This window comes from Nonomuraea antimicrobica, assembly GCF_039536965.1.
In the GTDB taxonomy this organism is placed as follows: Bacteria; Actinomycetota; Actinomycetes; order Streptosporangiales; family Streptosporangiaceae; genus Nonomuraea; species Nonomuraea antimicrobica.
The window spans coordinates 1-57,245 of record NZ_BAAAZP010000187.1 but is presented as its reverse complement, the minus strand read 5'-3'; the positions used below and the strand labels follow the sequence as shown (position 1 = coordinate 57,245).

At 71.2% G+C, this 57,245-nt stretch carries 51 protein-coding genes (1 of these 51 running past the window's edge); 28 read left to right on the top strand and 23 right to left on the bottom strand.

The annotated features are described in order from the left end of the window. Positions 1-363: the beginning of a GcvT family protein gene (locus ABD844_RS42255; protein ID WP_344891756.1), read on the bottom strand. It extends 2,070 nt beyond the left edge of the window; only the first 363 of its 2,433 coding nucleotides appear in the window; its start codon is at positions 361-363; its stop codon lies beyond the left edge, outside the window. A 214-nt stretch (positions 364-577) separates the two neighbouring features. On the opposite strand from ABD844_RS42255, the gene ABD844_RS42250 reads away from it, so the two are divergent. Further along, on the top strand, positions 578-1,582 hold the full coding sequence (locus tag ABD844_RS42250) for a helix-turn-helix domain-containing protein (protein WP_344891753.1): 1,005 nt from the start codon (positions 578-580) through the stop codon (positions 1,580-1,582). Here ABD844_RS42250 and ABD844_RS42245 read toward each other — a convergent pair. From ABD844_RS42245 to ABD844_RS42220, 6 genes are all read right to left on the bottom strand, one after another. After that, positions 1,575-2,333: an SDR family NAD(P)-dependent oxidoreductase gene (locus tag ABD844_RS42245; RefSeq protein WP_344891750.1), complete on the bottom strand. Its 759-nt coding sequence runs from the start codon at positions 2,331-2,333 to the stop codon at positions 1,575-1,577. The genes ABD844_RS42250 and ABD844_RS42245 overlap by 8 nt on opposite strands. 116 nt (positions 2,334-2,449) lie before the next feature. Continuing rightward, positions 2,450-4,726 (bottom strand): tetratricopeptide repeat protein, encoded by a 2,277-nt coding sequence (locus ABD844_RS42240; protein WP_344891747.1) that lies wholly within the window; start codon positions 4,724-4,726, stop codon positions 2,450-2,452. Positions 4,727-4,745: 19 nt separating this feature from the next. Further along, entirely contained in the window at positions 4,746-5,501 is a 756-nt protein-coding gene (locus tag ABD844_RS42235; protein ID WP_344891745.1) for an SCO6745 family protein, read from the bottom strand. 48 nt (positions 5,502-5,549) lie between these two features. Next, a complete protein-coding gene (gene dapF / locus ABD844_RS42230; protein ID WP_344891742.1) occupies positions 5,550-6,362 on the bottom strand; it encodes a diaminopimelate epimerase in 813 nt (270 codons plus the stop codon). Between the two features lie 9 nt (positions 6,363-6,371). Continuing rightward, positions 6,372-7,277, bottom strand: coding sequence for a tRNA (adenosine(37)-N6)-dimethylallyltransferase MiaA (miaA, locus tag ABD844_RS42225; RefSeq protein ID WP_344891739.1), 906 nt, complete (start codon positions 7,275-7,277; stop codon positions 6,372-6,374). 13 nt (positions 7,278-7,290) lie between these two features. Then, a complete protein-coding gene (locus ABD844_RS42220; protein WP_344891736.1) occupies positions 7,291-7,857 on the bottom strand; it encodes a methylated-DNA--[protein]-cysteine S-methyltransferase in 567 nt (188 codons plus the stop codon). A 264-nt stretch (positions 7,858-8,121) separates the two neighbouring features. On the opposite strand from ABD844_RS42220, the gene ABD844_RS42215 reads away from it, so the two are divergent. The 3 genes from ABD844_RS42215 to ABD844_RS42205 are packed head-to-tail and all read left to right on the top strand — an operon-like array spanning position 8,122 to position 9,981. After that, positions 8,122-8,358 carry a hypothetical protein gene (locus tag ABD844_RS42215; RefSeq protein WP_344891733.1) on the top strand — a complete coding sequence of 79 codons (237 nt, stop codon included), beginning with the start codon at positions 8,122-8,124 and terminating at the stop codon, positions 8,356-8,358. Between the two features lie 5 nt (positions 8,359-8,363). Beyond that, positions 8,364-9,005, top strand: coding sequence for a nucleotidyl transferase AbiEii/AbiGii toxin family protein (locus tag ABD844_RS42210; protein WP_344891730.1), 642 nt, complete (start codon positions 8,364-8,366; stop codon positions 9,003-9,005). A gap of 58 nt (positions 9,006-9,063) precedes the next feature. Continuing rightward, complete coding sequence (locus ABD844_RS42205) at positions 9,064-9,981, top strand: ribonuclease Z (protein ID WP_344891727.1); 918 nt, start codon at positions 9,064-9,066, stop codon at positions 9,979-9,981. On the opposite strand, the gene ABD844_RS42200 is transcribed toward ABD844_RS42205, so the two are convergent. The 4 genes from ABD844_RS42200 to miaB form a co-directional block, all read right to left on the bottom strand. Then, on the bottom strand, positions 9,954-10,607 hold the full coding sequence (locus tag ABD844_RS42200) for a class III extradiol ring-cleavage dioxygenase family protein (protein WP_344891723.1): 654 nt from the start codon (positions 10,605-10,607) through the stop codon (positions 9,954-9,956). The two genes, ABD844_RS42205 and ABD844_RS42200, sit on opposite strands and share 28 nt — an antisense overlap. Positions 10,608-10,678: 71 nt before the next feature. Beyond that, positions 10,679-11,422 (bottom strand): isocitrate lyase/PEP mutase family protein, encoded by a 744-nt coding sequence (locus tag ABD844_RS42195; protein ID WP_344891720.1) that lies wholly within the window; start codon positions 11,420-11,422, stop codon positions 10,679-10,681. A gap of 221 nt (positions 11,423-11,643) precedes the next feature. Beyond that, positions 11,644-12,231, bottom strand: a complete 588-nt coding sequence (locus ABD844_RS42190) for a hypothetical protein (RefSeq protein ID WP_344891717.1) — start codon at positions 12,229-12,231, stop codon at positions 11,644-11,646. 890 nt (positions 12,232-13,121) lie between these two features. Then, the gene (miaB, locus tag ABD844_RS42185) at positions 13,122-14,624 is read right to left on the bottom strand and encodes a tRNA (N6-isopentenyl adenosine(37)-C2)-methylthiotransferase MiaB (RefSeq protein WP_344891714.1); all 1,503 of its coding nucleotides are present in this window, start codon (positions 14,622-14,624) and stop codon (positions 13,122-13,124) included. A 137-nt stretch (positions 14,625-14,761) separates the two neighbouring features. Here miaB and ABD844_RS42180 point away from each other — a divergent pair, with 137 nt between their 5' ends. From ABD844_RS42180 to ABD844_RS42155, 6 genes are all read left to right on the top strand, one after another. Then, positions 14,762-15,517, top strand: a complete 756-nt coding sequence (locus ABD844_RS42180; protein ID WP_344891711.1) for an amino acid ABC transporter ATP-binding protein — start codon at positions 14,762-14,764, stop codon at positions 15,515-15,517. Between the two features lie 18 nt (positions 15,518-15,535). Beyond that, positions 15,536-16,408, top strand: a complete 873-nt coding sequence (locus ABD844_RS42175; protein ID WP_344891708.1) for a glutamate ABC transporter substrate-binding protein — start codon at positions 15,536-15,538, stop codon at positions 16,406-16,408. A 58-nt stretch (positions 16,409-16,466) separates the two neighbouring features. Continuing rightward, entirely contained in the window at positions 16,467-17,135 is a 669-nt protein-coding gene (locus ABD844_RS42170; RefSeq protein WP_344891705.1) for an amino acid ABC transporter permease, read from the top strand. Next, positions 17,132-18,049 carry an amino acid ABC transporter permease gene (locus ABD844_RS42165; protein ID WP_344891702.1) on the top strand — a complete coding sequence of 306 codons (918 nt, stop codon included), beginning with the start codon at positions 17,132-17,134 and terminating at the stop codon, positions 18,047-18,049. The genes ABD844_RS42170 and ABD844_RS42165 overlap by 4 nt, the downstream gene beginning before the upstream one ends. A 163-nt stretch (positions 18,050-18,212) precedes the next feature. Beyond that, positions 18,213-19,067 (top strand): glutamate ABC transporter substrate-binding protein, encoded by an 855-nt coding sequence (locus ABD844_RS42160; protein ID WP_344891698.1) that lies wholly within the window; start codon positions 18,213-18,215, stop codon positions 19,065-19,067. 223 nt (positions 19,068-19,290) lie between these two features. Next, a complete protein-coding gene (locus ABD844_RS42155; RefSeq protein WP_344891695.1) occupies positions 19,291-21,450 on the top strand; it encodes a S9 family peptidase in 2,160 nt (719 codons plus the stop codon). Positions 21,451-21,827: 377 nt separating this feature from the next. On the opposite strand, the gene rny is transcribed toward ABD844_RS42155, so the two are convergent. From rny to recA, 3 genes are all read right to left on the bottom strand, one after another. Next, complete coding sequence (gene rny / locus ABD844_RS42150; RefSeq protein ID WP_344891692.1) at positions 21,828-23,444, bottom strand: ribonuclease Y; 1,617 nt, start codon at positions 23,442-23,444, stop codon at positions 21,828-21,830. A gap of 835 nt (positions 23,445-24,279) precedes the next feature. After that, positions 24,280-25,836, bottom strand: a complete 1,557-nt coding sequence (gene recX, locus ABD844_RS42145) for a recombination regulator RecX (RefSeq protein ID WP_344892176.1) — start codon at positions 25,834-25,836, stop codon at positions 24,280-24,282. Positions 25,837-26,180: 344 nt separating this feature from the next. Next, positions 26,181-27,281, bottom strand: coding sequence for a recombinase RecA (gene recA / locus ABD844_RS42140; RefSeq protein WP_344891689.1), 1,101 nt, complete (start codon positions 27,279-27,281; stop codon positions 26,181-26,183). A 401-nt stretch (positions 27,282-27,682) separates the two neighbouring features. On the opposite strand from recA, the gene ABD844_RS42135 reads away from it, so the two are divergent. Beyond that, positions 27,683-27,958: a hypothetical protein gene (locus ABD844_RS42135; protein ID WP_344891686.1), complete on the top strand. Its 276-nt coding sequence runs from the start codon at positions 27,683-27,685 to the stop codon at positions 27,956-27,958. 91 nt (positions 27,959-28,049) lie between these two features. Here ABD844_RS42135 and ABD844_RS42130 read toward each other — a convergent pair whose 3' ends face one another. Both ABD844_RS42130 and ABD844_RS42125 read right to left on the bottom strand, forming a co-directional pair. Further along, a complete protein-coding gene (locus tag ABD844_RS42130) occupies positions 28,050-28,244 on the bottom strand; it encodes a DUF3046 domain-containing protein (protein WP_344891681.1) in 195 nt (64 codons plus the stop codon). A 281-nt stretch (positions 28,245-28,525) separates the two neighbouring features. Further along, positions 28,526-29,014, bottom strand: a complete 489-nt coding sequence (locus ABD844_RS42125) for a VOC family protein (RefSeq protein WP_344891676.1) — start codon at positions 29,012-29,014, stop codon at positions 28,526-28,528. Between the two features lie 84 nt (positions 29,015-29,098). Here ABD844_RS42125 and ABD844_RS42120 point away from each other — a divergent pair, with 84 nt between their 5' ends. The 11 genes from ABD844_RS42120 to ABD844_RS42070 all read left to right on the top strand — a co-directional run bounded on the left by ABD844_RS42120 (position 29,099) and on the right by ABD844_RS42070 (position 44,583). After that, positions 29,099-33,916, top strand: coding sequence for an ATP-dependent helicase (locus ABD844_RS42120; protein WP_425568743.1), 4,818 nt, complete (start codon positions 29,099-29,101; stop codon positions 33,914-33,916). Between the two features lie 232 nt (positions 33,917-34,148). Then, positions 34,149-34,754 carry a TetR/AcrR family transcriptional regulator gene (locus tag ABD844_RS42115; RefSeq protein ID WP_344891670.1) on the top strand — a complete coding sequence of 202 codons (606 nt, stop codon included), beginning with the start codon at positions 34,149-34,151 and terminating at the stop codon, positions 34,752-34,754. Further along, the gene (locus ABD844_RS42110) at positions 34,751-35,500 is read left to right on the top strand and encodes an ABC transporter ATP-binding protein (protein ID WP_344891667.1); all 750 of its coding nucleotides are present in this window, start codon (positions 34,751-34,753) and stop codon (positions 35,498-35,500) included. Before ABD844_RS42115 ends, ABD844_RS42110 begins: the two co-directional genes overlap by 4 nt. After that, on the top strand, positions 35,491-37,230 hold the full coding sequence (locus ABD844_RS42105; protein WP_344891664.1) for a hypothetical protein: 1,740 nt from the start codon (positions 35,491-35,493) through the stop codon (positions 37,228-37,230). The genes ABD844_RS42110 and ABD844_RS42105 overlap by 10 nt, the downstream gene beginning before the upstream one ends. A gap of 212 nt (positions 37,231-37,442) precedes the next feature. Beyond that, positions 37,443-39,059, top strand: coding sequence for an ABC transporter substrate-binding protein (locus ABD844_RS42100; RefSeq protein ID WP_344891661.1), 1,617 nt, complete (start codon positions 37,443-37,445; stop codon positions 39,057-39,059). After that, complete coding sequence (locus tag ABD844_RS42095; RefSeq protein ID WP_344891658.1) at positions 39,059-40,018, top strand: ABC transporter permease; 960 nt, start codon at positions 39,059-39,061, stop codon at positions 40,016-40,018. Before ABD844_RS42100 ends, ABD844_RS42095 begins: the two co-directional genes overlap by 1 nt. Then, a complete protein-coding gene (locus tag ABD844_RS42090; protein ID WP_344891655.1) occupies positions 40,011-40,838 on the top strand; it encodes an ABC transporter permease in 828 nt (275 codons plus the stop codon). The genes ABD844_RS42095 and ABD844_RS42090 overlap by 8 nt, the downstream gene beginning before the upstream one ends. Beyond that, entirely contained in the window at positions 40,835-41,800 is a 966-nt protein-coding gene (locus ABD844_RS42085; RefSeq protein WP_344891652.1) for an ABC transporter ATP-binding protein, read from the top strand. Before ABD844_RS42090 ends, ABD844_RS42085 begins: the two co-directional genes overlap by 4 nt. After that, positions 41,797-41,949 (top strand): hypothetical protein, encoded by a 153-nt coding sequence (locus ABD844_RS42080; RefSeq protein WP_344891649.1) that lies wholly within the window; start codon positions 41,797-41,799, stop codon positions 41,947-41,949. Before ABD844_RS42085 ends, ABD844_RS42080 begins: the two co-directional genes overlap by 4 nt. Next, positions 41,937-42,764, top strand: a complete 828-nt coding sequence (locus ABD844_RS42075; protein ID WP_344891646.1) for an ABC transporter ATP-binding protein — start codon at positions 41,937-41,939, stop codon at positions 42,762-42,764. Before ABD844_RS42080 ends, ABD844_RS42075 begins: the two co-directional genes overlap by 13 nt. Positions 42,765-42,828: 64 nt before the next feature. Beyond that, positions 42,829-44,583: a gamma-glutamyltransferase family protein gene (locus ABD844_RS42070; RefSeq protein ID WP_425568750.1), complete on the top strand. Its 1,755-nt coding sequence runs from the start codon at positions 42,829-42,831 to the stop codon at positions 44,581-44,583. 22 nt (positions 44,584-44,605) lie between these two features. On the opposite strand, the gene ABD844_RS42065 is transcribed toward ABD844_RS42070, so the two are convergent. From ABD844_RS42065 to ABD844_RS42055, 3 genes are all read right to left on the bottom strand, one after another. After that, positions 44,606-45,691 carry a carboxylate-amine ligase gene (locus ABD844_RS42065; protein WP_344891639.1) on the bottom strand — a complete coding sequence of 362 codons (1,086 nt, stop codon included), beginning with the start codon at positions 45,689-45,691 and terminating at the stop codon, positions 44,606-44,608. An 87-nt stretch (positions 45,692-45,778) separates the two neighbouring features. Next, complete coding sequence (locus ABD844_RS42060) at positions 45,779-46,441, bottom strand: M15 family metallopeptidase (protein ID WP_344891636.1); 663 nt, start codon at positions 46,439-46,441, stop codon at positions 45,779-45,781. 12 nt (positions 46,442-46,453) lie between these two features. Next, on the bottom strand, positions 46,454-47,602 hold the full coding sequence (locus ABD844_RS42055; RefSeq protein ID WP_344891633.1) for an ROK family transcriptional regulator: 1,149 nt from the start codon (positions 47,600-47,602) through the stop codon (positions 46,454-46,456). Between the two features lie 138 nt (positions 47,603-47,740). On the opposite strand from ABD844_RS42055, the gene ABD844_RS42050 reads away from it, so the two are divergent. The 4 genes from ABD844_RS42050 to ABD844_RS42035 all read left to right on the top strand — a co-directional run bounded on the left by ABD844_RS42050 (position 47,741) and on the right by ABD844_RS42035 (position 52,449). Beyond that, complete coding sequence (locus ABD844_RS42050) at positions 47,741-49,057, top strand: extracellular solute-binding protein (RefSeq protein ID WP_344891630.1); 1,317 nt, start codon at positions 47,741-47,743, stop codon at positions 49,055-49,057. Positions 49,058-49,059: 2 nt separating this feature from the next. After that, entirely contained in the window at positions 49,060-50,073 is a 1,014-nt protein-coding gene (locus tag ABD844_RS42045) for a carbohydrate ABC transporter permease (protein ID WP_344891627.1), read from the top strand. After that, entirely contained in the window at positions 50,070-50,921 is an 852-nt protein-coding gene (locus ABD844_RS42040) for a carbohydrate ABC transporter permease (protein ID WP_344891624.1), read from the top strand. Before ABD844_RS42045 ends, ABD844_RS42040 begins: the two co-directional genes overlap by 4 nt. 88 nt (positions 50,922-51,009) lie before the next feature. After that, on the top strand, positions 51,010-52,449 hold the full coding sequence (locus ABD844_RS42035) for a glycoside hydrolase family 3 protein (protein WP_344891621.1): 1,440 nt from the start codon (positions 51,010-51,012) through the stop codon (positions 52,447-52,449). Positions 52,450-52,521: 72 nt separating this feature from the next. On the opposite strand, the gene ABD844_RS42030 is transcribed toward ABD844_RS42035, so the two are convergent. Both ABD844_RS42030 and ABD844_RS42025 read right to left on the bottom strand, forming a co-directional pair. Further along, on the bottom strand, positions 52,522-52,947 hold the full coding sequence (locus ABD844_RS42030) for a nucleoside deaminase (protein ID WP_344891618.1): 426 nt from the start codon (positions 52,945-52,947) through the stop codon (positions 52,522-52,524). Further along, positions 52,944-53,795 (bottom strand): LLM class flavin-dependent oxidoreductase, encoded by an 852-nt coding sequence (locus ABD844_RS42025; protein WP_344891615.1) that lies wholly within the window; start codon positions 53,793-53,795, stop codon positions 52,944-52,946. Before ABD844_RS42025 ends, ABD844_RS42030 begins: the two co-directional genes overlap by 4 nt. A gap of 94 nt (positions 53,796-53,889) precedes the next feature. Between ABD844_RS42025 and ABD844_RS42020 the strand changes: the two genes are divergently transcribed. After that, complete coding sequence (locus ABD844_RS42020) at positions 53,890-54,348, top strand: Lrp/AsnC family transcriptional regulator (RefSeq protein WP_344891612.1); 459 nt, start codon at positions 53,890-53,892, stop codon at positions 54,346-54,348. Between the two features lie 32 nt (positions 54,349-54,380). On the opposite strand, the gene ABD844_RS42015 is transcribed toward ABD844_RS42020, so the two are convergent. Next, positions 54,381-55,562: an ROK family transcriptional regulator gene (locus ABD844_RS42015; protein WP_344891609.1), complete on the bottom strand. Its 1,182-nt coding sequence runs from the start codon at positions 55,560-55,562 to the stop codon at positions 54,381-54,383. Positions 55,563-55,749: 187 nt separating this feature from the next. On the opposite strand from ABD844_RS42015, the gene ABD844_RS42010 reads away from it, so the two are divergent. Beyond that, positions 55,750-56,199 (top strand): RrF2 family transcriptional regulator, encoded by a 450-nt coding sequence (locus tag ABD844_RS42010; protein ID WP_344891606.1) that lies wholly within the window; start codon positions 55,750-55,752, stop codon positions 56,197-56,199. A 43-nt stretch (positions 56,200-56,242) separates the two neighbouring features. Here the strand turns inward: ABD844_RS42010 and ABD844_RS42005 are convergent. Next, positions 56,243-57,245 (bottom strand): hypothetical protein (locus tag ABD844_RS42005; RefSeq protein WP_344891603.1); only part of this gene is annotated, 1,003 nt, incomplete at its 5' end.

The following is a 57,245-nucleotide window of genomic DNA, read 5'->3' as shown; positions in this document are numbered from 1 at the left end:
GGCGCACTCGGCGGGGTCGAGCAGGCGGGCCTCGACGCCCCACGACTCGGCCCAGCCGTGCTTGCGGTGCAGGTCGAGCCAGCGCTCCTGGGTGGTGGCCACCTCCAGCCCGCCGACCTGGCGGAAGCACTCCGCGCCGAGGGCCGCGTACTTGCCGGCGGTGTAGGCGGCGAACTCGGTCATCGTCTTGGACGGGTTGGTCTGGAAGACGAGGCCGGGGGCGTGCGAGCTGGATCCGCCGGTGGCGAAGAGCGGGCCCTGGTCGACGACCGTGACGTCCGTCCACCCCCGCTCGGTGAGCTCGTCGGCCAGGGCGCAGCCGACGATCCCCGCTCCTACGATCACCAGACGAGGTCGGCTCATGGCGCCTCCGGTTGTTCCTTAATACGCAACATGCGCCGGACTACGCAACGACGATAGAGTCCAGGACCCGCCGGAACAAGAGCCTCGCGAGCGGCCTTACCCCGCCGATCCGGACAACGAGGGCGTCCATGACGGCGTTTACCGGCGGAGATCGTTTCCGTGCGCGGCCCGGCCGAGTACGCTGACCTCGGATCATCGCAGGGGAAAGGGCGACATGGCGCAACGTCGCTTACTCGAGGGGCTCGGTGTCACGGTCACCGAGGAGACCGCCTACCGGGCCCTGCTCCGGCACGGCCCCGCCACGCTGAGCGAGCTGGCCGTCGAGACCGGCTCGTCGGCCGCCGCCATCCGCCGCATGCTGCCCCGGCTGGAGGACCTGGCGCTCTGCTCCCGGGTCGCCGGACGTCCGCTGCGCGTGGTCGCCACGCCGCCGAACATCGCCGTCGACATCCTGGTCGCCCGCCGCCAGGAGGAGATCACCCACAGCCGGGCCGCCGCCGCGCTGCTGGCCACCGAGGTCGCCGAGCGCGGCGGGCCGCACCCGGAGGAGGTGCTGGAGGTGGTGACAGGGCGCGACGCCGTGGCCCGGCGCTACCTCCAGCTCGAACGCAACGCCACCCAGGAGATGCTGGTGCTGGTGCATCCGCCGTACGCGGTGGACATCAGCGACGACAGGGAGAACCGCCAGCGCGCGGCCCGCCAGGGCGCGCTCGTCACCCGCGGCATCTACAGCCCACTGGCCTTCGAGCAGCCCGGCATGCTGGACCACACCCGCCGCGCCGTCGCCGACGGCGAACAGGCCAGGCTCGGCCAGGTGCCCGTCAAGCTGGCCGTCGCCGACGCCCGCACGGCCATCCTGCCGCTGGTCTCCGACGAGGACCGGGCCGTGGAGAGCGCGCTCGTGGTGCACCCGTCGGCGCTGCTGGACGCCCTGGTCGGGCTGTTCGAGACGTTGTGGCGGGCGTCCGTCCCGCTGCGCCTGGTGGAGGAGACCCCGGGGCCGGAGGCGTGGCCGCAGGCCCCCGACACGGAGGTGCTGACCCTGCTGGCGGCCGGCATGAAGGACGACGCCATCGCCCGGCAGCTCGGGCTCAGCCCGCGTACGGTGCAACGCCGGGTCCAGGTGCTCTGCGAGCACCTGGGCGCCAGGACCCGCTTCCACGCCGGCTTCCTGGCCGCCCAGAACGACCTCCTGGCCGAGGGCGACGGGCTCAGGTGATCAGGATCCCGCCGTCCACCGGCAGCGTCACCCCCGTGACGTACGACGCCGCGTCGCTCGCCAGGAACACCGCGGCCGCGACCAGCTCGTCCGGATCGCCCGCCCGCCCCATGACCACCCGCGACTCCAGCATCCCCGGCAGATAGCCCGGTGGGTACTGCTCGGTCATCTCCGAGGCGAAGAACCCGGGCTCCAGGCAGTTGACCCGGATGCCGCGCCGCCCGGTCCACTGCTGCGCCAGGTCGCGGGTGAGCCCGGCGACCCCCGCCTTGGACGCGCTGTAGGCGGCCTGCGGCAGCCCGGCCGTGGTCTCGCCGAGCACGCTGCCGATGTTCACGATCGACGAGCCGGGCCGCATCACCCTGGCGCACGCCTGCGCCATCCAGTAGGTGCCGTGCAGGTTGACGTCGACGACCCGGCGGAACTCCTCGGGCGTCTCACGCACCGCGGGCACGGCCGTGCCGACCCCGGCGTTGTTGATCAGCACGTCGACGCCGCCCATCGCCTCGACGGCGGCGGCCACGAGCGCGTCGCAGTCTTCCGGCCTGGACACGTCGGTCGCCACGGCCAGGCAGCGGCGGCCGGTCTCCTCGACCTGCCGCCGCGTCCGCTCCAGCGGCTCGGTGCGCCGGGCGCCGATCACCACGTCGGCGCCCGCCTCGGCCAGGCCGCGGGCGAAGGCCACCCCCAGCCCCGACGACGCTCCGGTGACGATCGCCACCTTGCCGTCGAGCCGGAACCGCTCCAGCACGTCAGCCCCACCTTCCACCCGGACGACCACACGCGGCACGCCGCCGACATGATGCGGCGGCGTGGGAGAGCGGCACGCCGCCCCGACGTGGTGCGGCGGCCGCGGGGAAAGCGGGCCTAGAGCCCGTATTCCTTGACGATGCGCTCGTGCCGCTCGATCTCGACGTCGATCTCGCGGGCCAGGTCGAGCCAGGCCAGCGGGTGCACCCACCGCTCGGTGGCGTCGTCGAGCAGCGCGTCGACCTCGTTGGCCGAGACGTTGGGCGGCACCGCGACCCAGCCGAACACCCCCGGCAGCGACTCACCGGAGCTGGGGTGGGTGACGGTGTAGTTTTCGTCGCTGTAGACCCACATCGGCCAGCCGCGCTCGGCCATGACCTCGGTGAACTCCGCCCAGTCCGACTCGCTCGGCGCGGCGCCGTCGAAGAAGAAGCTGGTGTAGCCGCCGGGCCGCAGGATGCGCACCGCGGCGAACGGCGGCACGAAGTTCTGCTGCTCCTGCGGGTCGTCGGGTACGGGCTCGAGGAGCTGCGGGTCGAAGACGACCAGGTCGCCGGCGTTGTAGTCCATCCCCCGCGGCTGCGGCAGGGCCAGCCGGGCGGTGGCGGGGCCGGTGCGGATGGACAGCACCTGACGCTGGCCGCCGTCGGGCGCGGGCAGGATGAGCCTGATGAGGCCCATCTCCTCCTCGATCGGGCCCTCATTCGACTTGATCGGCATGCCGATCTTGGCCGCGCCCTTGCGGACCGTCTCCCAGTCTTCCGCCGAGGTGGCCATGACGATCATGCGCCAGACGTCTTCTTCGGTCAGCTCGTCGAGCACCTCCAGCAGCACCTGGGCCGCCCTGGGGTTCTGGTCGAGCTGCTGGGCCGCGCCGGACAGCAGGCGGCGGGCCTCGATGCCGGCCCCGGCGGCGATGGCGTGCTCGCCCGAATCGACGGTCTCCTGCCAGCGCTCGCGGGCGCTGTGGAGCCTGGCGAGCGTGAGGTGCTGGGCGGCGTGCGGCAGCATGGCGGCCATCTGCTCCAGCCGCTCGTCCTGGCGGGCCTCGATGAGCAGCGTGGTCAGGTAGGCCACGTCGTCGGAGTCGGCGGTGGCGATGCCGTCGGTGTCGACCAGCATCTTCCAGTAGATGTCGGCGCCGGTGGCCGGGTAGCCGAGGAAGCCCATCGTGGTGGTGTGGCGGCGGGTGGCCTCGAGATCCTGCCCGGACAGCGGGGCCAGCCAGCCGACCCACCTCTCCGGGTCGGCGTTGAAGCCGTCGGCGGCGTCGAACAGGCCCACCAGCTCTTCCCGCGGGCCGGGCGCCTCGGGCTCCTCGGTGGTGTCGGCGGCGGCGCGCAGGGCGGCGATGCGCTCGGCCACGCCCGCGCTCTCGCGCAGCTCGGCGGAGGCGGACTCGGCCACGTCGGCCAGCAGCCTGGCCTGCCAGGCGCCCTTCCTGCCGAGGGCCAGCTCGCCCGCGACCAGCGCGAGCTCGACGCGGGCGCGGTAGCCGCCCATCATGCCGAAGTAGTCGATCCACTGGCGCACGACACGGCCGAGCTGCCAGGTGTTGGTGATCTGGGCGGAATCGGCGAGCTTGCTGACGGCGTGGGCCCACTCGACCCAGACGCGCGGGTGCTCGCCCACCACGTCGAGGTCGGGCAGCGCGTCGACGGCCTCGGCGGTGCGGCCCAGCGTGGCCAGGATCAGCGCGCGCCGCACGCCGTCGCGGTGCTCCTTGGCCACCGGGTCGTCGGCCTGGAACTCGGCCGCGGCCTGCAGCGCGTTGAGCGCGTCTTCGGCGCGGCCGGCGGCAAGCAGCGCGCGGGCGCTCTCGGCGCCCAGCTCCCAGCTCGCCTCGCGGCCGGCCGTGCGCAGCCGCTCGACGGCGGACTCGGCGTAGGTGACTGCCTCGTCGGGCTTGCCGGCGTCGATGAGCGCGGCGACGTATTGGGTGACCAGGCCGGCGAAGGCCGGCTTCTCGGGGCTCAGGCCCTCGAGGTGGGCGCCGAGCGTCTCCAGGCGCTCGGCGGCGTGGCCGGGCCCGTCGGCGTTGGCCCACGCGATGGCCAGCGCCTCGACGGCGGCCACGGTGGCCGGGCACTCGCGGACCTCTTCGCGCTGAGCGAACGACAGGAGCTGCTGGGCGTCGTCGAGGGCCACCGCTCCCTGGGCCCGATCGCCGATGCGGCCGACCAGGTGCCAGTAGCGGGAGTAGAACTCGAGCCAGGGCAGCTCCAGCGCCTCGGCCTGCTGGGCGATGGCCGGGGCCATGACGTCGAGCTGCGGATATCGGCCCTCGTAGGCCTGTGCGGGGAGGTCTCCCAGCGCCATGGCGAGGCCAACGTTGCCCGCCTCGGAAAGCTGCTGCTGGGTTTCGCCGACCCAGGCCCAGATGTCCACGTCCATGGGCAGCCAGTCTGCCAGGTCAACGAGCGTCCCCAAAACGCAGGAGCTCGATCAGCTCGTCCGATTGCGCGTCGGTCAGGACCCCGAGCACCTCCGCCATCAGGTCGTCGGTGATCTCCTCGACGGCGGCGCGCTTGGCCACGACCTCGGGGCCCGGCTCGGCGTACGGCTCGGGCCAGGTGAAGAACCTGGCGACGTCCGCGCCGGTGACGGCCCCGAAGGGGGTGGTGTCGTGCGCCGCGGCCAGTGTGGCCTCCAGCGGATGTAGCCCGGCCGCGATCACGGCGTTGGCGTGCAGGCCGCCGCGCAGCTCGCGTACGACGTGCATGAGCTGCACGGCCCTGGCGGGCGGGTCGGCGGGCAGCGGCACGGCCCGCCAGCCCGCGAACAGCGGCGCCCCGACGCAGGACGCCTGCTCCACGACCGGCGAGAGCAGCTCGGCGATCCTGGCGCAGCCTTGGTGGCCGCCCAGCTTGCGCCTGCCCCACGCCTGGCACACCTCGGCATAGAGTTCGACGGCGCGGTCGACCGCGAGCTTGCGTCCGCCGTTCCAGCTCTCCTCGACGTGGGCGGGCGGGAAGAAGACCGCCACCGACGTGACGACGTCGGCCTCGCACTCACCGAGTACGCCGCAGCGGCCCCTGAAGTAGAACTCCCGGGGACCGAGCCCGTACTCCTCGCAGACGGCCTTGGCCTCTCTGGAGATCATGAATCCACCGCCAACCCGGCCGATGGGCCCCTTGACCTGGGCGGCGGTGGTGCGTGGGTCGGCCATGTCCACCTCTCAGTTCGCGAAGTGAACCCAGCATTCCCTATTAGAACTTCATTCTGCAAGCATCAGCTCGCCGCTGGCCACGATCACCGCCGGGCCGGACAGGTAGCTGGTGTCCTCGTCGAGGATGACGGTCAGCGTGCCGCCCGGCACCTCGACCGTCCACGTGCCGGTGGTGTCGCCCGTCAGGCTCGCGGCGGCGACGGCCGTGGCGACCGCGCCGGTGCCGCACGAGCGGGTCTCGCCGGAGCCGCGCTCGAAGACGCGCATGACCACCCGGCTGGTGCCGACCGGGTTGAACAGCTCGATGTTGACCCCGGTGGGGAAGACGCCCGTGTCGAAGCCCGGCTGGTGGTTGAGGTCGAGCTGGACGACGGGGTCGCCGATCGCGCAGGCCAGATGGGGGTTGCCGAGGCTGATGTGGAGCCCGGCGTACTCCTGACCGCCCACGGTCGCCACGCTCTCGCCCTGGACGACGGGCTTGCCCATGTCGACCGTGATGTCGCCGTTCGGCTCCACCCGCACCCTGCGTACGCCGCCCCTGGTCGCCACCCCGAACTCCGGCGCGTGCTCCAGCCCGGCGTCGAGCAGGTAGCGGGCGAACACGCGCATGCCGTTGCCGCACATCTCGGCCACGCTGCCGTCGGCGTTGCGGTAGTCCATGAACCACTCCGCCGCCGACGAGTGCTCGGACACCTCGTGGCTGCGCTTCGTACGCACCACTCTGAGCACGCCGTCGGCCCCGAGGCCGGCTCTCCTGTCGCAGATCCTGGCGACGAGCGCGGCCGACACGTCGACCTCCCCGTCGGGATCAGGCAGGATGACGAAGTCGTTCTCGGTGCCGTGCCCCTTGAGAAAGCGCATTGTAGGAGTTTATTCGCACGAGTGTCCGGCAATGAGCGCCAGGGTCCGATCAAGGAGATCGGGAGCGTCGTACGGCAGCCACCGCACCCGCGGGTCACGGCGGAACCACGACTCCTGGCGCCGGGCGAAACGCCTGGTCAGCCTGACCGTCTCGGCCATCGCGTGGTCCTCGCTCCACTCGCCGGCGAGGAAGCGGGCGACCTGGGCGTAGCCGAGGGCGCGGCCGGCCGTACGCCCCTCGGCCAGGCCCTGCCCGAGCAGCGTGCGCACCTCGTCCACCAGGCCCGCCCGCCACATGCGCTCGACCCTGACCTCGATCCGCTCGTCCAGCACCGGCCTGGGCACCTCCAGGCCGATCTGCACGCTCGGGTAGACCGCGTCGTAGGACGGCATGGTGGCCGAGAACGGGCGGCCCGACAGCTCGATCACCTCAAGGGCGCGCACGATGCGCCGGCCGTTGCTCGGCAGGATGGCCGCGGCGGCGGCAGGGTCGCGCTCGCGCAGGCGTTCGTAGAGGGGGGCCGGGCCGCGCTCGGCCAGCTCCGCCTCCAGCCTGGCCCTGATCTCCGGCTCCGTGCCGGGGAACTCCAGCTCGTCGATGGCCGCCCGTACGTACAGGCCGCTGCCGCCGACCAGCACGGGCACCTCGACGGCGTCGATGACGGCCCTGGCCAGCTTCTGGTACTCGGCCACGCTGGCCGTGACCGTCACGTCCCAGACGTCGAGCAGGTGGTGCGGGACGCCGCGCCGCTCGGCGAGGGTGAGCTTGGCCGTGCCGATGTCCATGCCGCGGTAGAGCTGCATGGAGTCGGCGTTGACGCACTCACCGCCGAGGCGGAGGGCGACGTCGACGGCGAGGTCGGACTTTCCCGCGGCCGTGGGACCCACCACGGCGATGACTGGCTGCTGGCGCACGTCGACCAGTTTGCTAGAGATCGAGGAGAGACGGTGGCAGATATCCCTCGTGGGTCAGCAGCCACCGCTTGGTCTCGACGCCCTCGCCCCCGCTGAACCCGCCCAGCCCCTTGCCCGCCGCGATCACGCGGTGGCAGGGCACGACGATGGGGATCGGGTTGGAGCCCATGATCGAGCCGATGCCCCTGGCGGGCACGGAGGACCCGGCCAGACCGGCCAGCTCGCCGTAGGTGACGGCGGTGCCGTACGGGACGCCGTGCAGTGCCCGCAGCACCCGCAGCCGCGAGCCCGACATGAGCCGCCAGTCGATCGGCGTCTCGAACGTCTTCAGCTCTCCGGCGAAATACGCGTTCAGCTCGGCGACGGCGAAGGCCGTACGATCCGCATCATGAACCTCAGCCAGCTCGAGGCGGCCGGCCAGCCGGGCGTGCGAGCCAGGGGCCGACACCCGGCCCGACGCCCAGCCCGAGGCCACGATGCCGATCTCGGTGACGGCCAGCACGAACGGGCCTACCGGGGTGGCCACCTCGGCGAAGGCGACCGTCCCCTCCAGGGCCGGCTCCTCTCGGGCGGGCTCCACTCGGGCGCGCTCCTCTTGGGCGGGCATCATGTCCTCACGTGAACTCGTGGTGCTGGGCACCTCCAGCGCGGTTCCTACCCGTCACCGTAACCACAACGGGTAGAAATTTCTTTCGAGTATGACCAACCGGCGGGACAGTGGTGAACTGCAGAAGCGTCCAGGAACGGGCAGACTGGAGGTGTGGACACTCGGTCTCCATACGCAAGCCGCCGACCGTACCTCGTTCCCGCCAGTCTCGATGAGCTGGCCGGTCCGGTCACCGGCGTGGTCCGGCTGCCCATCCACCTCGACTGGTCAGAGCAGCGGGTTTACGACTTGGACGACACTGCCCAGCTGGGCCTCATGTACGAGCGTGTCATCCGTGAGGCGGCTCACACCGATGACCTCCGCAGCTACCTGAACGCTTCGGTCCTGATCCGCATCTGGCCGCGCCTCTTCCTGCCCGTGCAGGCGAGGCAGACGTGGGAAGCCCGTTTCCGGCATCTGGCGCGGGCCGCGTAGCGACCATGGACCCTCTGCACGAACGGGTCACCAAGATCGGCTTGCTGGCCACCGAGCGCTTCGGCTTCGCCCTCGCCGGCGGTTATGCCGTCCAAGCTCATGGATTCCTCACCCGGCGTTCAGAGGATGTGGATCTCTTCACCTCGGTTGGTGGCGACTTCGATCTCGCGGTACGCGCGGCCGTAACGGCGTACCGCGAAGCCGGTATGAAGGCTGAGATCGCCCAGGAGAGTCCAGGCTTCGCCCGCCTGCTGGTCGTCGATGATGTGGGGCGCTCAGTGAAGGTCGAGTTGGGGGTCGACTGGCGCGCCCATCCACCGGTCCGGCTGGAGATCGGCCCTGTTCTGCACCAGGACGATGCCGTCGCGAACAAGGTGGCCGCCCTCTACAGCCGCGCCGAAGTCCGCGACTTCGTTGACGTTGACGCGGTGCTGCGCAGTGACCGTTACACGATGGACGATCTGAGCCGACTCGCCGCCGAAGCTGATCCAGGCTTCGACAAGGCCATGTTCGCCGTGGCTCTGTCCGCTCTCAGGCGGATCCCTGATCAGGCGCTCGCTCACCATGACCTGTCGGCCGACGACATCACGAAGCTACGCGAACGTTTCCGGCGCTGGGAACGGTCTGTCGGATCAGACCATCCCTGATGCCCTCGATCGAGACACGAATCGCCAACATCCGCACCGAACCCATAGCATCGCGCTCGTGTCAAACCGCGAACTCGTAGTACTCGGCACGGCCAGCGCGGTTCCTACCCGTCACCGTAACCACAACGGCTACCTGCTGCGCTGGGACGGTCAGGGCTTCCTCTTCGACCCCGGCGAGGGCACGCAGCGGCAAATGGTGCACGCCGGGGTGAGCGCCCGCGACGTGCACTGGCTCTGCGTGACGCACTTCCACGGCGATCACTGCCTGGGCGTGCCCGGGGTCGTGCAGCGGATCGCCCGCGACAAGATACGCCATCCGGTGCGCGCCGTCTTCCCGCGCTCCGGCGAGACGTACTGGCGCAGGCTCCGCCACGCCGCCGTCTTCGCCGACACCCACGTCATCTCCGAGCATCCGCTCTCCGGTGACCTGGCCGGCGTCGGCCCGCTCGTCGCGCGCCGCCTGTCGCACCCCGTCGAGTCCTACGGCTACCGCGTCCAGGAGCCGGCCGGGCGCCGCATGCTCACCGACAGGCTGGCCGCCCACGGCATCCGCGGCCCCGAGGTCGGCGAGCTGCAGCGCACCGGCTCCGTACGCGGCGTCACCCTGGCCGAGTGCAGCGTCCCCCGGCCGGGGCAGAGCGTGGCGTTCATCATGGACACCCGGCTCTGCGACGCCGTCTTCGAGCTGGCCTCGGGGGCCGACCTGCTGGTGATCGAGTCCACGTTCCTGTCGTCGGAGAGCGCGCTGGCCAAGGAGTACGGGCACCTGACGGCGTTCGAGGCGGGCGTGGTGGCGGCCGACGCGGGCGTGCGCAGGCTGGTGCTCACCCACTTCTCCGAACGGTACGGCTTCGACTCCGAGCCCGTCTTCACCGCCGAGGTACGCCGCAACTTCGACGGCGAGGTGGTGCTGGCCCGCGACCTGATGCGCATCCCCGTGCCGAAGCGTCAGGACAGCCACGACCCGGCGAAGTAGCCGACGCCGTAAGGTGCGATCGCCGTCAGCAGCCGTCCCTCGTACGTCCTTCCGCCCGCCGCGCCCGCCAGCACCTGCAGGGCGGCCCGGCCGCTCACCCACAGCCGGTCTGCCTGGACGGGGTCGAGCCCGGCCAGGACCGCCGGGTCGCCGGTGGCGAGCGCCTTCGCGATCAGGTCGTTGAACGGCCCGGCTGCCTCGTCGTACCGGCCAGGGGCCCGGGGGCTGAGGCAGGCCGAGCCGTCGGCCATGACCAGCAGCGCCACGCTCTCCCCGCCTGTGGCCAGCCCCTCGCCCACCGCCCGGCACTCCTCGCTCGCGGCGTCGAAGGCCACGGACTGGAGGCCGTCGCACGGGTGGTCGCCCAGCAGGACGCGGGCCACGGTCAGTGAGAGCGGCAGCACCGGCTCGCCGGTGCCGGACGTGTGGTCGAGCCCCCAGGGGCGCAGGGTGCCCGTCGCGCCGCCGTCGTACGCGGTCGTGGTGTCCGCGCCGCCCACGACGACCAGTCTGTCCGGGCGGGCCTCGCGCAGGGTGGAGATCGCGGTGTGGCAGGCGGAGCGGAGGTCGGGCATCCCCAGCACGACCAGCGGGGTTGGCGGGCAGACGGCCGCGGCTACGAGCACGGGCGCAAGCGTACGTGTCCCCGCCGCACCACCGGCACCACGCCCTCCCGCGGCGTTTCCGGAAGCCTCGCTCAGTAGGGGCTGTGCCCTTCGCGCACCGTGGCGAACAGGCCCTTGGCGTAGGAGTGGACCGCCTGGTACAGCCCGCCGCCGAAGCTGATCCTGGCCACCCCGAGCCCCGCCAGCCCGGCGAGATCCGGCGTCCCCGGCCTGAACAGCACGTTGACCGGCCGCCCCGTCACCTCGCGGACCAGCGCCTCGATCTCGTCGCCGTCGTCCAGCCCGATGGGGTACAGGCAGTCGGCGCCCGCCTCCAGATAGCGCCGCCCGCGCGCGACTGCCTCCTGCCTGGTGGCCGTTCCGTGCAGGTAGACGTCGATCCTGGCGTTGATCACCAGCGCGTCCCCGGCGGCGGCGCGTACCTCGGCCAGGAAGTCGGCCTGCTCGGCCACGTCGACCATGCCGCCGCGGGGCGGCACGGAGTCTTCCAGGTTGCAGCCCACGGCACCGGTCGCGAGCAGGCGTTCGACCAGTTCGGCGGGTTTGAGACCGTAACCGCGCTCGATGTCGGCGGTGACGGGCACGCCGACGGCCCTGACCACCCGGGCGACGGCGGCCATCATCTCGTGGACCGGTGTGGCCTCGCCGTCGGAGTAGCCCAGCGCACGGGCGACGCCGGCGCTGCTGGTGGCCACGGCGGGGAAGCCGGCGTCCTGGACGGCGCGGGCGGAGGCGGCGTCCCAGACGTTGGGGAGGACCACCGGGCTTCCCGGGACGTGCAGCGCACGCAGCTCGGACGCTCTGTCAGTCGTCATGCTCCGAGCCTACGCAGGCGGTGACACCCGCTGAAGGTCCAGTGCGCCGCATTTACGGCAAGCCACTCCCCCGGCGCCCGTGGGCCCCGAACAGCGGCCTTCGCCACGCCACGCGCACGTCACCGAGCGTCGGCGACCGCCCGCTCCGCCTCAGGCGGCGGGGCGGGCGTGGAACGGCGCGCTTTCCTCCCGGGTCAGCAACCGCTCGTCTTCCTTCTGGGTCAGCAGCCGCTCGTCGCGCACTGGCCGCTGACCTCACCCGCCGGGCCGTCCGCCGGGGTGTCCGCGGGGGTGCCGCTGCCGGACGACTGCGGCGGCTTGGAGGGGGACGCGGTCGACGGCTTCTTGCCGTTGCCTCCCTGGGCGTTGCCGTCGGAGGAGCCGTTGCCCGTCGAGTCGGAGCCCGTCGAACCGTTGTCGGCGGGGTCGCCACCCGCGCCAGGGTCGGCGACGTCGCCCATGCTGCCGTCGTCGGGCGGGTCGGTGGACAGGCCGCCGTCGGGGTCGTCGGTGGTCGCGTCGCCCATGGTGGCTTCGTCGTCGCCCTGGAGGTCGTCGGCGCCCCCGGCGGTCTGGGAGGGCGCGGGGCCGCCGGTGCTCTGCTGCGCGCTCCCGCCGGGGTTGCCCGCCAGCAGGTAGCCGGCGCCGCCCGCCACGAGGAGGCCGACGAGCACCGAGGCGACGATCAAAATGATCTTCTGGTTGTTCTTCGGCGCCTTGTGGGAGGAGGATTTGTCGCGCGTCTCCAGACGGGCGTCTCCCGGCCCGTACAGGATCTCCTGACGGTCCGCCTCGCTCGGATCTTGCATGGGGTTACAGCTCCCTGCGGTCGTATCGGGGAAAGCTCGCCGGCTTCCGCGGGTGATGGACCACACTAGCCGCAACGGAGGAATGCTCGCACAACAATCACAAAGGAATCACGACTTGTCACCCCTTAGATCCATTCGCCCAGGTAGCCGCGCCCACCTGGCACCGGTGGCCGGAGCCGTCGGGGTACTCGTCACCGCGGTGCTGGGGATATTTCTGGCATTCACCAACTCGCCCGAATCTTCACCGCAAAGACCTCGGGAATTTGATCAGGAAACCTCGCTTTCCCCACGTCCGGCTTCACCACTCTGGGCATCGGATATGACACAAACAGCGACCGCGGCGCTTCTGTCGGCGGCGCCTTCCCATGGATCGCTCCATTTCCCCTCCCCGCACCCGGACGACGTCTTTCCCGGCCATTCGCCGCCGCACTGGGTCGAGGCGGTGCCGCCGTGGGCGGCGGCCCTCCCGCTCGTGACGGCGGGCACCCCTGGGTTCCTGCCGACGCCGGGATCCTCCCCCACCTCATCCGTACGGGCCCGGCCGGACCGCCCTCGGTCCCCGTCCGCGCGCCCCCTGACGCCCCCGCGCGAACGTCCTCCCGGGCGGCGGGGCGCCCCGGCCCCGGAGGCGTCCCCACAGGCGCCTCCCCGCGAACGCCCCCTGCCGGAGCCGATCCGTGAGGCGGACCCACCACCGCCACCGCCATCGCAGGAACGCGGCATGCCCCTCCCCTGCGCCACGTTCCACGACTTCCGCCGCCAGGCCTGCTACGACGTGCTGAACCGGCTCAGGCGCTGACCACGACAGGAGGGCGGCACCGGATCGACCGGTGCCGCCCTCCAAGGAACTCTTCGGAACTCTTCGGAAGTCCGTGGAACCTCCGAGAGACTCAGTGCGCCGAGCAGCCGCCCGTGGCAGCGGGCAGGGGAGCCGGTCGGCCGATGGTCGGCATGCCCAGCAGGACCCCGGAGCCCGGCGACCCGGCCGCGCCGCCGCCCTGACGGGCCTCCCAGGCGTCGCCCGCCCGGGTGCGCCGCAGCCCGAGCACGCCCCCGTCGGCCACCAGGTGGTGCGGCGCCGCGTACGTGACCTCGACCGTCACCATGTCACCCGGCCGCGGCGTCTCGGCCCCGACGGCGAAGTGCACGAGCCGGTTGTCGGGAGCGCGCCCCGACAGCCGTCGCGTGGTCTCGTCCTTGCGGCCCTCACCCTCGGCGACCAGCACCTCGAGCCTGCGGCCCACCTGCTGCTTGTTCTCCGCCCAGGAGATCTCCTCCTGGAGGGCCACCAGCCGCTCGTAGCGCTCCTGCACGACCTCCTTGGGCACCTGGTCGGGCATGGTGGCCGCGGGCGTGCCTGGCCGGATGGAGTATTGGAAGGTGAAGGCGTTGGCGAAGCGGCTCTGCCGGACGACGTCGAGGGTGCCCTGGAAGTCTTCCTCCGTCTCGCCGGGGAAGCCGACGATGATGTCGGTCGAGATGGCCGCGTCGGGCATGGCCGCGCGCACCCGTTCGATGATGCCGAGGTAACGCTCGGCCCGGTACGACCGCCGCATCGCCCGCAGCACCCGGTCGGAGCCCGACTGCAGCGGCATGTGGAGCTGGTGCATGACGTTGGGCGTCTCGGCCATGGCGGCGATCACGTCGTCGGTGAAGGCGGCCGGGTGCGGGGAGGTGAAGCGCACGCGTTCGAGGCCCTCGACACCGCCGCAGGTGCGCAGCAGCTTGCCGAAGGCCAGCCGGTCGCCGAACTCCACCCCGTAGGTGTTGACGTTCTGCCCCAGCAGCGTGACCTCCAGCACGCCCTGCTCGACCAGCGCCTGCACCTCGGCGAGGACCTCGCCGGGACGGCGGTCCTTCTCCTTGCCGCGCAGCGACGGCACGATGCAGAACGTGCAGGTGTTGTTGCAGCCGACGGAGACGGACACCCAGGCGGCGTAGGCCGACTCGCGCTTGGTGGGCAGCGTCGAGGGGAAGACCTCGAGCGACTCCTTCAGCTCGACCTGCGCCTCGCCCTCGATGCGGGCCCGTTCGAGCAGCACCGGCAGCGAGCCGATGTTGTGCGTGCCGAACACCACGTCGACCCACGGCGCCCTGCGGACGATCTCACCCTGGTCCTTCTGCGCCAGGCAGCCCCCGACGGCGATCTGCATGCGCGGATTGCCCACCTTGGCGGGCCGGAGGTGGCCGAGGTTGCCGTAGAGGCGGTTGTCGGCGTTTTCCCGGACGGCACACGTGTTGAACACGACCACGTCGGCCGTCTCCCCTGCGGGGGCGGCCACGTAGCCGGCCTCCTCCAGCAGGCCGGAGAGCCGCTCGGAGTCGTGGACGTTCATCTGGCACCCGTATGTGCGCACTTCGTAGGTGCGGGCGCCCTCCTGAGTCACAGTCATGGCACGTTCAAGGGTAGTCGCAGTCAGGCTTGACACGGCCCTTGCGGTTCCAAAAGGCCAGCTTGATGGCGTGATGTGATCGGATCGGTACCGCCTGGTTAGTGCGCGGCGCTCCAAGGGCCTCTACGTTTTACTCCATGACGGAGAACGGCGACGCCACTCCACTGGTCCGGTTGGAGAACGTCAACAAGCACTTCGGGACATTGCACGTCCTGAAGAACATCAACTTGACCGTCTCTCGTGGCGAGGTCCTGGTCGTCATCGGCCCTTCGGGCGGCGGGAAGTCCACGCTCTGCCGCACGATCAACCGGTTGGAGACGATCAACGACGGGCAGATCGTGTTCGACGGCAAGGTGCTGCCCGCCGAGGGGAAGGCGCTGGCAAAGCTCCGTTCCGAAGTGGGAATGGTCTTCCAGTCGTTCAACCTGTTCGCGCACAAGACCATCCGGGAGAACGTGACGCTCGGCCCGACCAAGGTCCGCGGCCTGGCCAAGGACGCCGCCGACAAGCGGGCCATGGAGCTGCTCGACCGGGTGGGCATCGCGGCACAGGCGGACAAATATCCGGCCCAGCTCTCCGGCGGTCAGCAGCAACGCGTCGCGATCGCCAGGGCGCTGGCCATGGACCCGAAGATGATCCTGTTCGACGAGCCCACCTCCGCACTGGACCCCGAGATGGTGCAGGAGGTGCTCGACGTCATGGTCGGGCTGGCCCGCGACGGGATGACGATGATGGTCGTCACGCACGAGATGGGGTTCGCCCGCCGGGCCGCCAACAGGGTGGTGTTCATGGCGGACGGTCAGATCGTGGAGGAGAACACCCCCGACGAGTTCTTCACCAACGCGCAGACGGACCGGGCGCGCGACTTCCTTTCGAAGATCCTCACGCACTGATTACTGAGGCAGGTACACATGCACATGCGTCGAGCGGGAGCGGTGCTCTCGGTAGCGGCCCTGGCCGCGGGCCTGACCGCCTGTGGCGGCGACGGCGGCAGCGGCGGCGGGACGTTCGCCACCGTGGCCGACAAGATCACGGGCGGCGGCACCGTGGTGGTCGGCACCAAGTGGGACCAGCCGAGCTTGGGCCTGAAGATGGGCAACGAACCCGAGGGCTTCGACGTCGACGTGGCCAAGGCCGTGCTGAAGGAGATAGCCGGCGGCAAGGACGTGAAGGTCGAGTGGAAGGAGTCGGCCTCGTCCAACCGCGAGCCGTTCCTTGCGAACGGCACGGTCGACATCATCTTCGCCACCTACTCGATCACCGAGGAGCGCAAGGCCAAGGTCACCTTCGGCGGCCCCTACGTCGTGGCCCACCAGGACGTCATGGTCCGCAAGGACGACACCTCGATCAACAGCCCGCAGGACCTCAAGGGCAAGAAGATCTGCAAGGCCTCCGGCTCCAACTCCTACAAGCGCATCACCGACCCGCCGCCGGACGGCGAGCTCGACATCGACGCCACCACCGTCGACGCGGCGAACTACTCCGAGTGCGTGCAGAAGCTGACCGGCAGCAACCTCGACGCCGTCACCACCGACGACCTGATCCTGGCGGGCTTCGCCAAGCAGGCCGGCGGCAACTTCAAGGTGCTGGGCCAGGGCTTCACCGACGAGAAGTACGGCATCGGCCTGAAGAAGGGCGACACCAAGACCTGCGAGGCCGTCAACAAGGCCGTGCAGACCCTGTGGTCCAACGGCACCATGAAGACGCTGCTGGACAAGTGGTTCGGCGGCATCCAGGGCCTCAAGGTGTCCGACGCGGCGCCGCCGGCCGAGGGTTGCGCCTGATCACACCAGAAGCGGCGGCCGGTGGTCCGGTCGCCGCTGCCCTATGCGGTGGAGCACGATGGACGAACTAATCAAATACGCCCCCGACCTCGGGATCGGGTTCCTGGAGAACGTCAAGCTCTCCCTGGTGGCCGCGGTCGTCTCCCTGATCCTCGGCACGGTCCTGGTGGCGATGCGGCTTTCCCCCACCCCGGTCCTGCGCGTGGCCGGCACCGTCTACGTCAACGTGGTACGCAACACCCCGCTCACGCTGGTGCTGGCGTTCTCGGCGCTGGGGCTGAGCGACCAGCTCGGGCTGGTCTTCTCCCAGACGCCGCTGACCAACTCCTTCTGGGTCGTGGCGATGGGCCTGTCGCTCTACACCGCGGCCTTCGTGTGCGAGGCGCTGCGCGCCGGCGTCAACACGGTGCCGATGGGGCAGGCCGAGGCGGCCAGGGCGATCGGGCTGACGTTCATGCAGTCCCTCAGGATGATCATCCTGCCCCAGGCGTTCCGCACGGTCGTCGCGCCGCTCGGCAGCGTGATGATCGCCATGATCAAGAACACCACGGTCGCAACCGCGGGCGGGTTCCTCGCCGACGCGGCGGCGACCATGAAGGAAGTCTTTGACACGACGGGCGCGTCGATCCCGATCTTCCTCGGCATCGTCCTCGCCTTCATGGCGCTGACCATGCCCGTCGGCTTCTTCACCGGCTGGTTGTCGCGGCGTTTGGCGGTGGTCCGATGAGCACGACCGTCCTGTTCGACGCCCCTGGCCCGCGCGGGCGGGTGCGCAACAGCGCGCTCACCGTGGTCAGCGTCATCGTGGTCGGCGCCGCCCTGTACGGCGTCTACCTCGGCTTCGACGCCAAGGACCAGTTCGAGGGCAAGATCTGGCAGCCGTTCCTGATGTGGGAGACCTGGGACTTCTACATCATCCCCGGCCTGATCGGCACCTTGCAGGCGGCCGCCGTGGCCGCGGTGCTCGCGCTGGCCTTCGGCGCGATCTTCGGCCTGGCCAGGCTCTCCGACCACGCGTGGATCCGGATCCCGGCCGGTGTGGTGGTCGAGGTGTTCCGGGCCATCCCCCTGCTGCTGCTGATCTTCTTCATCTTCTACCTGGCGCCCGCGGTGCTGGGCGGCGGCGACTACGCCTTCATGGCGGTCGTGGTCGGCCTGATGCTCTACAACGGCTCGGTGCTGGCCGAGGTCGTCAGGGCCGGCGTGCACGCGGTGCCCAAGGGGCAGTCGGAGGCCGCGTACGCGGTGGGCATGCGCAAGAACCAGGTGATGCGGCTGGTGCTGCTGCCGCAGGCCGTCACGGCGATGATGCCGGCGATCGTCAGCCAGCTCGTGGTGCTGCTGAAGGACACCGCGCTCGGCTACATCATCGCCTACGTCGACCTGCTCAACACCGGGTTCAAGATCCTGCCGGCCCGCTTCTTCGGCTCCCTGATCCCGGCGGCGATCGTCATCGGCATCATCTACGTGGCGCTGAACATGGCGCTGAGCTTCCTGGCCACCTGGCTGGAGCGGCGTAGCAGGCGCAGCCGCAAGACCGCGGCGGCCCCGGTCGTGGCACCCGGCTCGGCCGAGGTGGGCGTGGCCGCGGGGCAGGGCACCGAGGGCGGTGGTGTGGCGCCCGACCGTCCCGTGGAGTGATAACCGTCCCGTGGAGTGATACAAGGGCGGCGGGCGCGTAAGCCCGCCGCCCGGTTTTTACCGGTAGACCCCCAAAAATGTCCCAAAACTACGTCGGGGCGGCCCCGTGATGGGCGGGCGCGGGTTACCCATAGTCGTGGGTAAATCGAGGGGGCCTGTCGCGGTGACCAGGCGTGCGACGGCGCTGGCGGCCGGGGCTTCGGTGGCCCTGGGCCTGGCGGCCTGCGGGGGCGGAGGCTCGTACACGACCGTCGTGGACAAGATCAGGGGCACCGGCACGGTCATCATCGGCACCAAGTGGGACCAGCCGAGCCTGGGCCTGCGGACGGGCAAGGGCGACCCCGTGGGGTTCGACGTCGACGTCGCGCGCTACATCGTCCGCCGCCTCGCCAACCGGGCCGATGTCAAGATCACCTGGCGGGAGTCGCCCTCGTCCACCCGCGAGGCGCTGCTCCAGAACGGCACCGTGGACATGATCGTGGCCTCCTACTCCATCACGAAGGCGCGCGAGCCGAAGGTGACGTTCGGCGGCCCGTACGTGACGGTCAGCCAGGACACGATGGTCCGCGCCGACGACCTGCGCATCCAGAACGTGAACGACCTGCGCGGCAAGCGGATCTGCCTGGCCGCGGGCTCCAACTCGTACCGGCGCATCGTGGACCCGCCGCCGGACGGCAAGCTGGACCTGCCCGCCGAACTGGTGCCGGCGAGCAACTACTCCGACTGCGTACGCAAGCTCTCCGAGAACCTGCTCGACGCGATCAGCACCGAGAACCTCGCCCTGGCCGGGTTCGCCGAGCAGGAGCCCGGCCGCTTCCGCCTGCTCAACCAGCCGATCAGCGTCGAGAAGTGGGGCGTCGGGCTGAAGAAGGGCGACACCAAGACCTGCGAGGCCGTCAACCGGGCGATCGCCAACATGTGGCACGACGGCACGGCCACGCAACTGCTGCGCAAGTGGTTCGGCCGGACGGACATCAAGCTCCCCTCGACCCTTCCGCCTCCCGAGGGCTGCCCCTGAGCGCGTCACTCTGAGGGCGTGACTCTGAGGGCGTGACTCTGAGGGCGTGACTCTGAGGGCGTGACTCTGAGGGCGTGACTCTGAGGGCGTGAAACGTACGGCGGCGGGTTGAACCGGGAGAGTCGGCCCTGGACCATGGGGAGCGACCCTGCAGTGTGGAAACCGGGCCCTGAACTGTGGGGACCGGCCCGCACTCCCGGTGATCTTCCGGCAGGATGCGATTATGCCTTTCTGGCCCTCCCCCATTTCGACCAGAGACGTGGCCGGGTCGGGCGTGCGCCCCGGCTGGCCCACGGCCCGCGACGGCCGGGTCTGGTGGACCGAAGACCGTCCCGGCGAGGGCGGGCGCACCACGATCGTGCGCCGCGCCGCCGACGGCACCCACCGTGACCTGCTGCCCGCCCCGTGGAGCGCGCGCACCCGGGTGCACGAGTACGGCGGCCGCCCCTACGCCGTGACCCCTGAGGGCGAGGTCGTCTTCGCCAACCTGAAGGACCAGCGGCTGTACGTACTGGGTGAAAACGGCCATCCGAAACCCCTCACCGACGAGGGCTGCCGCTACGCGGACCTGCTGGTGCACGACGGCCAGGTCTGGTGCGTACGCGAACGGCACGCCGGGAACGGCAAGGTCACCCGCGCGATCGTGTCGATCCCGCTGGCCGGTGGCCAGATCCGCGAACGCGCCACCGGCCACGACTTCTACGCCTCCCCCACCGTCTCCCCCGACGGGCGGCACCTCGCCTACGTCTGCTGGAACCACCCTCGCATGCCGTGGGACGGCACCGAGCTGCGCGTCACCGCCCTGTCCTCCGGCGGCTCGTGGACGGTGCGGGGCGGCCCCGCCGAGTCCGTGCTGGCCCCCGCCTGGAAGGACGACTCCCGGCTCTACCTGATCTCCGACTCCTCCGGCTGGTGGAACCTGTACGAGATCGGCCTCCACGGCGACGGTGCCCGGGCGGTGCACCCGGCCGAGGAGGAGTTCACGCTGCCGCCGTGGCGGCTGGGCGGGATGCCGTACACGGTGCTCGCGGACGGCCGGCTCGCGGTCCTGCACGGGCGCGGGGACCTGCGGCTGGCCGGGCTCGACCCCGCCTCCGGCGCGCTCACCGACCTCGCGCTCCCCTACACCGGCTGGGACGCGGCGCTGACCGCCGACGGCACGTCCGTGGCCGGCATCGGATACACCGCCACGACCCCCCGCACGGTCGTCACCGTGGACATGGGCACGGGCGAGCACCATGCGCTCAAACGCGACCTGTCCACCCTCCCCGACCCGTCCTACCTCCCGACCCCCCAGACCGTACGCGTGCCCGGCAGCGGCCCCTGTGAGACCGGCCACCCGAGCACCCCCGAAGCCCGTACCACACCCCCGAAAGACCAGCCCGCAACGTCAGAAGGCCCGCCCACGACGCCGAGCGACCGGCCCACGGCGCCAACGGAAGACCAGGTCTCGACTCGGGAAGACCAGACCGCAGTTCCCGGAAGCCACTCCACGGCACCCCGCCGTCAGGTCGCGACACCCGCAGACCCCGCCGAGACGCCGAGCGGCCGGCCCGCGACGCCACCGATAGGCCAGGCCGTGGTGTCGGGGCGTCACGGCGAGATTCACGCGTTCCTGTATCCGCCGCGCACCCCTGCCCCCGCCTTCCCCACCGCCACCGGGGCTGCCGCCGCTTCAACGGGCACGGCCGCCGACGGTGGCGAGGCCAAGCCGCCATTTGTGATCTTCGTGCACGGCGGCCCGACCGCCCACGCCGACACCGCGCTCGATCTGGAGAAGGCGTTCCTGACCTCGCGGGGCATCGGCGTGCTCGACGTCAACTACGGCGGCTCGACCGGCTACGGCAGGGCGTACCGCGACCGGCTGAAGGGACAGTGGGGCGTGGTGGACGTGGAGGACACGATCGCCGCCGCCGAGTGGCTGGCCGCCGAGGGCCTGGCCGACCCCGCCAGGATCGCGGTACGCGGGGGCAGCGCCGGGGGCTGGACCGTCATGGCCGCCTGCTGCCGTTCGGACGTCTTCGCGGGCGGAGTGTCGTACTACGGCGTCAGCGCGCTGGCCCCGCTGGTCGCGCACACCCACGACTTCGAGTCACGTTACGTCGAGTGGCTCGTGGGGCCGGAGGACCCGCAGGTGTACGCCTCCCGCGAACCCCTCGCCCTCGTGGACGGGGTGAGCTGCCCCATGCTGCTCCTCCAGGGCCTCGACGACCCCGTGGTGCCGCCCGAGCAGTCGACGGCCTTCGCGGACGCGCTGTCCGAGCGGGGAGTGTCGTGCACGTACCTCGCCTTCGAGGGCGAGGCGCACGGCTTCCGCCGCACCGAGACCCGCGCCGCCGCCCTCGCCGCCGAACTGGCCTTCTACCAGCAACTCTTCGGCTAGAGCCACACCCCTCAGCCCTCCACCCGCCGCCCCGCCGATCCGTTCACCACGCAACTCACGGCCCACCCACACACCACGCAACTCAGACCCGTCCACACACCACGCAACTCAGACCCGTCCACACACCACGCAACTCAGACCCGTCCACACACCACACGACTTCAGGCCATCCGCTCACCGCGCTACTCAGACCCGTCCACACACCACACGACTCCAGGCCATCCGCTCACCGCGCAACTCAGACCCGTCCACACACCACACGACTCCAGGCCATCCGCTCACCGCGCAACTCAGTCCCGTCCGTTCACCGTGTGACCCGGCCTGCCCGCTGCCCACTGCCCACTGCCCGCCACCCGCCGTGCGCCGGGCGCCGGGGCTCAGCGGGCGAACTCGGTCGCGCGCGACTCCCTGACCACCGTGATGCGGATCTGCCCCGGGTACGTCAGCTCCTCCTCCACCTGCTTGGCCACATCGCGGGCGATCACCTGGGCCTGGATGTCGTCGATCGCGTCGGGCTTGACCATGACCCGGATCTCCCGTCCGGCCTGCATGGCGAAGACCTTCTCCACGCCCTCGTACGACTGCGCGATCTCCTCCAGCCGCTCCAGCCGCTTGACGTACGCCTCCAGGGACTCCCGCCGGGCCCCGGGCCTGCTGCCGCTGATCGCGTCGGCCGCCTGCGTGAGCACCGCCTCGACCGTACGCACCTCGACCTCGTTGTGGTGCGCCTCGATGGCGTGGACCACGTCCTCCTCCTCGCCGTACCTGCGGGCGATCTCGGCGCCGATCAGCGCGTGGCTGCCCTCGACCTCGTGGGTCAGGGCCTTGCCGATGTCGTGCAGCAGGGCGCAGCGCTTCATCAGCGTCTGGTTCATCTTCAGCTCGGCGGCCATGATCCCCGCGATGTGCGCGGACTCGATGAGGTGCTTGAGCACGTTCTGCCCGTACGAGGTGCGGTAGCGCAACTGCCCGAGCAGCAGCGTCAGCTCGGGGTGCATGTCGGTGATGCCCAGTTCGACGAGGGCGTCCTCACCGGCCCGCGCGCACAGGTCCTGCACCTCCTGGCGGCTGCGGTCGTGCGCCTCCTCGATGCGCTGCGGGTGGATGCGGCCGTCGAGCACCAGCTTCTCCAGCGTCAGCCGGGCCGTCTCCCTCCTGACCGGGTCGAAGCACGACAGCAGCACGGCTTCGGGGGTGTCGTCGATGATCAGGTTCACCCCGGTCGTGGACTCGAAGGCCCGGATATTACGCCCCTCGCGGCCGATGATCCGGCCCTTCATCTCATCGCCGGGCAGGTGCAGCACGCTGACGACCGACTCGGCCGTCTGCTCGGCCGCCAGCCGCTGAACGGCCAGCGTCACGATCTTCGTGGCCCGCTTCTCGCCCTCCTTGCGGGCGTCCCCCTCGATCTCCCGGACGATCAGCGCCGCCTCGCGCTTGGCCTGGTTCTCGATCTCCCTGACCAGGTCGGCCTTGGCCTGCTCGCCGGTGAGCCCGGCCACCCGTTCCAGGATGACCCGTCGTTCCTCCTCGACCTGCAGCAGCTCATCGCGGCGGTCGGCCAGCTCGACCTCGGTCTCGGCCAGCTTCCTGTCGCGTTCGGACTGCCGCCGGGCCTCCTCGTCCAGCCGCTGCTCCCGCTCGGCCAGCCGCGCCTCGCGGCGCTCGAGGTCGGCGCGCTGCTCCTTGAGCTCGGACTTGAGTGTCCGGCTCTCCTCCTCCGCCTCCCGCCGCATCTCCGTGGCGCTCTGGGCCGCCGTCTCGGACCTGCGCAGGATCTCCTCGGCGTCGGTCTCCGCCTTGCGGCGAATCTCGCGGGCCTCCTGACGCGCCTCCTCCAGCTCCTCGTGCACGGCCTGCGCCTGCTCGGGGGTCGGCTTGGCGGCGCGCGACCCGCCGCCCGACGTGCGCCGTATGACGACGAGGAGCGCCACGATCATCCCGAACGCGAGCACGAGCACCGCCACCATCAGCACCACGACCAGCGGCCCCATGTGCGCCCCGCCCTCCTCGCGTCGTCAAGAACTCATAACGCGGCCACAAAACGGGAGGGGTCACAGGCGCGCCGCGGACAGCCCGGACGGCGTCGTCGCCGGGATCGATGTCAAGCCAAGGCGGATGGGGCGTCGACCGCGAAAGCCGACACCTCGCCTGCCTCTATCAACCAAGCTCGTTCGTCCGTCGTTCACCGGTATGGCAATCCGCGCTGCGCGGAGTAACTCCTCACTGCCGTCGAGGTTATGCGTCGAACAGGTCACGAGCAAGCAAACGCGTCATCAAGCGTGTCTTACAGGCTTGCATCTCCACATTCAGCCAGATACCCCCAATACCGCCCGTTTTGCCCGCCACCAGCAAGCGACACGGCACCACCGGTGGCAAACCGCCGGCATTGCCAACGGCAAACCGGTAGCGCTGGCAGTAGCAGACCAGGTGACACCACCAGGTGACACCACCAGGTGACACCACCAGGTGACACCGCCAGGTGGCAGACCAGGAAGCACCGCCCATGGCAGCCGGGCAACGGTGGCGGTGGCAGCCAGGTGGGGCGCTACGGAAAGGCGTCCTCCTCCATCTCAAACCCCTCCACTTCGAGAGCCTCGCGGAGGACGCCGATAGCAAGCGGACGCGCTGCCAGTAGCAGACCTGGTAGCACTGGCGGTGGCAGACCGGTGGCAGACCGGGAGGCACTGCCGGTGGCAGACCACGAGGCACTGCCGACAGCTCGGCTAACTGCCAATGGCACTACCGGTGGTAGACCAGTGGCAGACCGGGTGCACTGCTGATGGCAGACCTGTGATGCTGCCGGTGGCAGCCGGGCAGGGCGCGGCGCTACAGGAAGCCGTCGTCCTCCATCTCAATCCCCTCCTGTTCGAGGGCCTCCCGGATGACGCGGAAGGCCAGCCCGGAAGGGTAGCCCTTGCGGGCCAGCATGCCCGCCAACCGCCGGGTGCGGGTCTGCGGGTCGAGGGATCGGGTGCCGGAGACCTTGCGCTCCACCAGCCGCCGGGCCGTCTCCTCCTCCTGATCGGGGTCGAGACGCTCGACGGCCTCGTTGACCAGGTCGCCGTCGACCCCCCGATGGCGCAGCTCGGCCGCCAGGGCACGCTTGGCCAGCCCGCGGCCGTGGTGCCGGGAGTCGACCCAGGCCGCCGCGAACGCCTCGTCGTTGATCAGCCCCAGCTCCGAGAACCGGCTGAGCACCGCCTCCGCGGCCTCCTCCGGAACCTCCCGCTTGCGCAGTGCCTCGGCGAGTTGGGCGCGCGTCTTGGGCGCGATGGTGAGCAGGCGCAGGCAGATGGCACGGGCCACCGACTCCGGATCGGCGTCGGGCGCAGACCCGGCCGAGCTCTCGGCGTCGGGCCCATCAGGCCACCGCCCTCGCTTCCGGCTCCCCTTCCGTCCCCCGCCACCGAACCGACCGGCCCCACGCCCACGCCGCCCGGCCTGGTCGCCAAACCCCTCACCCGTCTCACCGTACGAACGTGTCTCAGCCCCGCCCCAGCCCGCCTCCTCGGTGTACGAGCTTGCCCCGGCATCGTGCCGCTCCACGCCTTCGGTGTACGGGCTTGCCCCGGCGTCATGCCGCTCCACGCCTTCGAGGTACGAGCTTGCCCCGGTGTCATGCTGCTCTACGCCTTCGCCGTACGGGCTTGTCTCCGTGTCGTATCGCCCCGACCTTCTGTCGGACGGGCGTGTCTCGGAGTCAGGCTCCTCGGAACGTACGGACTTCCCGCCTGATCGCCGGGCACGCTTGCCGGACCCGCCGGAACGGCGGCCCTTGCCCGAACGTGGCTGTTGCCCACCGTCATCGGGCTCGGCCGCGAACCAACTGCTCCCGGCCAACACCTCGGAATGCCACTCGTCACTGGGACGCCGCTCCCGCGAGACGCTCTGCTGGGCCTCCAGGCTGTCGTGGTCGCCCTCAACCGGCCTTCCGCCGTCGGCACCCCCCGCACGACGCCGACCGCCCGCACCACCACGACCGCTCGCGTCGTCGGCCGACCTTGACGGCTTCTCGCCGCCAGGCCCAGGGGAAGATGCGAAGAAGCTTCGCCCAACGTCGGCGAGCGCCCCGGACGGGGCCTCCTCCCCGAGCGCCCCGGGCGGGGCCTCCCCCCCAAACGTCCCGGACGGGGTCTCCTCCGCGAACGTCCCGGACGCAGATGCCTCGAACGCAACCGCCCCAGGCGTAGATGCCCCGGACGTAAATGCCCCGGACGCAACCGTCGCGGACGCGGAAATCTCAGACGCAAACGTCTCGGACGCGAAGGGCTCAGACCTGGACACCTCTGACCCGGACGTCTCAGACGGGGTCCCCTCGTCCGCAGGACTACCCTCGTCTGGGCCGAGTGCCTCCGCCCGGTCTTCCGGGGTGCCGAGCCGCATGGCTCGATCGTCCCGCGCACCGATCCGCGGGTCGGGGTGGAACGGCTCGGGTGCTGCGTCCGGAAGCGGATCACCGGCCTCCACAGCAGTGGCTGCCTCCTCCGCAGGGACGGCTGCGTTCTCTGTGGCGGCGTTCTCTGTGGCGGCGGTCTGCTCTTCCTCGGCGCGCTGGCGGAGGCGTTGTTGCCGCCATTCGTCGACCGACGGCCAGCCGTCGGCGGAGGAGCGGGCCAGGTCCGGGCGGGCCGGGTCGCGGCGGCGTGATGGGGTGGGGTCTGGCCAGGCGCCCCGGTCGGAGGGGTGGGGCGCCTGTGGCCGGTCCGGACTGCTCATGGGGCGAACGATCAGACGTCACCCGGCTTCGGGGTGGACTTGGACCCACGGCCCGAGGAGGTGGCGGCGGCGGCCGGGGCCGGGGCGGCGGCGGGCTCGGCGGCGGGGGCGTCGAGACGCGGGCCCACGCCCAGCTTGTCCTTGATCTTCTTCTCGATCTCGTTGGCCATGTCGGGGTGGTTCTTCAGGAAGTTGCGGGCGTTCTCCTTGCCCTGGCCGAGCTGGTCGCCCTCGTACGTGTACCAGGCGCCCGACTTGCGGACGAAGCCGTGCTCCACACCCATGTCGATGAGGCCGCCCTCGCGGGAGATGCCCACCCCGTAGAGGATGTCGAAGTCGGCGACGCGGAAGGGCGGGGCCATCTTGTTCTTGACGACCTTGACCCTGGTGCGGTTGCCGACCGCCTCCGTGCCGTCTTTGAGGGTCTCGATGCGGCGGATGTCCATGCGGACCGAGGCGTAGAACTTCAGCGCCTTACCACCGGTCGTCGTCTCGGGGCTGCCGAACATGACGCCGATCTTCTCGCGGAGCTGGTTGATGAAGATGGCGGTGGTGCCGGTGCTGCTGAGTGCGCCGGCGACCTTACGCAGCGCCTGGGACATGAGGCGGGCCTGAAGACCGACGTGGCTGTCGCCCATCTCGCCCTCGATCTCGGCCTTGGGCACCAGGGCCGCCACCGAGTCGATGACGATGATGTCGACGGCGCCGGACCTGATCAGCATGTCGGCGATCTCGAGCGCCTGCTCACCCGTGTCGGGCTGGGAGACCAGCAGGGCGTCGGTGTCGACCCCCAGCTTCTTGGCGTATTCGGGGTCGAGGGCGTGCTCGGCGTCGATGAACGCCGCGATGCCGCCGGCCCGCTGGGCGTTGGCCACCGCGTGCAGGGCGACCGTGGTCTTACCCGAGGACTCCGGGCCGTAGATCTCCACGATGCGCCCGCGCGGCAGGCCGCCGATGCCGAGGGCCACGTCAAGGGAGATCGACCCCGTGGGGATCACCTCGATGGGGGCGCGGGCGTCGTCGCCCAGTCTCATGACTGAGCCCTTGCCGAACTGCCGCTCGATCTGAGCGAGTGCGGTCTCGAGGGCCTTCTCGCGGTCGTTGATAGCCATGGGAACTCCCCCTGGAGAGTCGTGGTCCGATCAGTCGAGTGAAAGCTACGGCCTGCCACCGACATTTTCTGCCGCAGTCGGGGAAGTCGTGGCCCGGCTCTGTTCATCGTAGCCGAACGGCTGTTCGATCTCAGCACGAACACGCAGGCAGCCGTCAATCGCCTGCCCACCAGTCGTCAGGGCCCGGCGGGAGCGCTTCCAGGGCCGTTCGAGGACGGTTCCGGCTGCCGCGCCGACGGGCCGCCGGCGCGCGAGTTCGCCGAGCCGTACGCGCTGACCTTCGGCTTCGAGCCCGTGACCGTCGTCATGGGACCACCCGCCCGACGACGCTCGCGCCGACGTGTTGTCATGCGCGGTGAGCTGGGGAGACTCACAGCAGGGACGACAGCGGGAGGCGTCACGTGGCGAGCGGCTACACCGGGGAACGGCGCGTCCATCTCGAGACTCTCGCCGAATCGTTGCCCGCCCACGGTCTGGTCAGCCGCATGGTCGGAGGCGACGATCCGGTCCTGTGGGTGTGGCACCCGCGTACGGGCCGCCAGACGATCGTCTTCGCCACCCCGTCGAGCCGTGGATGGCAGTACCTGTGGTCACCGGGCGGGCAGGACGCGGCCGGTGACCCGGAGCACACGGCGACCGCGCTGCGCCACACGCTCGACACGGCGCCCCCGGGCTGACGCCCCCAAAACGACCCCCAAAACGACCCCCAAACGACCCGCGAAGCGGCACCAAAAGCGACTCCAGCGCCCCCAAGGCGGCCCAGGGCTCTCAGCGCAGTTTGGGCGAGACGTCCTCCACCTGGCAGACCGCGCGCCACACCGTCTTGGCACTCTCTCCGTCGGCCAGGGCCTGGACAACGGTGCGACCGCCCAGCGGGGCGATGACGTAGTCGCTGGCCCACGACTCGGCGTAGGTGTCGCCGAAATGAGCGTTCATCCGTCTCCAGAACTCGGTCAGGCGCATGAACCCAAGTATGGAAGCGGGCCGGGGGTGGGTAGGACACCCCCATGCCAAAGACCCCCAAGTCTTCACCCCCGAAGACAGCCAGGACGAAAGCGAACCGGGCCAGGCGCCGCCACCTTCTGTCAGTGTTGCGGCAGTCCGTACGGAAGGAGAAGGCCGAGCGCGCCGAGCGGCACGCGGGCATCAGGCAGGCGCCGCGTGCGGGCAGGCCGCGTACGCGGCGGGCATCGCGGCGTTAGCCTGCGCGGGGTCGGATCCGCCCTTGTAGAAGGGTTTCGGATCTACAGCACCCGCGCGCCGTACATCTCACCGAGTTGGTCGGCGAGCAGCTCCAGCCGGGCGCCGTCGGGGTCCTTGAAGTAAATGGAGGCGCCGCTCTCGATCTGGTGCGGCACGCCGGCCATCTCCAGCTTCCCGCGCAGGCGTTCCCACGTGGCGGGGTCGACGGAGATCGCGATGTGGTGCAGCCCGCCGAGCACCTCCTGGTACGGCCCCACGTCGAGCCCGGGGAAGTCGAAGAACGCCAGCAGGTTGCCGTTGCCGAGGTCGAAGAAGAAGTGGCTGGAACCCTTGTAGTCGCGATTCTCGATGATCTCGGTGAGCGGGAACTCCAGGAGTTCCTGGTAAAACTTGATGGTCCGTTCCACGTCGGACGAGAGCAGCGCCACGTGGTGCAGCCCCCGCGCGCTGCTGGACGGTCGGTGCGGTAACACGTAGCGCTCTCGTATGTCCGCACGGCGGGCGTCGATGGCCGCGTAGTCAATGGTCACGGTCGCTGTATGTCCGCCAGGGCGCCCGCTCAACCTCCCGCCCCGGCGCCAGATGCGATTTCTGTCGGTCGCGCGAGGCAGTATGTGCTGGTGAGCACGCTAGACCAGTTCAGCCAGGTGACCAGGCAATGGTTCGCCGGAGCCTTCCAGGCTCCCACGGCCGCCCAGGAGGGGGCGTGGGAGTCGATCTCGCGCGGTGACAACACCCTGGTCGTGGCGCCCACCGGGTCGGGCAAGACGCTGGCGGCGTTCCTGTGGTCGCTCGACCGGCTCGCCGCCTCCGGCGCGGAAGGCCCCAGCACAGAGGGCTCCGGCGCAGAAGGCTCCGGCACGAAAGGCCCCAGCGCGGAAGGCCCCCGTACAGGACGCCCCCGTGCAGATGGATCAGGCGGAGGAGAGGCCCGCACGGGCACGCGGGTCGTGTACGTCTCACCGCTCAAGGCGCTGGCCGTCGACGTCGAGCGTAACCTGCGCGCGCCGCTGGCCGGGCTGAAGCAGACGGCGCGGCGGCTCGGGCTGCCGGTGCCGGAGATCTCGGTGGCGATCCGCTCGGGCGACACTCCGGCCGAAGACCGCAGGCGGTTCGCGGCCCGGCCGTCCGACATCCTCATCACCACGCCCGAGTCGCTGTTCCTGCTGCTCACCAGCCAGGCGCGGGAAGCGCTGCGGGGCGTGGAGACGGTGATCGTCGACGAGGTGCACGCGGTCGCGGGCACCAAGCGCGGCGCTCATCTGGCGCTCAGCCTCGAGCGGCTCGACGCGCTGCTCGACCGGCCGGCGCAACGGGTGGGGCTGTCGGCGACCGTGCGTCCGGTGAGCGAGGTGGCGGCGTTCCTGGGGGGCGCGCGTCCGGCCACCGTGGTGCAACCGCCGTCGGACAAGCGGATCGAGGTCGAGGTCGTCGTCCCGGTGGAGGACATGACCGAGATGGAGGGCGTCCGTCCGGGCGGCGGCGAGGAGGAGTTCGCCCTCGAGCCGGGCAACCGGTCGATCTGGCCGCACGTCGAAGACCGGCTGTTCGACCTGATCGAGGCCCACAGTTCGACGATCGTGTTCGCCAACTCGCGGCGGCTGGCCGAGCGGCTGTGCACGCGTCTCAACGAGCTGGCCTACGAACGCGAGCACGGCGACCCTGAGGCGGTCTCCCAGGTCGACCTGTCGATGTGGGAGACCGCCCCGGACTCCGAGCCAGGTCCGGCCCAGCGCATGCCCGCCGCGATGATGGCGCAGGCCGGGGCGAGCAAGGGCGCCGTGACGGAGATCGTCCGCGCGCACCACGGCTCGGTCTCCAAGGAGGAGCGGGCGCAGATCGAGGAGGCGCTGAAGTCGGGCCGCCTGCCCGCCGTGGTCGCCACCTCCAGCCTTGAGCTGGGCATCGACATGGGCGCGGTCGATCTGGTCGCGTGCGTGGAGGCGCCGCCGAGCGTGGCCAGCGGGCTGCAGCGCATCGGCCGGGCGGGGCACCAGGTGGGGGCGGTGTCCAGGGGCGTCATCTTCCCCAAATACCGGGGCGACCTCGTGCAGACCGCCGTGGTGGCCGAGCGCATGAAGAGCGGGCTGATCGAGGAGCTGCGCTATCCGCGTAACCCGCTCGACGTGCTGGCCCAGCAGATCGTGGCGATGACCGCGCTCGACGAGTGGACGGTCGACGAGCTGGAGTCCGTGGTCAAGCGCGCCGCCCCCTACGCCACGCTGCCCAGGAGCGCGCTGGAGGCCACCCTCGACATGCTGGCCGGGCGCTACCCGAGCGAGGAGTTCGCCGAGCTGCGCCCGCGCATCGTCTGGGACCGCGTCACCGGCGTCCTCCAGGGGCGTCCCGGCGCGCAGCGGCTGGCGGTCACCAACGGCGGCACGATCCCCGACCGGGGGCTGTTCGGCGTGTTCCTGGTGGGCGAGCGTGGCTCCAGGGTGGGCGAGCTGGACGAGGAGATGGTCTACGAGTCGCGCGTCGGTGACGTGTTCGTGCTGGGCGCGACCTCGTGGCGGATCGAGGACATCACGGCCGACCGGGTGCTCGTCTCGCCCGCGCCGGGGCAGCCGGGCAAGCTGCCGTTCTGGCACGGCGACGCGCCTGGGCGGCCGGCCGAGCTGGGCCGGGCGATCGGGCAGTTCCTGCGCGAGCAGGCCAAACAGGACACGACGGAACGCATGCGGGCGGCGGGGCTCGACGAGTTCGCCTCCGCCAACCTGCTGGCCTACCTCGCGGAGCAGCGTCAGGCGACCGGCTACGTCCCCGACGACCGCACCCTCCTGGTCGAACGCTTCCACGACGAGCTGGGCGACTGGCGGGTGGTCATCCACTCCCCCTACGGCGCGCGGGTGCACGCCCCGTGGGCGCTGGCGATCAACCGGCGGCTGCGCGAGCGCTACGGCATCGACGTGCAGGCCGTCCACTCCGACGACGGCATCGTGCTGCGCATCCCCGACACCTTGGCCGAGCCGCCCACCGACGTGGCGGCCTTCGACGCCGAGGAGATCGAGCAGATCGTCACCGAGGAGCTGGGCGGGTCGGCCATGTTCGCCTCCCGGTTCAGGGAGTGCGCGGGCCGGGCGCTGCTGCTGCCGCGCCGTACGCCGGGCAGGCGCAGCCCGCTGTGGCAGCAGCGGCAGCGGGCCGCCAATCTGCTGGGCGTGGCCTCGCAGTACGCCTCGTTCCCGATCGTGCTGGAGACCATGCGCGAGTGCCTGCAGGACGTCTTCGACGTGCCGGGGCTCGTCCAGCTCATGCGCGACATCGCCGCCCGCAGGGTGCGGGTGGTGGAGGTGGAGACGTCGCAGGCTTCACCGTTCGCGGCGGCGCTGCTGTTCCACTACGTGGGCGCGTTCATGTACGAGGGTGACGCGCCGCTGGCCGAACGCCGCGCGCAGGCCCTGGCGCTCGACACCACCCTGCTGGCCGAGCTGCTCGGCCAGGCCGACCTGCGTGAGCTGCTCGACCCCGACGTCATCTCCGACACAGAACACGAGCTGGCCCGGCTCGACCGGCCGCTGCGTGACCTGGAGGACCTGGCCGACCTGCTGCGTTCGCACGGGCCGCTGTCGACCCCCGACGTGAGTGTGCGCGGCGGCGACCCGGCCTGGCTGGAGGAGCTCGAACGAGCCCGGCGCGCGATCAGGGTCCGTATCGCCGGCGAGCAGCGGTGGGCCGCCATCGAGGACGCCGCGCGCATGCGCGACGCGCTCGGGGTGCCGCCGCCCGTCGGGGTGCCGCACGCCTTCCTGGAGCCGGTGGCCGATCCGCTGGCCGACCTGGTGGCCCGGCACGCCCGTACGCGTGGGCCCTTCCACGCGGGCACGGCCGCCGCCCGGTTCGGGCTGGGCGTGGCCGTGGTCACCGACGCGCTGCGGCGGCTGGCGGCGACCGGGCGGGTGGTCAGCGGGGAGTTCCGGCCGGGCGGGCGGGGTGAGGAGTGGTGCGACGCGGGCGTGCTCCGGATGTTGCGCCGCAGGTCGCTGGCCCGGCTGCGCAAGGAGGTCGAGCCGGTCGCGCCCGAGACGCTGGCGCTCTTCCTGCCCGCCTGGCACGGCATCACCGGCTCCGACCTGGCCGAGCGCGGCGCCACCGGGTCGGGCGAGCGCGGCCTGACAGGGGCGGCCGAGCGCGGTGTGACCGGGTCGGCGCGGGCCATGGACGCGCTGGTCCGCTCGATCGAACAACTCCAGGGGGCCGCCGTGCCGGCCTCGGCGCTGGAGACGCTGGTGCTGCCATCCCGGGTGCCCGGCTACCATCCGGCGTTGCTCGACGAGCTGACCTCGTCGGGCGACGTCATGTGGGTGGGGCAGGGCTCGCTGCCCGGCGGTGACGGGTGGGTGTCGCTCTACTTCGCCGACACCGCGCCGCTGCTGATGCCCGAGCCCGCCGACATCACGCTGACCCCGGTGCACGAACGCGTGCTCGAGCTGCTCGGCGGGGGTGGCGCGCTGTTCTTCCGCGGGCTCTCCGACCAGGTGGGGTCGCTGGACGACGCGGCGCTGGCGTCCGCGCTGTGGGACCTGGTGTGGGCCGGGCGGGTGTCGGGTGACACGCTCGCGGCCCTGCGGGCCACGCTCGGCACCGGGCGTCCCGCGCACCGGCCCGCCACGACGCGGCGGCGCCGGGCGGTGCTGCCGAGCAGGAGCGGGCCTCCCACCGTGGCGGGGCGGTGGTGGTTGCTGCCGTCGCCGGGGCCCGACGCCACCCAGCGGGCCCATGCGCAGGCCGAGGTGCTGCTGGAGCGGCACGGGGTGGTGACGCGGGGAGCGGTGACCTCCGAACGGCTGCCCGGCGGATTCACGCCCGTCTATCAGGTTCTACGGGCTTACGAGGAGGGCGGGCGATGCCGCCGGGGCTACTTCGTCGAGGGGCTCGGGGGCGCGCAGTTCGCCCTGCCCGGTGCGGTCGACCGGATGCGTGCTCTGGCTCCGGGCATCGCCCCGGGTTCCGCGCCCGGTGACGCCCCTTCCGGCCCGGTCCTCGGTGCCGGGGAGAGACCGGTTCTCGGTGCCGGGGAGAGACCGGTTCTCGGTGCCGGAGAGAGGCGGAGGCCGGGTGGTGGGCGGCGAGCCGTGGTGCTGGCCGCCGCCGACCCGGCCAACCCGTACGGCGCCGCGCTCCCCTGGCCGCAGCACCCCGGCGACGTCGGCCACAAACCGGGCAGGAAGGCGGGGTCGCTGGTCGTGCTGGTGGACGGCCACCTCGTCCTGTACGTGGAGCGCGGCGGCAAGACGCTGCTGTCGTTCACCGACGGCGAGCGGCTGCAACCGGCGGTCGACGCACTGGCCTTGGCGGTCCGTGACGGCGCCCTGGGCAAGCTGACCGTCGAACGCGCCGACGGCGCCGCCATCACCGACTCCCCGTTGGCGGCGGCGCTGGAGTCGGCCGGGTTCCACCCGACCCCACGCGGGCTCCGGCTACGCGCCTGAGCCGGGTCCAACTCCATCCCGCGCGGGCTGCGGCTACGCACCTGAGCCGAAGTCCACCCCGCGCGGGCTGCGGCTGTGTGCCTGAGCCGGGTTCCAGCCGACCCCGCGCAGGCTGCGCGGCTGAGCCGGGCGGCCGCGCACAGCGGGTGACGTCCGCGAGCCGCCGCACGATGATTCCGCGCTCCCATCAGGGGCCTTGCCGGAATTTGAACGGCCGTTTAAAGTTTTGAGCGTGGCATCAGAAAGTCGGACGTTCATTGAAGAGGCGCGCAGGGCCCAGATCATCGCCTGCGCCGTCGAAGTGCTCGCCGACCACGGATACGCCCGCACCACCCTGGCCAGGATCGCCAAGCAGGCCAAGATCAGCACTGGCGTGATCTCGTACCACTTCGGCGGGAAGACGCAGCTCATCCAGGCGGTCGTCGCGGAGGTGGCCAGGCTGGCCACCGACCTGATGGTCCCGCGCATCGTCTCCCAGCCCACCGCGACCGAGGGCCTGCGCGCCTACATCGAGAGCAACCTCGAGTTCATGCGGCTGCACCGCAAGCCCCTCCTGGCGCTGGTGGAGATCATCACCCACATGCCGGGCGAGGAGGGCAGCCCCGGCCCGTACGCCGAGCAGGCCGAGATCGCGATCACCGACCTGGAGAAGGTGCTGGAGTGGGGCCGGCGATCGGGTGAGTTCCGCGACTTCGACCAGCGGAGCATGGCCATCGCGATCCGGGGCGCCATCGACGCCGTACCGGGGCGGCTCCTCGCCGACCCCGGCTTCGACCTCGACCTGCTCGCCCGCGAGCTGGTCACCATCTTCACCCTCGCCACCAGGAGACAAGCATGACATCGGCCTTGGAGATCAAGGGTTTAGCCAAGACCTTCGGCGAGAACGTCGCCGTGGACCACGTCGATCTGACCGTCCCGCAAGGCTCCTTCTACGGGCTGGTCGGGCAGAACGGCGCGGGCAAGACGACCACGCTGTCGATGGCGGTGGGCCTGCTGCGGCCCGACGCCGGCACAGCGCGGATCTTCGGGGCCGACGTGTGGTCCGATCCGGCACGGGCCAAGCAGCTCGTCGGCGTGCTGCCCGACGGGCTGGCCCTGCCGGAGCGGCTCACCGGGCGTGAGGTGCTGACCTATCTCGGCCTGCTGCGCGGGCTGAGCAAGGACGTGGTGGCCGAGCGGGCCGAGGAGCTGCTGTCGGTGCTGGAGCTGGACTCGGCCGAGAAGACGCTCGTGATCGAGTACTCGACCGGCATGCGCAAGAAGATCGGCCTGGCCACGGCGCTGCTGCACGCGCCCAGGCTGCTGGTGCTGGACGAGCCGTTCGAGGCGGTGGACCCGGTGTCGGCGGCGACGATCAAGATGATCCTGCGCGGCTTCGTGGCGGGCGGCGGCTCGATCGTGCTGTCCAGCCACGTGATGGCGCTGGTCGAGCAGCTCTGCGACCACGTGGGCGTGATCGACAAGGGCCGGGTGGCGGCGGCCGGCCCGCTCGACGAGGTACGCGGCTCGGCGACCCTGGAGGACCGGTTCGTGGACCTGGTGGGCGCGGGTTCGACGGCGGCCAGGGGGCTGTCATGGCTGTAGCGGTCACGATGGTCAGGATGAAGGTCGCGATCCTGCGCCATTCGGCCAAGGGCCAGCGCGGCGGCACGATGGCGATGGGCGGCACGCTCGGCCTGGTGCTCGCGGCGGGCACGATCTACCTGGCCTTCCTGGGGGGCGACTGGCCGGCCGCGGCGTACGCGGTGTGGATGCTGGGCTGGATCATCGGCCCGGTCTTCTCCGGCGGCGGCGACGAGACGCTGCGCCCGGAGTTCTTCTCGCTGATCGGGCTGCCCGCGCGGAGGATGGCGGCGGGGCTGCTGGTGTCGGCGTTCGTGGGCGTGGCGCCGGTGATCAGCCTGGTGGCGCTGGCCGGTCTGGTCGTGGCCGCGACCACGCCGGTGAACGCGCTGGTGGCGGTGCCGGCGATGGTGCTGCAGCTCGCGGTGTTCGTGTTGCTGTCGAAGGTGGCGGTGGCGCTGCTGGGCATCGCGTTGCGTTCGCGGGCCGGGGCGGTGGCCGCGGGGGTGATCAACGGCGCGGTGCTGGCCTTCCTGGGGCAGGCGTGGGTGTTCGCGGTGGCGTTCGGGCAGGGCGGGCAGATCCCGGAGTTCGTCCGGTACCTGCCGTCGGGCTGGGGGTTGCTGGCCGTCCGGGGTGAGTATCCGGCGCTGGCCGCGATGGCGGTGCTGATCGTGCTGCTGCTGGCGGCGTGGGCGGCGTTGCTGTCGCGGCGGGCGGGTGCGAGCCGGCCCTCGGCCCGTGGGCGGCGGCCGATGCGGGCCGCCACCGGGCGCGGCGCGGTGGTCGCCAAGGAGTTGCGTACGTGGTCGCGTGACCTCGTACGCAACCATCAGCTCACGTTCGCGCTGGCCTACGGGGTGTTCTTCGCGGGCGCGCCCCTCGTGCTGGGCTGGACGGGCATGTTGCCGTGGGCCGCGCCGATCTTCATCATCATGGCGGCGGCGATGACCGCCAACGTCTACGGCACCGACGGCACCGTCCTCTGGCTCGCGCTGATGACGCCGGGCTCGTCCGACGTGCGGGGCAGGCAGTTGGCCTGGCTGGTGACGGTGGGACCGGTGGCGGTGCTGGTGGCGGTGGCGTTCACGCTGGTCACCGGCGGGCCGTGGGCGCTGGTCCTGGCGGCCGTGGCCGCGCTGCTGGGCGGCGCGGCGGGGCTGGTGCCGCTCATCTCGGTGTACGGGCTGGTGCCGGGCACCGATCCGCAGCGGCGCACCGGCAACCCCCTGCGCACCAGCGAGGACGACGGCGCGCTGACCGGTCTGGCGTATCTGACGTTGGCGCTCGTGGCGCTGACGGGGGCGCCGGCCGTGGCGGTCGCGGCCCTGTCCGGCTGGTGGGGCGTGCTGGTCGGCCTGGTGACCGGCGTGCTGTGCTACTGGGGGTTCGGCCTGCTCGCGCAGCGGCGGCTGGCGGCCCAGGGCCCCGAGCTGCTCCACCTGATGCGTACGGGCCGCCGTCCCGACGGGCGGGCCGCCGCGGGCGCGTCGTACAAGCTGCCCGACATGCCGAAGGTGCAGCGGGCCATCGTGATCACAGGGGTGTCGTTCGGCGCCATCCCGCTGATCCCGCAGGGCGTCCTCGCGGCCGTCTTCATCTCGGACGGACGGCTGCGGCAGTCGTGGTTCCTGGCCACGTACATGCCGCCGGGGCTGCGCTGGCCGGTGGCGATCGGGTTCATGGTGCTCGGCCTGGCCATGTACGGCGTGAGCCTGTGGCTGGTACAACGGGCTAAGAAGAAGACCTGACTACTTGTCAACGATGGTCCCGACATGAGTGACCTCACACCGGGTATGACGATGCCCCCGGCGGGCCCGGCGACCGTCGGCGCGGCACCCACCACCGCACTAAAACCCCCAAACGATTGGAAAACACTCAGGTAACAACATAGGGTTGCGAAATACCATTGCAATGTCAGGTCTTGTATACAGTCTCCCAAATACGCACCAACGGGGGCCTCATGAGACCGTCCCCCAGGCTCGTCGTGGCACTTGCCGCCCTCCCCCTCGCTCTGACGGCTTGCGGCGGAGGCGGCTCCGGCTCCACGTCCTCGGCCCCTCCCTCGATATCCGCCCACTCGGCCGACAACCGGCCGGTCAAGGGCGGCGGCACGCTGAACATCGCGCTCAACGCCGACCCCGACGCCCTCGACCCGAGCATCTCGACCACGCTGGTGGGCCGCGAGGTGTTCGCGAACATGTGCGAGAAGCTCTACGACATCGACGCCTCGGCGAGCCTCGTCCCGCAGCTCGCCACCGCCCTGCCCGAGGTCTCCGACGACGGCAAGGAGGTGACGATCAAGCTGCGCCAGGGCGTGAAGTTCAACGACGGCACGCCCTTCGACGCCGAGGCGGTCAAGAAGTCCCTCGACCGGCATCGCACCTGGGAGAAGTCCGCGCGCCAGGCAGACCTGGCGGCGGTGTCCGAGGTCACGGCGGTCGACCCGGCGACCGTGCGGCTCACGCTGTCGCAGGCGTTCACACCGCTGACCGCGCAGCTCGCCGACCGCGCGGGCATGATCATGTCACCGAAGGCGCTCGACGCCGCCGCCGACAACTTCGGCGCGAGCCCGGTGTGCGTCGGGCCGTTCACGTTCGCGAGCAGGACCTCCGGCAGCCAGATCGTGCTGGACAAGGCGCCGGACTACTACGACGCGGCCAAGGTCAAGCTGGACCGGCTGGTCTACAAGATCATCGTCGACCCCAACGTACGGGCCGCGAACCTCAAGTCCGGCGACGTGCAGGTGGCCGACCAGCTCGCCACGACCACGGTCAAGGGCGTGCAGACCGACCCCAACCTGACCGTCGTGTCCGGCGGCGGCCTCGGCTACTACGGCATCACGATCAACACCGGGAACGCCAACGGCTCCACCGAGCAGCCGGGCACCGTGAACACGGCGCTGGCCAAGAGCCCGGAGCTGCGTGAGGCGTTCGAGCTGGCGCTCGACCGCGACGTGATCAACAAGACCGTGTACAACGGCCTGCACGAGGTCGACTGCTACCCGGTGGCGCTGGACAGCCCGTACCGGTCGAAGGACCTGCAGTGCCCCAAGCGCGACCTGTCCAAGGCCAAGCAGCTCGTGCAGGCGTCCGGCGTGCCGGCACCGGTGCCGGTCACGCTCACCAGCCCGAACGACGCCGTCAACCAGCGCCTGGCGCAGGTGATCCAGCAGATGGCCAAGGAGGCCGGCTTCGACGTGAGCGTGCAGACGGCCGAGTTCGTCAGCACCCTTGAGCAGGGCAAGTCGGGCAAGTTCGACGTGTTGCTGAACGGCTGGTCGGGCCGCGTCGACCCGGACGGCAACCTCACGAACCTGGTCACCACCAAGGGCAGCAACAACTACAGCGGCATGTCGGACCCGGGCATCGACGACCCGATCAAGCAGGCCGCCGCCGAATCCGACCCGGCCAAGCGGGCCGAGCTCTACGGCAGCTCCATGCGCAGGGCCGCCGAGCTTCGGGGCGTCCTGTACCTGTACCACAACAAGTACTACCTGGGGATGAGCAAGAACGTCGCCGGCGTCCAGTACTTCAAGGACGGCCTGCCGCGCTTCGTCACCGCCGGGTTCGCCGCGTAATGCTCTGGTTCATCCTCCGGCGCTGCGGATCAGCGGTGATCGTGTTGTTCCTGGGCAGCGTCCTGATCTTCCTGGGGATCAGGGCGCTGCCGGGCGACCCGGCCACGGTCATGGCGGGCGAGGAGGCCTCGCCCGCCGTGGTGGCGGCCATCCGGCACGAGTTCGGCCTGGACAAGCCGCTGCCCGCGCAGTACCTCGACTACGTCGGCCAGACGCTCTCCGGCAACCTCGGCCGCTCGACGCAGGACCAGCTCCCCGTGATCGACATCATCGCCGAACGGCTGCCGGTGACGCTGGAGCTGTCGGCGCTGGCCATGCTGGTCGCGATCGTGGTCGGCGTGGGGGCGGGCATCGTGGCGGCCGTCCGGCGCGGCAAGGCCGCCGACTACCTGGCCACCGGGTTCGGCCTGGCCGGGCTGTCGGTGCCGCACTTCTGGCTGGGCCTGCTCGGCATCCTGCTGTTCGCGGTCACCTGGCGGGTGCTGCCCGCCTCCGGGTACGTCCCCTTCACCGAGGACCCCGTCCAGAACCTCCAGCGCATGATCCTGCCCGCGCTCGTGCTCGGCACCGGCTTCGCCGCGATCCTCATGCGGCAGACCCGCTCGGCCATGCTGGGCGCGCTGTCGGCCGACTACGTCCGCACCGCCAGGTCGAAGGGCCTGTCGGAGGTCAAGGTCGTGGGCGCGCACGCGCTGCGCAACAGCCTGACGACCGTGGTGACCGTGCTCGGCCTGCAGCTCGGGGCGCTGATCAGCGGGGCCGTGGTGACCGAGCAGATCTTCGTGATCCCCGGCTTCGGCAAGCTGACCGTGGACGCGGTCCTGACCAGGAACTACCCGGTCATCCAGGCCGTCGTGCTGATCACGGTCATCGGATACGTGCTGGTCAACCTGCTCGTCGACATCGCCTACGCCTTGCTCAACCCGCGCATCAGGCTGTCGGGAGGCGCACATGACTAGGCTGTGGCGGCGTTTCAGGAGACGTCCGATGCCGATGGCCGGGCTGGTGCTGGTGGTGGCGTTCGTGCTGCTGGCGCTGGTCGGCCCGCTGGTGACCGGCGATCCGGCGGCGCAGGAATACCTGGCCACGCTCGCGCCGCCGTCGGGCGCGCACCCGATGGGCACCGACGACCTGGAGCGCGACGCGTTCGCCAGGATCGCGCACGGCGCCCAGGTCTCGTTGCAGGCCGGGGTGCTGTCCACGCTGCTGGCGATGGCCGTGGGCATCCCGATCGGGCTGGTCGCCGGGTTCTACCGGCGCTGGCTGGACCCGGTCGTGATGCGGCTGGTGGACGTGACGCTGGCGTTCCCGTTCCTGGTGTTCGCGGTGGGCCTGGCGGCGATCATCGGGCCCTCGCTGAAGGGCGTGGTGCTGGCGCTGGGCTTCTCCCAACTCCCCGCCGTCATCCGGATCACCAGGGGCGAGGTGCTGGCGGTCAGGGAGATGGACTACGTGGCCGCGGCCGTCGCCGACGGCTCAGGAGACGGGCACCTCATCTTCCGCTACGTCCTGCCGAACTGCGCCAGCCCTCTCATCGTGCAGGCCACGGTGGCGATCCCGGCGGCGATCATCGGGGAGTCCACGCTGTCGTTCCTGGGCCTGGGCGTGCAGCCGCCGACTCCGTCGTGGGGCGTGATGCTGACGACGGCCCAGCAGTACCTGAGCGACGCGCCGTGGCTGGCGGTCTGGCCCGGTCTCATGATCGCGCTGGCCACGCTCGGCTTCAACCTGCTCGGTGACGGGCTGCGTGACGTACTGGATCCGAGGAGCGTCCGATGAGCCTGCTGGAGATCACCGACCTGAGCGTGGGCTTCGACACCGAGGACGGCCTCGTCCAGGCGGTCAGGGACATCTCGCTCACCCTGGACGAGGGCGAGATCCTCGCGCTGTGCGGGGAGTCCGGCTGCGGCAAGTCGGTCACCGCCATGTCGGTGCCCAGGCTGCTGCCGCCGGACACGACCCGGCTGTCGGGCTCGGTCAGGCTCGACGGCCGCGAGCTGACCACGCTCCCTGAGGCCGAGCTGCGGCGGGTACGCGGCAAGGAGGTCTCGGTCGTCTTCCAGGAGCCCATGACCTCGCTGAACCCGTCGTTCTCCGTCGGATACCAGATCACCGAGGTGCTGCGCCGGCACGAGCGCCTGTCGCGGCAGGCCGCCGACCGGCGGGCCGTGGAGCTGCTGGAGCTGGTCGGCATCCCGGCGGCGCGGCGCAGGATGAAGGAGTACCCGCACCAGCTCTCCGGCGGCATGCGGCAGCGCGTGATGATCGCGATCGCGGTGGCCTGCTCGCCGCGGGTGCTGATCGCCGACGAGCCCACCACGGCGCTCGACGTGACGATCCAGGCCGGGGTGCTGGACGTGTTCCGCGACCTGCGCGACCGCCTGGGCACCGCGATCATCCTGATCACGCACGACCTGGGCGTGGTGGCCGACCTCGCCGACCGGGCCGTGGTCATGTACGCGGGCCGCGCCGTCGAGCAGGCCCCGGTGACCGAACTGTTCGCGAGCCCGCGGCACCCGTACACGCTGGGGCTGATGAAGGCCCTGCCCTCCGCCGCCGTGAACGGCCGCCTGGCCGAGATCCCCGGCATGGTGCCCTCGCCGCTCTCCGACCCCGACGAGTGCGCCTTCCACGACCGCTGCCCGCGCGTCCGGGCGGACTGCCGGCTGTCCAGGCCCCCGCTCACCCGCCAGGCCGACGACCATCTCGCCGCCTGCTACCACCCCGGAGGTGGGACGTGATCCTGCGCATCGACGACCTGGTCAAGCACTACGGCCCGGTACGCGCCGTGGACGGCCTGTCGCTGGAGATCGGCCAAGGTGAGGTGCTCGGGCTGGTCGGCGAGTCGGCAGCGGCAAGTCGACCGTCGGCAAGTGCGTGCTGCGCCTGACCGAGCCGACCGCGGGCACGATCGAGCTGGACGGGCGCGACATCACGCACCTGTCGCGCCGGGCCATGCGCCCGCTGCGCAGAAACGTCCACATGGTCTTCCAGGACCCCTTCTCCTCGCTCAACCCGCGTTTCACGATCGAGCGGATCGTGGGCGAGCCGCTGCTGCGGCACCGGCTGGCCGACCGGCGGGAGGCGGCGCGGCGCGTAGGCGCCATGCTGGAGAAGGTCGGGCTGCGCCAGGAGATGCGGACGCGCCATCCGCACGAGCTGTCCGGCGGGCAGCGGCAGCGGGTGGGGCTGGCCAGGGCGCTGATCCTGGAGCCCAGGCTGGTCGTGGCCGACGAGCCGGTGTCGGCGCTGGACGTGTCGGTGCAGGCGTCGGTGCTCAACCTGATCACCGATCTGCAGCGCGACATGGGCTTCTCGTGCCTGTTCATCACCCATGACCTGTCGGTGGTGGAGTTCCTGGCCGACCGGATCGCGGTCATGTACCTCGGCAAGATCGTGGAGTCCGGGCCGACGGCCGAGATCTTCGCCGGGCCGCGGCATCCGTACACGCAGGCACTGCTGTCGGCGGCGCCGGTGGCCGACCCGGTCAGGCAGCGGGAGCGGCGCAGGATCGTGCTGGGCGGTGACGTGCCCAGCCCGGTCGATCCGCCCTCGGGCTGCCGGTTCCACACCCGGTGCCCGCTCGCGTACGACGAGTGCCGTACCATCGAGCCCCCTTTGACCGATTCACGCGGCAACGGCCATCCGGCCGCCTGCCATCTGGTCACGGCGGACCGCGTCCCCGACGCGGCCGCGGTGCGATAGCGCCGTCCCACAAGAAGGAGAGATCTTGTTCACCACCAGGCCCGAGCTGACGGGCGACTTCGGGATGGTCGCCGGCACGCACTGGCTGGCCTCCGCCACCGGCATGGGCGTGCTGGAACGCGGCGGCAACGCGTTCGACGCGGCGGTGGCCGCCGGATTCGTGCTGCAGGTCGCCGAGCCGCACCTGAACGGCCCCGGCGGCGAGGTGCCGATCCTGTTGTGGAGCGAGGCCGAGCAGAAGGTGTCGGTCGTGTGCGGGCAGGGCACCGCCCCCGCCGCGGCCACCATCGAGCGCTTCGCCGAGCTGGGCCTGGACGTCGTGCCCGGCACCGGGCTGCTGGCGGCGACCGTGCCTGGGGCGTTCGGCGGCTGGATGCTGCTGCTCGAACGCTGGGGCACCTGGTCGCTGGCCGACGTGCTGGCGCCCGCGATCCACTACGCCGAGCACGGAGTCCCGGTGCTGGAGCGGATCTCGGCCACGATCGAGTCCGTCGAGGGATTGTTCAACGACGACTGGCCCACCTCCGCGGCGCGGTGGCTGCCCGGCGGGAACGTCCCGGCCCCCGGCTCGAAGCTGGCCAACCCCGTGCTGGCCGCCACCTACCGGCGGGTGGTCGCCGAGGCCGAGTCCGCGTCGAGCACCCGCGAGGGTCAGCTCGCCGCCGCCAGGAAAGCCTGGTACGAGGGCTTCGTGGCCGAGGCCGTCGCCGCGTTCTGCGCCAAGACGGCCTGGCGCGACAGCTCGGGCGAGGTGCACGGCGGGCTGCTGACCGGCGACGACCTGGCGGGCTGGACGGCCACCGTCGAAGAGCCGCTGACCTTCGACTACCACGGCCACACCGTGTGCAAGACGGGCCCGTGGGGACAGGGGCCGGTGTTCCTGCAGCAGCTCGCCCTGCTGAAGGACCTCGGCCTGGACGCGGCGGACTTCCTCGGCGCCGACTACGTGCACACGGTCACCGAGGCCGCCAAGCTGGCCTTCGCCGACCGCGAGGCGTGGTACGGCGACACCGACGTGCCCATGTCCGACCTGCTGAGCCCGGCCTACAACGCCGAGCGACGCCGGCTGATCGGCCCCCACGCCAGCCTGGAGCTGCGGCCCGGCGCTCCCGGCGGGCGCGCGCCGCGCCTGCCCGACTTCCCCGACCCGGGCACGGCCGGCGACGCGCCCGGCCTGTCCGGCGCCCGCTCGCCCCAGGGCGTGGGCGAGCCCACGGTGGCCCGCGACGGCACGGTCAAGGGCGACACCTGCCACGTCGACGTCGTGGACCGCTTCGGCAACATGGTCTCCGCCACCCCCAGCGGCGGCTGGCTGCAGAGCTCCCCCACCATCCCCGAGCTGGGATTCTGCCTGGGCACGCGGGCTCAGATGTTCTGGCTGCAGGACGGCGTGGCCGCGGCCCTGCGCCCGGGGACGCGCCCGCGCACCACGCTGTCGCCGTCGTTCGCGCTCAGGGACGGCAGGCCGTGGCTGGCCTTCGGCACGCCGGGCGGCGACCAGCAGGACCAGTGGAGCCTGGCCTTCTTCCTCGCGGTCGTCCACGGCGGGCTGAACCTTCAGGAGGCCATCGACGCCCCCATGTTCCACTCCGAGCATTTCCCCAGCTCGTTCTACCCGCGCGGGTCCCGCCCCGGCGTCCTGCACGTCGAGGACCGCGTCGACCCGGGCGTCGTGGCGGAGCTGCGGCGGCGCGGCCACGAGGTCGAGGTGCAGGACCCGTGGTCGCTCGGCCGGCTCAGCGCGGTCGCCCGCGACGGCGCCTTCCTCAAGGCCGCCGCCAACCCGCGCGGCGCCCAGGGCTACGCCGCCGGACGGTGACGGCCGGCGGGGCGCACGACGGCTAGGCGACGGTGGCCTCGATGAGGTCGTCCACCACCTCGGCCAGGTCGTGGCCTCGCGCGTACGCCCGCCGCTGCCGCATCGCTCCCGACCCCTGGCGCAGCAGCCGGTCGAGGCCCTCCTGGACGTACGTCAGGTCGCCGGCCTCGGCCAGCGCCGGGCGTACGTGCTCCAGGAGGCGCCCGGCCAGCACCGCCGCGGGCACGAGCGTGCCGTGCCGCATGTCGAGGCTGTCGCCCCGCAGCCCGTCGCGGGCGGCCCGCCAGTACGCGGCGCGCAGCACCTCCGACGGCACCGGCAGCCCCCGGTCACCGCGCGCCACGGCGCCCAGCGCGGTGACCACCAGCGCGCGGATGAGCCCGATCAGGGTGAGGCTGTCGGCCACGTCGAGCGGCACGTCGGCCACCCTGATCTCCACGGTGGGCAGCAGGGGCGACGGGCGTGAGTCCCAGTAGACGGTCTTGGCGTCGAGCAGCGCGCCCGACTCCGCCAGGGACCGCAGGGCCAGCTCGTACGCCCCGAACGACGGGAAGAAGGGCGGCGCCCCCGACACCGGCCAGCGCCCCCAGGAGATCACCCGCCAGGAGGCGTAGCCCGTGTCGCGGCCCACGAAGAACGGCGAGTTGGCGGCCAGCGCGATCAGCGTCGGCAGCCAGGGCCGTAAGTGGTTGCCCACGTAGACGGCGTGCTCGGGGTCGGGCACGTCCACGTGCACGTGCAGGGCGCAGATGCTCAGCTCGTCCTGCAGCGCGCGGTAGAGCACCCGGCCCCGCAGGTAGCGGTCGTCGTCGGTGAGCGGCGGCGGCATCACTTTGCCCAGGACCGGCATGCCGCACGCGACCACGGCCAGCCCGCGGGAGCGGGCCGCGACCGCCAGCTCCTTGCGGGCCGCGCGCAGGTGCGAGCCCAGGTCGCTCAGGTCGGCGGAGGGCGGCGTGCGGGCCTCCACCTGGAATCTGGTGATTTCATGCACCACGTCGAGCACGTCCGTCGCCGCGGCAAGGACCTCTGCCGCCCGGGGAGTCACGTGGCGAGTGCGGGGATCGACCACGAGGTATTCCTCTTCGATCCCGATGAGTGGAACCATGCCCACACCTCGCTGGGAAGTCGAGAACCTCCGTACGGGGTTGTGCCCCTACCACGCCCTGTGGAAAACCCTGACGGCAAAGGGTTGTCAGCCGGTGAACTCCACCGGGCCGAAGAGCGCGTGCTCCGCTTGGGTGGACATCGCCCAGTAGCGGTCTCCGTACGACCAGTGCCACCACTCGGTCGGGTAGTTGACCAGCCCGGCCGGCTCCAGGGCGGCGGCCAGCAGCTTGCGGTTGGCGCGGGCGTCGTCGGAGATGTTCGGGGCGGCGGTGAAGCAAGCGCCGTCGCTCTGCTCCGGGTTGTCGTTGACCGCGGTGCCCATGTCGTATTCGAGGCCGTCGGGGGCGCACAGGGTGAGATCGACGGCGGCGCCGGCGGTGTGCGGGGCCACCTCGACCGGTGACACATAGCGGCTCGCCGCGATATATACCTGGTCAGGCGACATGTTAGGAAATGTGGTTTGCAGCTCAGCCCGATACTGGTCGAAGATCCGGCGTTGCGTGGCGACGGGCCGGTAGCCCTCCACGACCAGGAGGTGGTAGCCGTCGGGCAGCAGACGCTCGGCGTGCTCCAGGCGCCGCAGCACACCCTCGCGCAGGTACGCGTAGGCGCCCCGGTCGTCGGCCAGCCGGTCGTCCACCCGCAGCCGCCCGCGTACGTCCGCGAGCGGCTCGCCGCTCTCCCGCACCGGGATCGAGGTCACACGGGGATCGGAGATGAGCACGACATCGTTCGGGGAGTGCCACATGGGCAGAGATTCTCACACAGTGTCGGAGAAGACCTGTTCCCGGGCCTGCTCCAGGGCCGCCACCAGAGCGCCGCGCAGCACGGCGTTCCCGGCCACCTTGGTCGTCACGACGGCGGGCCTGCTCGGGCACATCCGGGCCACGGCCCGCTGCACCTTCACCGCCAGCCTCTCGCCGCCCGCGCGGCCGACGTCGCCGCTGAGCACGATCAGCTCGGGGTCGAGCACGACGGTCACGGCCGCCGCGCCCACGGCCAGCCGGGCCGCGACCTCGTCGAGGAAGTCCTCGTCGCCCTCGCGTACCAGGTCGGGCACCGTGGCGCCGCTCAGCCCGCGCTCCACGGCCAGCCCGCGCAGGGCGTCGTGACCCACCAGGCGCTGGTACGAGCCCGACTGCGGCTGGGAGACGTCCGAGGGCAGGGGCTCCCCCGGCACCGGCAGCCAGCCGATCTCGCCCGCCGCCCCGGAGATGCCCCGGTGCGGCCTGCCGCCCAGCATGACGCCCAGGCCCTGGCCGACCCCGGCCCAGATGACCACGAAGTCGTCGACCCCGGCCGCCGCGCCGTAGCGGTGCTCGGCGAGGGCGACCAGGTTGACGTCGTTCTCGATGGTGACCGAGGCGCCGAGCGTCTGGCGCAGGCTGGCCAGCACGCCGACGTGCCAGGCGGGCAGGTCGTACGACCAGCGCACGTCCCCGGTGCCGGGGTCGACCACTCCCCTGGTGCCGATGACGAACGAGCGCAGTTGCGACAGCTCGATGTCGGCCGCGTCGCAGGCCCGGCGCACGGCGGCGTGCACCGCCTTGACGGGGTCGCGGCCGTTGGCCGGGTCGAGGGTGACCTCGACGGCGACCCGGCCTGTGATGTCCGCCACACCGACGGTGAGGCTGTCGGGCAGGACCTCGAGGCCCGCGACGTACGCGCTGGAGGGAACCACGGCGTACAGGGCGGCGTGGGGCCCCCTGCCTCCCGCGCGCTCGCCCGCGACCTCCACCAGCCCACGTTCCTCCAGGCGGGCAAGGAGCTGACCGGCGGTTACCTTGGAGAGCCCTGTGCGCTCACCGAGCTCGGCACGGGTGAGAGGGCCGTCTCCGAGAAGCAGTTCGAGTGCCGCCCGGTCGTTCAACCGGCGCAGCAACCGGGGGGTTCCCGGGTCTCGGCTCATCGGCGCACCCTTCTCGTCACGATCGGCTAACGAGCGTTTTTTTTAAGAAAGTTTCTTGTTAGTTTAACAACATCGTTCGGCATTTGACGATCAGCCTGGTGCGGGACCGTTGGCCGGCACCCGGGAAGGGAGAACCCTGTGAGGATCGCGAAGATCACGGCCACTACGGTCACCACGGCCGCACTGGCCCTGGGCATCGCCGCCTGTGGCTCGAGTGAACAGCCCTCCACCACGTCCTCACCCAGTGCCGCCGCCTCCGGCCCCAAGTTCGCCGGCAAGACGCTCAGCGTCTGGCGGCTCGGTGACAGCAACCCGGCCGCGGCCAAGTACATGGAGGAACTGAACGCCGAGTTCAAGACGCAGACCGGAGCCGACGTCAGGCTTGAGTGGATCCCCTGGCCGCAGGTGGCCGACAAGTTCGCCGCCGCCGCCACCGGCACGGGCCCGGACGTGACGGAGATCGGCAACGACCAGGTGCCGATGTGGCAGAGCCAGGACGCGCTTGAGCCGATCACCGACATCGCCCGCGAGGGCGACCGGTCGCAGATCCCCCAGAACCTGTACGGCTACGAGACCGTCGACAACGAGATCTACGCCGTTCCGTGGGGCGCCGGCGCCCGCGCCGTCCTCTACCGCAAGGACTGGTTCGAGGACCTCAAGATCGAGATCCCCAAGACCTGGGACGAGCTGGTCGCCGCCGCCAAGAAGATCCAGGAGGAGAAGGGCGAGGGGGTGGACGGCTTCGCCTTCAACGGCGGCTCCGACGCCAACCACCTGCTGGCCGCGTTCGCCTGGTCCGAGGGCGGCGAGTACGCCGTCAAGGAAGGCGACAAGTGGGTCGGCAAGGTCACCGAGCCCGGCTTCGCCAAGGGCTTCGAGACCTACACCGGCCTGGTCCAGAGCGGCCTGTCCAGCAAGGCGAACCTGACGCTCAACACGGTGGACATCCGCAAGCGCTTCGCCAACGACAAGGTCGCGATGTACCTCACCGCCGCGTGGGACCTGTCCGGCATCGAGGAGGACTCCAAGGGCAAGCTGAAGGGCGACAAGCTCGCCTTCTTCCCGCTGCCCTCCAAGACCGGCGAACCGGCCGCGTCCTTCTTCGGCGGCAACGACATCGCGCTGTGGGGCGGCACCCAGCAGGCCGAGCTGGGCAAGGAGTACATCAAGCTCGCCACCAGCAAGACCTGGGCCGACCGCTACGCCAAGGAGGGCGGCCTGCTCCCGGTCTACCCCGACACCCTGGCCGCCATGAACGAGGACCCCGCCCAGGGCGCGTTCGCCCAGGCCTTCGCCAAGGCCAAGGCGTTCCCCGCCGACCCGAACTGGACCGAGGCCGACGCGACCAAGGCCGTGATGCAGAACGCGGCACGGGCCGTCATCGAGGGCAAGAAGGACGCCGCCACCGCCCTCGCTGACGCCAACAAGGAACTCGAAGAGATCCTGAACCAGTAACGATGGCGGACACGACAACGGTCGCCCGGGGCAGGGACTCGTCCCCCGCCCCGGGCCGCCGGCGCAAGAAGAGCGCCCGGAGCGCGCGGGGCAGCGGGCTGCCGGTATGGAGCATCCCGTACCTCCTGCTCATCCCCGGCCTGCTGGTCATCGCGGGCCTCCTCCTCTACCCGATGTTCCAGCTGGCGGTCATGGCCTTCCAGAAGGTCGGTCTGGCCCAGATCAGGGGCAGCAGACCGGCCGAGTGGGTGGGGCTGGAGAACTTCACGAAGATCTTCGAAAACGACATCTTCTGGTCGGCCCTGCGCAACACCGTCGTCTTCGCCTTCGTCGCCGTCTCACTCACGCTGATCGTCGGCACGGCCGTGGGGGTGCTGCTGCACCGGCTGGGCAGGAGGATGTCGCTGTTCGTGGTCATCGGCTGCATGTTCGCCTGGGCCGTGCCGCCGGTGGCGCAGGGCGTCATCTGGCGCTCGCTCTTCGACGCCGAGGCCGGCATCGTCAACTGGGCGCTGAACCTGCTGCCCGACTGGCTCGCGGCCCCGCCCGACGGGCAGTCGAGCTGGACCGGCACCCCCTGGCTCAACGACACCGTCCCCCTCTACATCGCGCTGGTCGTCTGCGTGGTGTGGGCCGGGTTCCCGTTCATCGCCGTCTCGGTGCTGGCCGGTCTCAAGGGCATCCCGGCCGAGCTGTACGAGGCCGCCAGAGTGGACGGCTCCGGCCCGTGGCACACGTTCCGGCGGATCACCCTTCCGCTGCTCAAGCCGGTCTTCGCCGTCCTGACGATCCTGTCGATCATCTGGGACTTCAAGGTGTTCAGCCAGCTCTACGTGCTCATGAACGGGCCGACCAACCGTGACGGCTTCAACCTGTCGATGTACGCCGTCGCCGAGGCGTTCAAGCCCCCGCCGAAACTGGGCACGGGCGCGGCGATCTCCGTGGTGCTGACGATCATCCTGCTCATCATCACCGTCGTGTACGTCAGGCAGATCGTGAAGCAGGAGGAGATGTGACCCCGCTCGCACGCAAGAGGCTCGGCAAGATCCTCCTGAACACGGCCGGGATCCTGGTCTTCCTCTACGCCGTCTTCCCCGTCTACTGGATGGTCTCCACCGGCTTCAAGGAGAACGACCAGATCTTCACCACGGAGTTCATCCCGTTCCCGACGCACTTCACCTTCGACCACTTCGCAAGGGTGCTCACCGAGGGCGTCGCGAACAACTCCATCTGGCTCTACATGCGCAACAGCGCGATCGTGGCGCTCGGCACCGTGCTCATCGGCTCGGCCTTCGCGCTGCTGTCGGCCACCGCGATCGCCCGCTTCCGCTTCAAGGGCCGTGGGGTCTTCCTCGTGGTGCTGCTGATCGTGCAGATGCTGCCCGCGGAGGGCCTGCTCATCCCGCTGTACATGATGGTCAAGCGGGTGGGGCTGGGCGACCAGTTCCTCGGGCTGATCATCACCCAGGTCGCGCTGACGCTGCCGTTCGGCGTCTGGATGTTGCGGACGTTCGTCGCCGCGGTGCCCAAGTCGCTGGAGGAGGCGGCCTGGATCGACGGGGCCAGCCGCATGACCACCTTCTGGAAGGTGCTCTTCCCGCTGGTCGCGCCGGGACTCGTGGCCACGAGCATCTTCTCGTTCATCACCGCGTGGAACGACCTGGTCTTCGCCCTCTACCTGATGTCCGGGTCGCAGGGGTACACGATGCCGGTCGCCCTGCAGTACTTCTTCGGCCAGAAGGGCGTCGACTGGGGCGCCATCATGGCCGGGGCCACGCTGATGACGCTGCCCGTCGTCGTCTTCTTCCTGCTCGTCCAGCGCCGCATGGTCTCCGGCTTGGTCGCCGGGGCCGTGAAGGGCTGACCCACCGGCGAGGCCGTGTACGGCACGCCGGGGCCGTACCCGGCCATGCCGTCAATTCCGCATGTCAACACTCTCTTGATGAGGAGCCATGAGTCAGAGTGATCGGGGGCTGCGCCGCCTCGCGGCCGGCACACTGCTCGTCGCCTTCCAGGGCCTGCGGCCACCCGAATGGGTGCTGCGTGAGCTGGAGCAAGGTCTGGGCGGCGTGACGCTCTTCGGCTTCAACGTGTCCGACCCCGGCCAGGTGCTCGACCTGACCACCGCGCTACGCGGCGCCGGCGAGCCCGTCATCTCGCTCGACGAGGAGGGCGGGGACGTCACGCGCCTCGCCTACCACGTGGGCAGCCCGTACCCGGGCAACGCGGCCCTCGGGGCCGTGGACGACGTGGAGCTGACCCGGCGGGTCTACCGGGCCATCGGCTCGGAGCTGGTCGCGAGCGGCATCAACCTGGACATGGCGCCCAGCGCCGACGTCAACTCCGAGGCGGACAACCCGGTGATCGGCACCAGGTCGTTCGGCGCCGAGGCGGAGCTGGTCGCCAGGCACACGGCGGCCGCCGTCGAAGGGCTGCAGTCGGTGCGCGTGGCCGCCTGCGTCAAGCACTTCCCCGGGCACGGCGCCACCCGGATCGACTCGCACGTGGCCGTGCCCGTCGTGGACGTCGGCCTGGACGTGCTGCGGGAGCGGGAGCTCGCGCCCTTCGAGGCGGCCATCGGCGCGGGCGCCAAGTCGGTGATGACCGCGCACGTCGCCGTGCCGGCGCTGACCGGCGACACGCCGGCCACGCTGTCCGCCGCCGCGCTGACCGGGCTCCTCAGGGGCGAGCTCGGCTACGACGGCGTGATCGTCACCGACGCGCTCGACATGCACGCGATCACCAAGAGCGTGGGCCTGGCCGGCGGCGCCGTGCTGACCATCGCGGCCGGGGCCGACCTGCTGTGCCTGGGCCCGGTGCCGACGTACGACGACATCCAGGCCGTCATCGCCGAGATCGTCACCGCCGTGCACGAGGGCCGGTTGCCGGTCGCCCGCCTGGAGGAGGCTGCGGCGCGGGTGGCGGCCCTGCACTCCTGGCTCGGCGGGCCGGAGCGGATCGCGTCCGAGCGGGACGCGGTCGGCCTGGACGCGGCCCGCCGCGCCGTACGCCTGACCGGCGCGGCGGAGCCCCTCGTCGACCCCCTGGTGGTCGAGGTGGACACCCCGCCGACGATCGCCGTGGGAGACGTGCCGTGGGGCGTGGGCCCGTGGCTGCCGGACGCCGAGGTCGTCCGCGTCAAGCCCGCGGCCGCCGACGTGACCGGGCTGCTGGCCAAGGCCGTGAACCGGTCGCTGGTCGTCGTGGTCAAGGACGCGCACCGCTACCACGAGAGCCGGGAGCTGGTCTCGGCGCTGGTGGCGGCCCGTCCCGACACGACGGTGATCGAGATGGGCCTGCCCGTGTGGCGTCCTGACAGCGCCGCCTACATCGCCACGTACGGGGCCGCCCGCGCCAACACGCAGGCCGCCATCGAGCTGCTGACCGTGTGACGACCCGTCCACCGCCCCGCGGCACGCGCAGCCGGGGCGGTGGGCCGGTTCGGTCAGGTGCGCTCCTGCGCGTCAGTAGTAGTCGTCGATCGGCCGGCGGGCCTCGTCGAACAGCGCCGGGCCCTCGTACCGTACCGGGGGCGGCGCCGGGGTGACCGGCTTGACCTGCTCGAACTGTTCGGCGGACAGGGCGTACACCACCCGGCCGAGGCCGGAGCGGGAGATCGCGGTCGCGCACATCGGGCAGGGCTGGCAACTGGTGAACATGGTGGTGACGGCCGCCGTCTCGGGAGCGAGTTCGCGAGCGGCCCAGCGGGCCAGCTTCAGCTCCGGGTGGGCGGTGATGTCCGAGTCGGAGACCACGGTGTTGTGGTCCTCGGCCAGCACGGTGCCGTCCGCGCCGACCAGCAGCGAGCCGAAGGGCCGCTCGCCGGACGCCCCGGCCTGTCTGGCGAGCTCCACGGCACGGCGGAGGAATCTCTCGTCGTCGGATGTCATCGGTGCTCCTGGGAGTGGTGGTATGCGGCCACGGCCGCGAGCGTCCGCCAGGCGCGCTCTGGCCTGCCGATCTCGGTCAGATCGCCGTCGAACGAGTCGAGCAGCACCGTCTCCGCCCCGAGCAGCCGGAGCCGGTCGAGGTCGGCGATGATCTGGTCGATGGTGCCGACCCCGGCGGGCCGGTCCGGGGAGGTGACCGGTTCGGCGCTCTCCCGGAGTTGGATGCGCGGCGCGAACGCGGGCACCGGGCGGCCCAGCTCACCGGCGACGGCCTTCAGCCGCCCGGCTCCCTCCGCCAGCCAGCCGGGCGTGCCCCGCAGCGAGTGCCAGGCGTCACCGAGCGACACGGCCCGGCGTACGGCGGCGTCGCTGTTGCCGCCGACCCAGATCGGGATCGGCGCCGTGTCGTAGTCGCCGGTGTCGCGCCAGGCGTCGCGCATGGCCCGCAGGTATTCGTCGGTCAGCGCGCCGCGCCGCCCGAACGGCACGCCGAGCGCCTCGAACTCCTGCCGGGCCCAGCCGACGCCGGCGCCGAGGACGAACCGGCCGCCGCTGAGCCGGTTGAGGTTCGCCGCCATCCGGGCGGTGAGCAGCGGGTGCCGGTACGGGACGACGACCACCGTGGTGCCCAGCCTGACCCGGGAGGTCACCCCGGCCAGCCAGGACAGCGTGGTGAACGGCTCGTAGAACGGCGCGGGATATCTCTCGGCCACGTCAGGGGTCACCGCGATGTGGTCGGAGACCATCAGCAGGTCGAAGCCGAGCCCCTCGATCGTCTGCGCCCACCGCCGGAGCAACTCGGGGTCGGTGCCCGGGGCGAAGTTCGGTACGTTCACGCCAATCTGCACGTGACCCACGTTAACCACGGCGCCTACGGACTGTGAACACCGTGTTCCCGGCCCTCGACGGCATTCGCCGTGAATATCCCGGTAGATTGGCCCCATGGCCGAGAATCTTGACGCCATCGACTGGGCCATCCTCGGCGAGCTGCAGAGCGACGGCCGACTCCCCATCACCGAGCTGAGCCGCCGGGTCAAGCTGAGCGCGTCGGCCACCAGCGAACGGGTGCGGCGGCTGGAGGCCGACGGGGTGATCAGCGGCTACCGTGCCGAGGTCGACCTGTCCAAGACGGGCTTCGCCGTGCTCGCCGTGGTCCGGCTGAAATACCCCGGCAGCCGGCACGAGCCGCTGCACCGGCTGCTGGAGCGGCGGCCGGAGATCCTGGAGTGCCTGCGCACCACCGGAGACGACTGTTATGTGCTCAAGGTGACCGCGACGTCGATGGCGCACCTCGAACAGGTCGTCAACGAGCTCGCCGCGTTCGGCGGCACCACCACCAACGTGGTCTACAGCACCACCCTGCCCTATCGCGGCCCGCGCCTGGCACCGCCCAGCGCGTGACCCGAGCGCGTGATCTGGGCGTATGAGCGGGCTCAGGGAGCCAGCAGATCCTCGCGGGCCCGCTCAAGGGCCGCCAGCACGGCCCCGCGCAGCACCGGGTTCTTGTCGGTCACCGTCGTGGTCACGACCTGGGGCCGCACCGGGCAGATGCGGGCCACCGCCTCCTCCACCCGGGACGTCAGCGCCGCGCCCCCGGCGTGCCCCACCTCCCCGGCCAGCACCACCAGCCCGGGATCGAGGATCACGCACACCGCCGCCACCCCCAGGGCCAGCCGGTGCGCGATCTCGTCGAGCAGCGGCTCCCCCGCGGCCCCGGCCGCCGCCGCCACCCTGACGCACTCGGTCGCGCTGCCGGCCGCGAACCCGTAGCCCTGGGCCAGCTCCGTCACCGCCTCGGCGCTGACCAGCGACTGCAGGCCGCCCGCCAGGGAGGGCAGCCGCCCCGGCAGCGTACGGATGTCCTCCGGCAGCGGCACCCCCGGCACCGGCAGGTAGCCGATCTCGCCCGCGCTGCCGGAACGCCCCCGGTGCAGCTTGCCCCCCAGCATCACGGCCATCCCCAGGCCACGGCTGGACCACAGCAGCACGAAGTCGTCGACCCCCTGGGCCGCCCCGTCGGCGCGCTCGGCGATGGCGGCGAGGTTGACGTCGTTCTCGATGGTGACCTGGCGCCGCAGATCGCCCGCCAGGGCCTCGTGGATGCCCTCGTGCCAGCCGGGCAGGTCGAAGGAGAAGCGGATGTCGCCGCTGCGCGGATCGACCACGCCGGGCGTGCCGATGACCACGCCGCGCAGCTTGGAGATGCTGACCTTGGCGCTGCGACAGGCCTTGGCGATCGCGCCGTGCACGACGGAGACCGGGTCGTCGTGGCCGTTGGGGGCGACGCTGACCTCGGCGATGGTGTGGCCGTGGATGTCGGCCACGGCCGTGGAGATCAGCTCGGGCCCGACCTCCAGGCCGGCCACGTAGGCGCTGGAGGCGATCACCGAGTAGAGCGCCGCGTTGGGGCCGCGCCCGCCCGCCTGCGTGCCGACCACCTCGACCAGCCCGCGCTCCTCCAGCCTCGCCAGCGTCTGGGAGGCCGTGACCTTCGACAGACCGGTCAGGTCGCCGATCTGCCCCCGCGTCATGGGGCCGGTCGCCAGCAGCAGCTCCAGTGCGGCCCGGTCATTGATCTCCCTGAGCAGTCTGGGCACACCAGGGCGTCGCTCCACGCTGATTCCCGCCGTCGCATCGAAAGGACCGTTATCGGAAAAGGTTGTTGGAAGTTTAGCGCTCCATGTCCTGCCTGCTCTCACCGGCGAGCACACGCCCCCGTGCGGGCCCGCCGGATTGAGATCACCTGCCCGATCTGACGACCTTGCGCCTAACCAGTGTTGACCAGGGGGGATAATCGAGAACATGCGCCTATCCGCTCGTGTCGACTACGCCCTCCGAGCCGCCGCCGAACTGGCCGCTGCCGGTGCGGGCCCGACTACTGTGGGCGAGCTCGCCAAAGAGCAGGACATGCCACCCAAATACCTGGAGAACATCCTGCTCCAGATGCGCCGCGCCGGCCTCGTACGCGGGCAGCGGGGCCCTGAGGGCGGTTACGTGCTGGCCAGGCCGCCCGCCGAGATCACGCTGGCCGACGTGATCAGGGCGGTCGACGGGCCGCTGGCCAACGTCCGCGGCGAGCGTCCCGAGCACGTCGGCTACCGGGGCCCGGCCGAGTCCCTGCAACAGGTCTGGATCGCCCTGCGCGCCACCGAGCGCTCGATCCTGGAGGAGGTCACGCTCGAACAGGTCGCCTCAGGCTCGCTGCCCGAACGCATCCGCCAGCTCGCCGCCGACCCCGCGGCCTGGGACTGACCCGCGCCGCGACCACCGGGCCCCGCCCCGGCCGAGGCGGGAGCTATTTCCTGGTGAACCAGAGCGTGACGTCGTCGATCACGCTCTTGGGGCCGTCGGCCAGGGTCCTGACCACCTTTCCCGTCGCGTCCGCCATGGCGATGTCGCTCCGCTCGCCGCGCGGGACGGTGACCAGGAGGTGGCGGGCGTCGAGCCAGCCGTGGAACGCCGCGCCGTCCGGCAGCCGGGCCTCGCCCTTCCTGGCGCCGGTCGTCTCCTCCCAGAAGCAGATCCTTCTCGAGTTCTGCGGGCATTTCGTGGCGAAGACCGTCCCGAGCGGGGTCCGCGCCGCCCCTCCCCCGGCCAGCGGCCCGACTCCGGGGAAGCTGCGCAGCACCCGTCCGTCCAGGGCGAGCGCCCGCACGTCCCCGCCCGGCCCCTGCTGCAACACGCTGGCGTCGTCCGACCCCCAGACGTACGACGTGTCCTTCGCCCCGGGCGCCTCGGTGACCTTCACCGTGCCCGCGACCGCGTCCACCACCGCGAACCCCACGGGATGCGCCTCGCTCACGCTGTCGAAGACCGTCGCCAGCACCCGCCGCCCGTCGGAGGACCAGAAGGGCGCGAACAACGTGCGCGGCTTGTCCACCGTACGCAGCTCGCGGTCCTGGCCGGTGGCGCGGTCGCGCAGGCGTACGGTCTCGTGATCGGTCCGCCGCAGGCGCGTGACCGGCAGGGACACCACGAAACGGCCGCCCGGGGAGACGACGGGCTCCTCCCAGTTCCCGAAGAAGCCGAAGGCGCCCGTGGCGGGATCCCTCGCGTACGTCTCGTAGCCGCCGCGCCGGATGTGGTAGGAGGAGGTCCAGACGGGGTCGGCCGGGTTCTCGTGGAGCGTGATCCCGGTATCCGCGATCTTCAGCTCCGACGTGGACGCCGACGCCATCACCCCCTGGCGCGGCGTCGGCAGCGGCACCGGGGCGGGCGCCGGCGGCTTCGGCTCGGGCTGCGGCTCGGGCGTCGGCCGCAGCAGCAGCACGGCCACGGTGACGGTGACGGCCAGCGCC

What these genes read in the sequence shown, in the direction of transcription:
- ABD844_RS42045 (WP_344891627.1), top strand. Translation starts at nt 49,060, where the DNA reads ATGGCGGACACGACAACGGTCGCCCGGGGCAGGGACTCGTCCCCCGCC.
- ABD844_RS42035 (WP_344891621.1), top strand. Translation starts at nt 51,010, where the DNA reads ATGAGTCAGAGTGATCGGGGGCTGCGCCGCCTCGCGGCCGGCACACTG.
- ABD844_RS42085 (WP_344891652.1), top strand. Translation starts at nt 40,835, where the DNA reads ATGAGCCTGCTGGAGATCACCGACCTGAGCGTGGGCTTCGACACCGAG.
- ABD844_RS42250 (WP_344891753.1), top strand. Translation starts at nt 578, where the DNA reads ATGGCGCAACGTCGCTTACTCGAGGGGCTCGGTGTCACGGTCACCGAG.
- ABD844_RS42110 (WP_344891667.1), top strand. Translation starts at nt 34,751, where the DNA reads ATGACATCGGCCTTGGAGATCAAGGGTTTAGCCAAGACCTTCGGCGAG.
- ABD844_RS42010 (WP_344891606.1), top strand. Translation starts at nt 55,750, where the DNA reads ATGCGCCTATCCGCTCGTGTCGACTACGCCCTCCGAGCCGCCGCCGAA.
- ABD844_RS42165 (WP_344891702.1), top strand. Translation starts at nt 17,132, where the DNA reads ATGAGCACGACCGTCCTGTTCGACGCCCCTGGCCCGCGCGGGCGGGTG.
- ABD844_RS42055 (WP_344891633.1), bottom strand. Translation starts at nt 47,602, where the DNA reads ATGAGCCGAGACCCGGGAACCCCCCGGTTGCTGCGCCGGTTGAACGAC.
- ABD844_RS42030 (WP_344891618.1), bottom strand. Translation starts at nt 52,947, where the DNA reads ATGACATCCGACGACGAGAGATTCCTCCGCCGTGCCGTGGAGCTCGCC.
- ABD844_RS42070 (WP_425568750.1), top strand. Translation starts at nt 42,829, where the DNA reads ATGGTCGCCGGCACGCACTGGCTGGCCTCCGCCACCGGCATGGGCGTG.
- ABD844_RS42155 (WP_344891695.1), top strand. Translation starts at nt 19,291, where the DNA reads ATGCCTTTCTGGCCCTCCCCCATTTCGACCAGAGACGTGGCCGGGTCG.
- ABD844_RS42235 (WP_344891745.1), bottom strand. Translation starts at nt 5,501, where the DNA reads ATGGCCGACCCACGCACCACCGCCGCCCAGGTCAAGGGGCCCATCGGC.
- ABD844_RS42210 (WP_344891730.1), top strand. Translation starts at nt 8,364, where the DNA reads ATGGACCCTCTGCACGAACGGGTCACCAAGATCGGCTTGCTGGCCACC.
- ABD844_RS42240 (WP_344891747.1), bottom strand. Translation starts at nt 4,726, where the DNA reads ATGGACGTGGACATCTGGGCCTGGGTCGGCGAAACCCAGCAGCAGCTT.
- ABD844_RS42100 (WP_344891661.1), top strand. Translation starts at nt 37,443, where the DNA reads ATGAGACCGTCCCCCAGGCTCGTCGTGGCACTTGCCGCCCTCCCCCTC.
- recA (WP_344891689.1), bottom strand. Translation starts at nt 27,281, where the DNA reads ATGGCTATCAACGACCGCGAGAAGGCCCTCGAGACCGCACTCGCTCAG.
- ABD844_RS42020 (WP_344891612.1), top strand. Translation starts at nt 53,890, where the DNA reads ATGGCCGAGAATCTTGACGCCATCGACTGGGCCATCCTCGGCGAGCTG.
- ABD844_RS42060 (WP_344891636.1), bottom strand. Translation starts at nt 46,441, where the DNA reads ATGTGGCACTCCCCGAACGATGTCGTGCTCATCTCCGATCCCCGTGTG.
- ABD844_RS42195 (WP_344891720.1), bottom strand. Translation starts at nt 11,422, where the DNA reads ATGACGACTGACAGAGCGTCCGAGCTGCGTGCGCTGCACGTCCCGGGA.
- ABD844_RS42095 (WP_344891658.1), top strand. Translation starts at nt 39,059, where the DNA reads ATGCTCTGGTTCATCCTCCGGCGCTGCGGATCAGCGGTGATCGTGTTG.
- ABD844_RS42175 (WP_344891708.1), top strand. Translation starts at nt 15,536, where the DNA reads ATGCACATGCGTCGAGCGGGAGCGGTGCTCTCGGTAGCGGCCCTGGCC.
- miaB (WP_344891714.1), bottom strand. Translation starts at nt 14,624, where the DNA reads ATGACTGTGACTCAGGAGGGCGCCCGCACCTACGAAGTGCGCACATAC.
- ABD844_RS42130 (WP_344891681.1), bottom strand. Translation starts at nt 28,244, where the DNA reads ATGCGCCTGACCGAGTTCTGGAGACGGATGAACGCTCATTTCGGCGAC.
- ABD844_RS42090 (WP_344891655.1), top strand. Translation starts at nt 40,011, where the DNA reads ATGACTAGGCTGTGGCGGCGTTTCAGGAGACGTCCGATGCCGATGGCC.
- ABD844_RS42180 (WP_344891711.1), top strand. Translation starts at nt 14,762, where the DNA reads ATGACGGAGAACGGCGACGCCACTCCACTGGTCCGGTTGGAGAACGTC.
- ABD844_RS42105 (WP_344891664.1), top strand. Translation starts at nt 35,491, where the DNA reads ATGGCTGTAGCGGTCACGATGGTCAGGATGAAGGTCGCGATCCTGCGC.
- rny (WP_344891692.1), bottom strand. Translation starts at nt 23,444, where the DNA reads ATGGGGCCGCTGGTCGTGGTGCTGATGGTGGCGGTGCTCGTGCTCGCG.
- ABD844_RS42065 (WP_344891639.1), bottom strand. Translation starts at nt 45,691, where the DNA reads ATGGTTCCACTCATCGGGATCGAAGAGGAATACCTCGTGGTCGATCCC.
- ABD844_RS42190 (WP_344891717.1), bottom strand. Translation starts at nt 12,231, where the DNA reads ATGCAAGATCCGAGCGAGGCGGACCGTCAGGAGATCCTGTACGGGCCG.
- recX (WP_344892176.1), bottom strand. Translation starts at nt 25,836, where the DNA reads ATGCGGCTCGGCACCCCGGAAGACCGGGCGGAGGCACTCGGCCCAGAC.
- dapF (WP_344891742.1), bottom strand. Translation starts at nt 6,362, where the DNA reads ATGCGCTTTCTCAAGGGGCACGGCACCGAGAACGACTTCGTCATCCTG.
- ABD844_RS42170 (WP_344891705.1), top strand. Translation starts at nt 16,467, where the DNA reads ATGGACGAACTAATCAAATACGCCCCCGACCTCGGGATCGGGTTCCTG.